56 protein-coding genes, 1 tRNA gene, 1 rRNA gene, 1 pseudogene and 1 riboswitch (2 of these 60 running past the window's edge) are annotated in these 56823 nt (G+C 46.6%); of the genes and pseudogenes, 24 read left to right on the forward strand and 35 right to left on the reverse strand.

The annotated features are described in order from the left end of the window. Positions 1-1231, reverse strand: a 16S ribosomal RNA gene (locus L3V45_RS14545) (it extends 319 nt beyond the left edge of the window). A 443-nt stretch (positions 1232-1674) separates the two neighbouring features. Further along, a riboswitch (TPP riboswitch) is annotated at positions 1675-1775 on the forward strand. A gap of 100 nt (positions 1776-1875) precedes the next feature. Between L3V45_RS14545 and thiT the strand changes: the two genes are divergently transcribed. Beyond that, entirely contained in the window at positions 1876-2457 is a 582-nt protein-coding gene (gene thiT / locus L3V45_RS14550) for an energy-coupled thiamine transporter ThiT (protein WP_015387815.1), read from the forward strand. A 30-nt stretch (positions 2458-2487) separates the two neighbouring features. On the opposite strand, the gene L3V45_RS14555 is transcribed toward thiT, so the two are convergent. Together L3V45_RS14555 and L3V45_RS14560 are read right to left on the reverse strand one after the other, a co-directional pair. Further along, complete coding sequence (locus tag L3V45_RS14555) at positions 2488-4017, reverse strand: flotillin lipid rafts scaffold protein FloT (protein ID WP_014305640.1); 1530 nt, start codon at positions 4015-4017, stop codon at positions 2488-2490. Between the two features lie 19 nt (positions 4018-4036). After that, positions 4037-4567: an NfeD family membrane protein gene (locus tag L3V45_RS14560; RefSeq protein ID WP_003152186.1), complete on the reverse strand. Its 531-nt coding sequence runs from the start codon at positions 4565-4567 to the stop codon at positions 4037-4039. Between the two features lie 146 nt (positions 4568-4713). On the opposite strand from L3V45_RS14560, the gene L3V45_RS14565 reads away from it, so the two are divergent. Then, positions 4714-5202, forward strand: coding sequence for a DinB family protein (locus L3V45_RS14565; protein ID WP_003152184.1), 489 nt, complete (start codon positions 4714-4716; stop codon positions 5200-5202). A gap of 1 nt (position 5203) precedes the next feature. Here the strand turns inward: L3V45_RS14565 and L3V45_RS14570 are convergent, their stop codons facing one another. The 3 genes from L3V45_RS14570 to betB all read right to left on the reverse strand — a co-directional run bounded on the left by L3V45_RS14570 (position 5204) and on the right by betB (position 8555). After that, a complete protein-coding gene (locus L3V45_RS14570; RefSeq protein ID WP_015387814.1) occupies positions 5204-5785 on the reverse strand; it encodes an MOSC domain-containing protein in 582 nt (193 codons plus the stop codon). A gap of 71 nt (positions 5786-5856) precedes the next feature. After that, positions 5857-7065, reverse strand: a complete 1209-nt coding sequence (gene gbsB / locus L3V45_RS14575; protein ID WP_003152181.1) for a choline dehydrogenase — start codon at positions 7063-7065, stop codon at positions 5857-5859. Between the two features lie 17 nt (positions 7066-7082). Then, the gene (betB, locus tag L3V45_RS14580; protein ID WP_014305644.1) at positions 7083-8555 is read right to left on the reverse strand and encodes a betaine-aldehyde dehydrogenase; all 1473 of its coding nucleotides are present in this window, start codon (positions 8553-8555) and stop codon (positions 7083-7085) included. Between the two features lie 200 nt (positions 8556-8755). Here betB and cudC point away from each other — a divergent pair, with 200 nt between their 5' ends. From cudC to L3V45_RS14595, 3 genes are all read left to right on the forward strand, one after another. Then, positions 8756-9310 carry a transcriptional regulator GbsR gene (cudC, locus tag L3V45_RS14585; RefSeq protein WP_014305645.1) on the forward strand — a complete coding sequence of 185 codons (555 nt, stop codon included), beginning with the start codon at positions 8756-8758 and terminating at the stop codon, positions 9308-9310. Positions 9311-9469: 159 nt separating this feature from the next. Continuing rightward, the gene (bslA, locus tag L3V45_RS14590; RefSeq protein WP_003152178.1) at positions 9470-10009 is read left to right on the forward strand and encodes a biofilm surface layer hydrophobin BslA; all 540 of its coding nucleotides are present in this window, start codon (positions 9470-9472) and stop codon (positions 10007-10009) included. A gap of 163 nt (positions 10010-10172) precedes the next feature. Further along, positions 10173-10841 (forward strand): potassium uptake protein KtrA, encoded by a 669-nt coding sequence (locus tag L3V45_RS14595; RefSeq protein WP_014305646.1) that lies wholly within the window; start codon positions 10173-10175, stop codon positions 10839-10841. A gap of 34 nt (positions 10842-10875) precedes the next feature. On the opposite strand, the gene L3V45_RS14600 is transcribed toward L3V45_RS14595, so the two are convergent. Beyond that, complete coding sequence (locus tag L3V45_RS14600; protein WP_024085723.1) at positions 10876-11721, reverse strand: glucosaminidase domain-containing protein; 846 nt, start codon at positions 11719-11721, stop codon at positions 10876-10878. 142 nt (positions 11722-11863) lie between these two features. Then, a complete protein-coding gene (gene hmpA, locus L3V45_RS14605) occupies positions 11864-13039 on the reverse strand; it encodes an NO-inducible flavohemoprotein (protein ID WP_041481971.1) in 1176 nt (391 codons plus the stop codon). 217 nt (positions 13040-13256) lie between these two features. On the opposite strand from hmpA, the gene L3V45_RS14610 reads away from it, so the two are divergent. Further along, complete coding sequence (locus L3V45_RS14610; RefSeq protein ID WP_003152172.1) at positions 13257-13898, forward strand: cupin domain-containing protein; 642 nt, start codon at positions 13257-13259, stop codon at positions 13896-13898. Positions 13899-13950: 52 nt separating this feature from the next. On the opposite strand, the gene L3V45_RS14615 is transcribed toward L3V45_RS14610, so the two are convergent. The 4 genes from L3V45_RS14615 to L3V45_RS14630 form a co-directional block, all read right to left on the reverse strand. Next, a complete protein-coding gene (locus L3V45_RS14615; RefSeq protein ID WP_003152171.1) occupies positions 13951-14271 on the reverse strand; it encodes a hypothetical protein in 321 nt (106 codons plus the stop codon). 112 nt (positions 14272-14383) lie between these two features. Beyond that, positions 14384-14456 (reverse strand) — tRNA-Ala (locus L3V45_RS14620). A gap of 128 nt (positions 14457-14584) precedes the next feature. Continuing rightward, the gene (locus tag L3V45_RS14625; RefSeq protein ID WP_007613337.1) at positions 14585-15415 is read right to left on the reverse strand and encodes an undecaprenyl-diphosphate phosphatase; all 831 of its coding nucleotides are present in this window, start codon (positions 15413-15415) and stop codon (positions 14585-14587) included. Positions 15416-15506: 91 nt separating this feature from the next. After that, entirely contained in the window at positions 15507-16667 is a 1161-nt protein-coding gene (locus tag L3V45_RS14630; protein ID WP_003152148.1) for an AI-2E family transporter, read from the reverse strand. A gap of 179 nt (positions 16668-16846) precedes the next feature. Here L3V45_RS14630 and L3V45_RS14635 point away from each other — a divergent pair, with 179 nt between their 5' ends. Further along, positions 16847-17833 (forward strand): Gfo/Idh/MocA family protein, encoded by a 987-nt coding sequence (locus L3V45_RS14635; protein ID WP_003152146.1) that lies wholly within the window; start codon positions 16847-16849, stop codon positions 17831-17833. Positions 17834-17864: 31 nt separating this feature from the next. Here the strand turns inward: L3V45_RS14635 and L3V45_RS14640 are convergent, their stop codons facing one another. The 5 genes from L3V45_RS14640 to tlpB (L3V45_RS14660) form a co-directional block, all read right to left on the reverse strand. Beyond that, on the reverse strand, positions 17865-18389 hold the full coding sequence (locus tag L3V45_RS14640) for a type 1 glutamine amidotransferase domain-containing protein (protein WP_003152143.1): 525 nt from the start codon (positions 18387-18389) through the stop codon (positions 17865-17867). Positions 18390-18454: 65 nt separating this feature from the next. Then, positions 18455-20557, reverse strand: a complete 2103-nt coding sequence (gene tlpB / locus L3V45_RS14645) for a methyl-accepting chemotaxis protein (RefSeq protein WP_437220054.1) — start codon at positions 20555-20557, stop codon at positions 18455-18457. Between the two features lie 19 nt (positions 20558-20576). Then, positions 20577-22562: a methyl-accepting chemotaxis protein gene (gene tlpB, locus L3V45_RS14650; RefSeq protein WP_003152139.1), complete on the reverse strand. Its 1986-nt coding sequence runs from the start codon at positions 22560-22562 to the stop codon at positions 20577-20579. Positions 22563-22689: 127 nt separating this feature from the next. Next, positions 22690-24678 carry a methyl-accepting chemotaxis protein gene (tlpB, locus tag L3V45_RS14655; RefSeq protein WP_024085727.1) on the reverse strand — a complete coding sequence of 663 codons (1989 nt, stop codon included), beginning with the start codon at positions 24676-24678 and terminating at the stop codon, positions 22690-22692. Between the two features lie 184 nt (positions 24679-24862). Next, positions 24863-26848, reverse strand: a complete 1986-nt coding sequence (tlpB, locus tag L3V45_RS14660; RefSeq protein WP_003152135.1) for a methyl-accepting chemotaxis protein — start codon at positions 26846-26848, stop codon at positions 24863-24865. A 141-nt stretch (positions 26849-26989) separates the two neighbouring features. Between tlpB (L3V45_RS14660) and L3V45_RS14665 the strand changes: the two genes are divergently transcribed. Then, a complete protein-coding gene (locus tag L3V45_RS14665; RefSeq protein ID WP_043867366.1) occupies positions 26990-27727 on the forward strand; it encodes a protein-glutamine gamma-glutamyltransferase in 738 nt (245 codons plus the stop codon). Between the two features lie 17 nt (positions 27728-27744). On the opposite strand, the gene L3V45_RS14670 is transcribed toward L3V45_RS14665, so the two are convergent. The 7 genes from L3V45_RS14670 to L3V45_RS14700 form a co-directional block, all read right to left on the reverse strand. Next, complete coding sequence (locus L3V45_RS14670; RefSeq protein WP_014305693.1) at positions 27745-27996, reverse strand: hypothetical protein; 252 nt, start codon at positions 27994-27996, stop codon at positions 27745-27747. A gap of 25 nt (positions 27997-28021) precedes the next feature. Continuing rightward, positions 28022-29053 carry an NAD(P)H-dependent flavin oxidoreductase gene (locus L3V45_RS14675; protein WP_043867367.1) on the reverse strand — a complete coding sequence of 344 codons (1032 nt, stop codon included), beginning with the start codon at positions 29051-29053 and terminating at the stop codon, positions 28022-28024. Then, a complete protein-coding gene (locus L3V45_RS14680; RefSeq protein WP_236837049.1) occupies positions 29050-29466 on the reverse strand; it encodes a secondary thiamine-phosphate synthase enzyme YjbQ in 417 nt (138 codons plus the stop codon). Before L3V45_RS14680 ends, L3V45_RS14675 begins: the two co-directional genes overlap by 4 nt. A gap of 121 nt (positions 29467-29587) precedes the next feature. Next, positions 29588-31246, reverse strand: a complete 1659-nt coding sequence (locus L3V45_RS14685) for a glycoside hydrolase family 13 protein (RefSeq protein WP_094760621.1) — start codon at positions 31244-31246, stop codon at positions 29588-29590. 90 nt (positions 31247-31336) lie between these two features. Then, the gene (locus tag L3V45_RS14690) at positions 31337-32626 is read right to left on the reverse strand and encodes a hemolysin family protein (RefSeq protein ID WP_025853929.1); all 1290 of its coding nucleotides are present in this window, start codon (positions 32624-32626) and stop codon (positions 31337-31339) included. A gap of 42 nt (positions 32627-32668) precedes the next feature. Then, entirely contained in the window at positions 32669-33346 is a 678-nt protein-coding gene (locus L3V45_RS14695; RefSeq protein ID WP_003152125.1) for a zinc metallopeptidase, read from the reverse strand. A gap of 46 nt (positions 33347-33392) precedes the next feature. Further along, positions 33393-33656 (reverse strand): YuzI family membrane protein, encoded by a 264-nt coding sequence (locus L3V45_RS14700; RefSeq protein WP_014305698.1) that lies wholly within the window; start codon positions 33654-33656, stop codon positions 33393-33395. 132 nt (positions 33657-33788) lie between these two features. On the opposite strand from L3V45_RS14700, the gene L3V45_RS14705 reads away from it, so the two are divergent. Next, complete coding sequence (locus tag L3V45_RS14705; protein WP_003152123.1) at positions 33789-34043, forward strand: protein mistic; 255 nt, start codon at positions 33789-33791, stop codon at positions 34041-34043. Then, positions 34040-35026 (forward strand): potassium channel family protein, encoded by a 987-nt coding sequence (locus L3V45_RS14710; protein WP_024085731.1) that lies wholly within the window; start codon positions 34040-34042, stop codon positions 35024-35026. Before L3V45_RS14705 ends, L3V45_RS14710 begins: the two co-directional genes overlap by 4 nt. On the opposite strand, the gene L3V45_RS14715 is transcribed toward L3V45_RS14710, so the two are convergent. The 3 genes from L3V45_RS14715 to L3V45_RS14725 are packed head-to-tail and all read right to left on the reverse strand — an operon-like array spanning position 35023 to position 37222. Continuing rightward, positions 35023-35427 carry a YugN-like family protein gene (locus L3V45_RS14715; RefSeq protein ID WP_003152121.1) on the reverse strand — a complete coding sequence of 135 codons (405 nt, stop codon included), beginning with the start codon at positions 35425-35427 and terminating at the stop codon, positions 35023-35025. The genes L3V45_RS14710 and L3V45_RS14715 overlap by 4 nt on opposite strands. A 22-nt stretch (positions 35428-35449) precedes the next feature. Next, positions 35450-35848 (reverse strand): hypothetical protein, encoded by a 399-nt coding sequence (locus tag L3V45_RS14720; RefSeq protein ID WP_057080177.1) that lies wholly within the window; start codon positions 35846-35848, stop codon positions 35450-35452. 21 nt (positions 35849-35869) lie between these two features. Next, positions 35870-37222 (reverse strand): glucose-6-phosphate isomerase, encoded by a 1353-nt coding sequence (locus L3V45_RS14725; RefSeq protein WP_024085732.1) that lies wholly within the window; start codon positions 37220-37222, stop codon positions 35870-35872. Between the two features lie 209 nt (positions 37223-37431). Between L3V45_RS14725 and L3V45_RS14730 the strand changes: the two are divergent. From L3V45_RS14730 to ycaC, 3 genes and pseudogenes are all read left to right on the forward strand, one after another. After that, positions 37432-37524 (forward strand): annotated as a pseudogene (locus L3V45_RS14730) (VOC family protein); the annotation flags it as partial. A gap of 172 nt (positions 37525-37696) precedes the next feature. Beyond that, positions 37697-38263, forward strand: coding sequence for an NADPH-dependent FMN reductase (locus L3V45_RS14735; protein WP_014305701.1), 567 nt, complete (start codon positions 37697-37699; stop codon positions 38261-38263). 124 nt (positions 38264-38387) lie between these two features. Continuing rightward, positions 38388-39032, forward strand: coding sequence for an isochorismate family cysteine hydrolase YcaC (gene ycaC / locus L3V45_RS14740; RefSeq protein ID WP_014305702.1), 645 nt, complete (start codon positions 38388-38390; stop codon positions 39030-39032). A gap of 253 nt (positions 39033-39285) precedes the next feature. Here the strand turns inward: ycaC and L3V45_RS14745 are convergent, their stop codons facing one another. Both L3V45_RS14745 and L3V45_RS14750 read right to left on the reverse strand, forming a co-directional pair. Next, positions 39286-40458: an iron-containing alcohol dehydrogenase gene (locus L3V45_RS14745; RefSeq protein WP_024085734.1), complete on the reverse strand. Its 1173-nt coding sequence runs from the start codon at positions 40456-40458 to the stop codon at positions 39286-39288. Between the two features lie 87 nt (positions 40459-40545). Then, positions 40546-41709: an iron-containing alcohol dehydrogenase gene (locus L3V45_RS14750; RefSeq protein ID WP_014305704.1), complete on the reverse strand. Its 1164-nt coding sequence runs from the start codon at positions 41707-41709 to the stop codon at positions 40546-40548. A gap of 230 nt (positions 41710-41939) precedes the next feature. Between L3V45_RS14750 and L3V45_RS14755 the strand changes: the two genes are divergently transcribed. Next, positions 41940-42176, forward strand: coding sequence for a DUF378 domain-containing protein (locus tag L3V45_RS14755; protein WP_003152104.1), 237 nt, complete (start codon positions 41940-41942; stop codon positions 42174-42176). Positions 42177-42223: 47 nt separating this feature from the next. Here the strand turns inward: L3V45_RS14755 and yugI are convergent, their stop codons facing one another. From yugI to L3V45_RS14770, 3 genes are all read right to left on the reverse strand, one after another. Further along, a complete protein-coding gene (gene yugI / locus L3V45_RS14760) occupies positions 42224-42616 on the reverse strand; it encodes a S1 domain-containing post-transcriptional regulator GSP13 (protein ID WP_003152102.1) in 393 nt (130 codons plus the stop codon). A 195-nt stretch (positions 42617-42811) separates the two neighbouring features. Further along, a complete protein-coding gene (locus L3V45_RS14765) occupies positions 42812-43981 on the reverse strand; it encodes an aminotransferase (protein WP_014305705.1) in 1170 nt (389 codons plus the stop codon). Continuing rightward, positions 43982-44482 carry an Lrp/AsnC family transcriptional regulator gene (locus L3V45_RS14770; protein ID WP_003152098.1) on the reverse strand — a complete coding sequence of 167 codons (501 nt, stop codon included), beginning with the start codon at positions 44480-44482 and terminating at the stop codon, positions 43982-43984. A 152-nt stretch (positions 44483-44634) separates the two neighbouring features. On the opposite strand from L3V45_RS14770, the gene L3V45_RS14775 reads away from it, so the two are divergent. Then, complete coding sequence (locus tag L3V45_RS14775) at positions 44635-45456, forward strand: alpha/beta fold hydrolase (protein WP_003152096.1); 822 nt, start codon at positions 44635-44637, stop codon at positions 45454-45456. Between the two features lie 25 nt (positions 45457-45481). Here L3V45_RS14775 and L3V45_RS14780 read toward each other — a convergent pair whose 3' ends face one another. Then, positions 45482-45742, reverse strand: a complete 261-nt coding sequence (locus L3V45_RS14780; RefSeq protein ID WP_003152094.1) for a DUF1871 family protein — start codon at positions 45740-45742, stop codon at positions 45482-45484. Positions 45743-45828: 86 nt separating this feature from the next. Here L3V45_RS14780 and L3V45_RS14785 point away from each other — a divergent pair, with 86 nt between their 5' ends. The 3 genes from L3V45_RS14785 to L3V45_RS14795 all read left to right on the forward strand — a co-directional run bounded on the left by L3V45_RS14785 (position 45829) and on the right by L3V45_RS14795 (position 48832). Further along, positions 45829-46992 carry a MalY/PatB family protein gene (locus tag L3V45_RS14785; RefSeq protein WP_015387793.1) on the forward strand — a complete coding sequence of 388 codons (1164 nt, stop codon included), beginning with the start codon at positions 45829-45831 and terminating at the stop codon, positions 46990-46992. A 122-nt stretch (positions 46993-47114) separates the two neighbouring features. After that, complete coding sequence (locus tag L3V45_RS14790) at positions 47115-48398, forward strand: sensor histidine kinase (RefSeq protein WP_003152088.1); 1284 nt, start codon at positions 47115-47117, stop codon at positions 48396-48398. A 47-nt stretch (positions 48399-48445) separates the two neighbouring features. Next, the gene (locus L3V45_RS14795) at positions 48446-48832 is read left to right on the forward strand and encodes a kinase-associated lipoprotein KapB (protein WP_003152087.1); all 387 of its coding nucleotides are present in this window, start codon (positions 48446-48448) and stop codon (positions 48830-48832) included. Between the two features lie 24 nt (positions 48833-48856). Here the strand turns inward: L3V45_RS14795 and kapD are convergent, their stop codons facing one another. Next, positions 48857-49474, reverse strand: a complete 618-nt coding sequence (gene kapD / locus L3V45_RS14800; protein WP_003152084.1) for a 3'-5' exonuclease KapD — start codon at positions 49472-49474, stop codon at positions 48857-48859. A 150-nt stretch (positions 49475-49624) separates the two neighbouring features. Here kapD and L3V45_RS14805 point away from each other — a divergent pair, with 150 nt between their 5' ends. The 3 genes from L3V45_RS14805 (at position 49625) to L3V45_RS14815 (ending at position 53268) form a co-directional block, all read left to right on the forward strand. Next, complete coding sequence (locus tag L3V45_RS14805; protein ID WP_236837051.1) at positions 49625-50869, forward strand: multidrug efflux MFS transporter; 1245 nt, start codon at positions 49625-49627, stop codon at positions 50867-50869. 89 nt (positions 50870-50958) lie between these two features. Further along, complete coding sequence (locus L3V45_RS14810; protein WP_236837053.1) at positions 50959-52833, forward strand: transglycosylase domain-containing protein; 1875 nt, start codon at positions 50959-50961, stop codon at positions 52831-52833. Positions 52834-52854: 21 nt separating this feature from the next. Continuing rightward, complete coding sequence (locus L3V45_RS14815; RefSeq protein WP_014305710.1) at positions 52855-53268, forward strand: thiol-disulfide oxidoreductase DCC family protein; 414 nt, start codon at positions 52855-52857, stop codon at positions 53266-53268. Between the two features lie 14 nt (positions 53269-53282). On the opposite strand, the gene L3V45_RS14820 is transcribed toward L3V45_RS14815, so the two are convergent. Then, positions 53283-53840: a YufK family protein gene (locus L3V45_RS14820; RefSeq protein WP_014305711.1), complete on the reverse strand. Its 558-nt coding sequence runs from the start codon at positions 53838-53840 to the stop codon at positions 53283-53285. A 174-nt stretch (positions 53841-54014) separates the two neighbouring features. On the opposite strand from L3V45_RS14820, the gene malK reads away from it, so the two are divergent. The 3 genes from malK to L3V45_RS14835 all read left to right on the forward strand — a co-directional run. Beyond that, positions 54015-55616 (forward strand): malate sensor histidine kinase MalK, encoded by a 1602-nt coding sequence (gene malK / locus L3V45_RS14825; protein WP_015387789.1) that lies wholly within the window; start codon positions 54015-54017, stop codon positions 55614-55616. After that, complete coding sequence (locus L3V45_RS14830) at positions 55609-56316, forward strand: response regulator (RefSeq protein ID WP_003152077.1); 708 nt, start codon at positions 55609-55611, stop codon at positions 56314-56316. The genes malK and L3V45_RS14830 overlap by 8 nt, the downstream gene beginning before the upstream one ends. A 401-nt stretch (positions 56317-56717) precedes the next feature. After that, positions 56718-56823, forward strand: partial view of a BMP family lipoprotein gene (locus L3V45_RS14835; protein WP_069473557.1) — the 5' portion only. It continues 968 nt past the right edge of the window; only the first 106 of its 1074 coding nucleotides appear in the window; its start codon is at positions 56718-56720; its stop codon lies beyond the right edge, outside the window.

Below are 56823 nucleotides of genomic sequence, written 5' to 3' on the forward strand. Positions count from 1 at the left end.
AGCCCAGGTCATAAGGGGCATGATGATTTGACGTCATCCCCACCTTCCTCCGGTTTGTCACCGGCAGTCACCTTAGAGTGCCCAACTGAATGCTGGCAACTAAGATCAAGGGTTGCGCTCGTTGCGGGACTTAACCCAACATCTCACGACACGAGCTGACGACAACCATGCACCACCTGTCACTCTGCCCCCGAAGGGGACGTCCTATCTCTAGGATTGTCAGAGGATGTCAAGACCTGGTAAGGTTCTTCGCGTTGCTTCGAATTAAACCACATGCTCCACCGCTTGTGCGGGCCCCCGTCAATTCCTTTGAGTTTCAGTCTTGCGACCGTACTCCCCAGGCGGAGTGCTTAATGCGTTAGCTGCAGCACTAAGGGGCGGAAACCCCCTAACACTTAGCACTCATCGTTTACGGCGTGGACTACCAGGGTATCTAATCCTGTTCGCTCCCCACGCTTTCGCTCCTCAGCGTCAGTTACAGACCAGAGAGTCGCCTTCGCCACTGGTGTTCCTCCACATCTCTACGCATTTCACCGCTACACGTGGAATTCCACTCTCCTCTTCTGCACTCAAGTTCCCCAGTTTCCAATGACCCTCCCCGGTTGAGCCGGGGGCTTTCACATCAGACTTAAGAAACCGCCTGCGAGCCCTTTACGCCCAATAATTCCGGACAACGCTTGCCACCTACGTATTACCGCGGCTGCTGGCACGTAGTTAGCCGTGGCTTTCTGGTTAGGTACCGTCAAGGTGCCGCCCTATTTGAACGGCACTTGTTCTTCCCTAACAACAGAGCTTTACGATCCGAAAACCTTCATCACTCACGCGGCGTTGCTCCGTCAGACTTTCGTCCATTGCGGAAGATTCCCTACTGCTGCCTCCCGTAGGAGTCTGGGCCGTGTCTCAGTCCCAGTGTGGCCGATCACCCTCTCAGGTCGGCTACGCATCGTCGCCTTGGTGAGCCGTTACCTCACCAACTAGCTAATGCGCCGCGGGTCCATCTGTAAGTGGTAGCCGAAGCCACCTTTTATGTCTGAACCATGCGGTTCAAACAACCATCCGGTATTAGCCCCGGTTTCCCGGAGTTATCCCAGTCTTACAGGCAGGTTACCCACGTGTTACTCACCCGTCCGCCGCTAACATCAGGGAGCAAGCTCCCATCTGTCCGCTCGACTTGCATGTATTAGGCACGCCGCCAGCGTTCGTCCTGAGCCAGGATCAAACTCTCCGATAAATGGATCACATAAATGGATCACAGACTAAGTTCACTGCATCCTGCAGTAACGTCTGTGTGATCTGCATCGTGCAGACCTTAGTTTGACTGACTACGCACATCGCTGTGCGATTTATTTAAAACTTTGAATTAACAGGTACGTTTTGTCTTGTTTAGTTTTCAAAGATCATGACCGCTTGTTGAAGCAGCTTTATTATCTTACCACTCAGCTTCTTTTATGTCAACAACTTTTTTCAAGTTGTTTCCGAAGCTTTTCGTTGTTGTCTGCTGTTCATCAGCGACGTTTAATAATATAACACCCTTTTGAAAATATGACAATAGTTTTTTTTAAAAAATCATTAGTTATTTTCTTTCATACTTATTTCAGTTTCTCTTCTATAGAAAGATAAGCTGTCTTGTGGTTTGGCCTATTTTCTTGTATAGTAAGATTGAACTAAATACTTGATGACCACAAGGGGAGCATTAAAGCTGAGAGTGAACGTTTTGTTCTGACCCTTTGAACCTGTTAGTTAACGCTGGCGTAGGGATGTGGCAAAGCCAAATGATTTGCAGTTTATGTAAGCAGCGCGCGGACCTTTTCCCATCCTTCCCCGCGCTGCTTTTTTGTTTATCCTTGATACGGTTGTCTGACCAGGGGGAAAACTATGAATCATTCAACACAGCTTGTGCGCTTAATTGAAATAGCGATTATGACCGGGGCGGCTGTCATTCTGGACATTGTCTCAGGCATGTTTCTCCGGATGCCCCAAGGCGGTTCGGTCTCTATTATGATGATTCCGATTTTTTTGATTTCATTCCGCTGGGGAGTGAAGGCCGGGCTTACGACAGGCTTTTTAACAGGGATTGTCCAGATCGCCATCGGCAATTTGTTTTTGCAGCACCCGGTGCAGCTATTTCTTGATTACATCGCGGCATTTGCAGTTCTCGGTTTCAGCGGCTTGTTCGCTTCCGGTGTACGAGAATCGGCATTGAATAAAAAAAGAGGCGCTTTAACGATGTATGTTATAGGCGGTGTTTTCACCGGCAGTGTGCTGCGGTATGCGGCGCATGTGGTCTCCGGAGCGGTCTTTTTCGGAAGCTATGCTCCGAAGGGTACGCCGGTCTGGATTTATTCATCCGTCTATAACGCGACTTACATGATTCCTTCTTTTATCCTTTCGGCCATTGTCCTTACCTTATTATTCATGACTGCGCCGCGGCTTCTTGAAGCTAAGCGGACGAACTGAAACAGCAGGCGGTTTACGCCTGCTGTTTTTTTATTCCCGGCTGTGCCGTTCGTTAGAATCACTCAGTTCTTTTGTAAGTTCATTTATGCTTTGTTTTATGTTTCCTTTGCCTGAAAAATTCTCAATCAGCTCTTTTACATTGATTCCGGAAGATGCTTTTAAGCTTTCCTGAAGACCGGCCATTAAATTGGTTGCATAGCCTGTGACTTTATTGGCCCCGCCGTTTTCACCGCTTCCTCCCGTATCCACGACGGTAATTTTATCAATGTTTGAAAGAGGCGCTGAGACTTGTTTTGCGTATTCAGGCAGCATTTTCACAATCATATCAAGGATTGCAGCCTGCCCGTATTTTTCGAATGCGTCGGCGATTTTTTCTTTAGCTTCCGCTTCTGCGAGACCTTTCAGGCGGATGACTTCCGCTTCGGTTTCTCCTCTCGCCTTTTCAGCCTCCGCTTTAGCAAGACCGTCAATTCTCACGCGTTCCGCTTCCGCCTTGGCCATTGCTTCGATGCTGTACTGCTCGGCATCGGCTTCGGCGAGCTGCTTCGCTTTTGCGGCCGCGGCCGCTTGTTCCACCGAGTAACGGTCAGCATCGGCTTTTTTCTTCACTTCAGAGTCATATTGGCGCTCACGGCGCAGAATTTCTTTTTCCTCCAATTCAATCTGCTTTTGCCGCTCAATAATTTTAATTTGCATTTCCTGCTCTGTCACCTGCTGGCGCGCTTTTGCGGTTTCAAGATCATATGCCTGGTCGGCATTGGCTTTTGCTGTATCCTGCTCTCTTCTGTATTCCGCCATTTTCAGCTGATTGATTTTTTCCGCTTCAGCTATTTCCGTCGCCCGCTCCAGCTCTGATTTTTTTGCGTCTTTATCAGCGGCCGCGCGTTTAATCCTCGTCTCTTTATCCGCTTCTGCCGTGGCAATGTCCGCATCCCGCTTGACTTGGGCGATTCTCGGCTTGCCTAATGATTCAAGATAGCCGTTTTTATCCCGGACGTCTTTAATCGTAAAAGAAACGATCATCAGCCCCATTTTAGCAAGATCCTGAGACGCGACCCGCTGGACTTCCTGAGAAAACTTTTCCCTGTTTTTATAAATCTCTTCAACGGTCATGGAGCCGAGGATGGAGCGCAGATGGCCTTCCAGCACTTCCCGCGCCTCCTGCTCACGGTCGTCCTTGGATTTCCCCAAAAATTGTTCAGCTGCTGTGGCGATTTCACCGATGGAGCCTCCGATTTTAATAATGGCGGTTCCGTCGGCCATTACCGGCACCCCTTGCTCTGTATAGACTTCAGGTGTAGAGACATCAAGTTTGCTTGACAGTAAACTGAGAGGTTCTGCCTGCTGGAATACCGGGAGCACGAACGTTCCCCCGCCCCGGACGATTTTCAGACGATTTCCGCCTTCATCAATGTGGACGTTCTTATTTCCCAAATAACTTCCGGTCACGATAAGGGCTTCGTCCGGCCCCGCTGTCCGGTACTTCGTAATAAATACAGCAATAAGTGCGATGAGTAAAAAGAATACGATTCCGATAACAATGATAATCGGCATAGTCATAACAGTTCCCCCTTAGATATCAGATTGGTTCATGCGGCGTCACAAAAAGCACTCCGTCTTTCACGTCAATCACTAATACGGCCGTTCCGTACCTGATCTGTTCTTGATCAAAGCTGACGGCTGATTTAGAAATGGCGCCCCCTATTCCCTCTATGATCACTTCCCCATAGCCGTCTTTCGGGACGGAAGTAATGACCCTGCCGACCCTGCCCTTTAAATCCGTCTCCCGATATGCGAGCGATTCTTCCGCTGATGAAAGCGGGACAAGGACGAAGAAGTGAAGCAGGCTGACCAAAAGAACCGAAAGAACAAATGAAAGCAACGCAATGACAGGACTTGATAGCGGAGCGGCGATTTCGCCGATATAACCTGAGGCTGAAAAGATTGTTAAAAAAGACAGAATCAATGCAGGGTTTAAAAATGAAACAGGAATGGCTTCCGAGAGGCCGTGAAACACATCTTGAAAAAACAGAATCAAAAGCGTGAGACTTCCCGAAATAATCAATGTGTAAAGATAGACCGTTTCAAGCGGCAGATGAAATATGTCCACATTCTATCCTCCTTTCGGCTGAGGTGTCGGGGTGTTACTTTATATACGGATGTAAAGGTAAATGGTTTCAATTTTCTGATAAGGAAGGCTGATTACATGATTATCCAATCCGGATATGATATGTTTACTCTAAAGGAGGAGATAGGATGAGCATTTTTAATGAAGCCAGACAGCAGACCTGGGAAGAACTGAAAGGACTCTCTGATGAGGAATTCAACCGAAAGCCCGCGGCTGATGAATGGAGCGTGCGGGAAGTCCTTGACCATTTAAAGAAAATTGACGAAACAGCGCAGACCCTTTTATCAAAGCAGGCAAAAGACGCACCGTTTAAAAAAATCGAAGACAAACCGATGGAGTTTATAGAGGACAGATCAAATAAACGGCCGGCGCCGTCACACCTCGAACCTGAGCAAAACCGAATATCAGTCATTGAGGCAAAACAAGAATTAGATACGGCAAGACAGCAGCTGACCGCAGTTATTTCATCATTAAACGAGGAAGACTTTGAACGTGTGCTTCCGCATCCCGTTTTTCAAGAACTGACGATCCGCCAGTGGATTGACTTTATCGGCCATCATGAAAAGCGTCACATCGATCAAATAGAAGAAATCAAACAAAAAATCGAGAAGGTCTGAGTCAGACCTTCTCGATTTTTTTCTTGGCGCGTTTCGGTTCATAGGAATGGATGGTGGCCGCATCGCCCGTGCATATATCACCCGGGCGTTCAACAATACAGACAATTCCTCTTCTGCCCATCGCGTGCCTCACAAACGCCGCGGCGAGTTTTGGCTGATCCGGATAAAAGGATTGAATGACTTCTCCCGGCTGAATGCACGGATCATTTTCTCCCTCGCACAACAGAGACGCACCGCTTGGAAAAATCATTCTGCTTCCTTCTTTAAGCGGCGTCAGCGCAGAAAAACCGCTGATTGCGATGTTAGCGCCGAGCCATTCGGGAAAGATATGAGAAATCCCCATCTTCTCCGCAATGTCATCACATTCCTCCATGGACACGATTGAAATTTGTCTCCGGTTAAAAATTTCTGTTCCTCTTTCATACATCGGCTCACGCGCGCCGGCCTTTTTTGTCAGTCCGAAATGCAGGTCACCGGGAAACCCGCCGTATTCCGCGCGAAGCTTGTCCATCTTTTTGGTAACAAATTGTTCGGTATCCGCTATATATACGCCTTCCGTCTTTGCTGTTATGCGTTTCCACATCAGCCACCACCGCCTTTTTCTTGACATTATCCTTAAAAAACCCCGCTCTGTAAAGGAGCGGGGTTCATTTATTATACCGTTTTCGGCGTTAAGTCAAAGCAGCGTTTGTAAATCCAGTTGTATGCTTTCTCATTCAAATCTCTTGGATTTCCGAAAGTCTGCGGATCTTTCATGGCTTCTTTTGATAAACGTTCAATCATGTCCGGAGACACACCTTGTTCTTCTAAACTCGGCACTTCTAAATCTTTTACAAGATCATACATCCAGTTGACGGACGCTTTGGCCGCTTCTTCGGTTGTCATGTTGCTTGTATCGATTCCGAATGCTTTGGCGATGCGGGCGAATTTTTCCGGATAGCCTTTCCAGTTGTATTCCATTACCGGTCCCATCATAGCTGCGACGCATTGTCCGTGAGCGACAGGGATGATGCCGCCGAGCGTCTGGCTCATCGCATGCGCCGCGCCTGCTGATTCACTGCCGTATGAAAGGCCGGCAAGCATCGCCGCCTGCGCCATGCCGTATCTTGCTTCCAAATCCTCTCCGTCCGCAAACGCGCGCTTAATATAATGCGCCGCATATTCAATGGCCATTAAAGCGACGGCATCAGTGATCGGCTGCGCGAATTTCATCGTATAGCACTCGATGGCGTGCGCAAGTGCGTCAATACCTGTCATGGCCGTCACATGCGGAGGCATGGACGTGTGCAGCTCAGGGTCAATGACCGTTAAATGTGCGGCGATTAGCGGTCCGCCCGTATTGAATTTAAATTCTCTTTCCTCATCTGTAATGACCGCCCATTGTGTGACCTCTGAACCTGTTCCCGCAGTCGTCGGGATCGTTGTCAGCGGAGGAATGCGGTTTTCCAGCGGCTTTTTGCCTTCCGCGGCTTCATAATCAAGCACGCTTCCTTCGTGTGTCGCTTCTACCCCGATCGCTTTCGCCGTATCCATGGAGCTTCCGCCGCCGACAGCCACTAGACCGTTGCAGTTTTCTTTTTTATACAGTTCTGATCCTTCGTTTACAAGACGTACAGGCGGGTTCGGCTCCACTTTGTTAAACAGGACGACTTCGATGCCCGCTTCCTGCAAAGATTCAATGACCGGGTTTGCCACTCCCGCGTTATAAATTCCCGGGTCTGTTACGAGCAGCGCTTTTGTGACGCCAAGCGCTCTGACTTCACTTCCCGCGTGCTGAATCGCGCCGATTCCGTGTTTAATGACTGTCGGGATTTCGAATGTATGGAATTTATGCATGCTTTCTACTTTCATATTTAATGTCATATTGTATCTCCTCCTAATTATGCTTGAAACCAGTTCACAGCCGCAGGTTTCGTATTGCGGTAAATATGTTTGATTTCCGTGTATTCTTCCAGGCCGATTTTGCCGAGTTCGCGGCCGAAGCCCGATTGTTTGTACCCGCCCCATGGCGCTTGCGCGAAATACGGGTGGAAATCATTGATCCATACCGTTCCCATCCGCAGTTTGGCGGCTACGCGTTCGCATTTTTCAATATCCTTTGACCATACCGCTCCGGCCAGCCCGTAAATGGTATCGTTGGCAAGTCTGATCACTTCTTCTTCTGAAGAGAATGACTCGACTGTTAAAACGGGGCCGAAGATTTCCTCTTGGACTATTCGCATATCAGACTTGCAGTTTGAGAAAATAGTAGGTTCATAGAAGAAACCGTTTTGAAGGGCGGGATCATCAGGACGTTTGCCGCCTGTTTCCAGTTTTGCCCCTTCTTCGATACCGATTTCTACGTATTTTTCGACTTTGGCCCGATGCTCGGCGGAAATCAGCGGACCGCTTTCCGTATCTTCATGAAAACCGTTTCCTAATTTGATGCGTTTCGTGCGCTTGATCAGCTCGGCTAAAAATTCATCATGAATGGCTTCGTCCACCAAAAGACGTGACCCGGCCGAACAAACTTGACCGGCATGGAAAAACACGGCGTTCAGCGCTTGATCTGCAGCTGTTTCGAGATCTGCATCTTGAAATACGATATTCGGATTTTTGCCGCCAAGCTCCAGGGCAATCTTTTTCACGTTGCCGCTTGCCGCCTGCATGATTTTTTTGCCTGTTTCAATTCCGCCCGTAAAAGAGACCAAATCGACGTCGAGGTTTCTCGCCAGCTCATCGCCGACAGAGGCGCCCGGCCCCAGCACGAGATTGGCGGCCCCTTTCGGAATACCGGCTTCTTCTATTAATTGAAAGACTTTAATGGTTGTAAGCGGAGTAATCTCGCTCGGCTTTAAAACGATCGTGTTTCCGGCCGCAAGAGCGGGAGCGATTTTCCAGCTCGCCTGAAGGAGCGGATAGTTCCACGGCGTAATTTGTCCGCATACGCCAATTGGCTCTCTGACGATTTTACTTACGGAATCGGGAATCGGAGATGAAATGACTTCGCCTCCGTCTTTATCCGCCAAACCGGCATAATATTGAAATACATTTGCGATATCATCCATATCGGCTTTACTTTCTTCAATCGTTTTTCCTGTATCAAGCGATTCCAGCTCAGCTAATTCGTTCAGATCGCGTCTGATTAATTCCGCAATTTTCAGAACAAATTGTCCGCGCTCGAGCCCGGAAAGCACCGGCCATTCCCCTTCATCAAATGCTTTTCTGGCTGCGGCGATGGCTTTCACCGCATCATTCCGGTCTCCTTCGCATACCGTTGCAATTTCTTCTTGATTAAATGGATTAATGATACGGCGGGTCTGTTTTTTTTCTGCACTGATCCATTCGCCGCCGATATAAAGCGTTTTGCTCATAAGAGTCCTCCTTACCGAGAAGTAAGTTTGTTAAATAAAAATTTAATGTTTTTAACAATGTTAATTTAACACATGTTTTTTTGCCTGTCAAAACCCGGACAGTCCGTTTAGATTTTGACATTTTGTCATGATTCGTTAAGATTAAGAACATAAAGAAATGACTTAACAAATTTAAACTTCAAGAGGAAAAGAGGGACAGTATGGATGAGAATCCAGAATTCGCAGCTATAGAACAAGCCAGGGATCTTGTCATTGATTCCATTGCAGAGACGATGGATCTTTACGGAATCACCCGGAGTGTCGGGATTTTATACGGAACAATGTATATGAGGGATGAAATGACGCTTGACGAAATGCGTGAGGAACTGCAGATGAGCAAACCGAGTATGAGCACGGGCGTTAAAAAGCTGCAGGATTTAAATGTGGTCAAAAAAACCTTTCACCGCGGCACACGGAAGCATACATTTGTAGCGGAAAAGGATTTCTTTACGTTTTTCACGAATTTCTTTCCGCCGAAATGGGACCGTGAAGTTCAGGTGAATTTGTCCGCCATCGTACAGGCTCAGGCGGATTTGCAGTCCGTTTTGCTGGCCGAGGAAGGCAGCGCGGAATTACAGGAAGAAGCGCGGCAGTTATATGATCAGCTTGAAAGCTCGAAAGCTTATTATCATTGGCTGAAGCGGCTCGCCAACTCGGTTCAGAGCGGGGAGATTTTTAAATTTATTCCGATAGAAACGGACGAAAAAAACGCCTGATTTTGATTCAGGCGTTTTTTGTCGTGATTTGATTATTTTTGAGAAAATATAGGAACATAACCCCATTTACTTCCATTAAAATTGATGGTAAATTTTTATAGGTATGGTCGTTCTTTTTTAAGAACAATCAGCAAATTTTTTTTAGGGGGATTTATAAAAATGAAACACAAGTTTTTCTCAACTGTCATGGCAAGTTTATTCGGCCTGGTTTTGCTTCTTTCTCTGCCGACAGCGTCATTCGCCGCTGAGTCAGGCTCAACCGTTCACGAGCCGGAAATGTCCACGAAAGCGACTGCTACCTTATTTGCAAAATATACAGGTGCCAGCCAGCAGGAATGGTCATTTTCTGATATCGAATTGACGTACCGTCCGAACACGATCCTGAGCTTAGGCGTTATGGAATTTACCCTTCCTAGCGGATTTGCGGCTACAACAAAAGATACAGTCAACGGACACGCTTTGCGCGAAAGACAGATTCTGAATAACGGCAAAACAGTCAGACTTCCGTTAAACATTGATTTGCTCGGCGCAGCGGAATTTAAGCTTTCTCTTAATAATAAAACATTGCCTGCTGCAGGTACATATAAGTTCCGTGCAGAAAATAAATCATTAAGCATCGGCTCTAAATTCTATGCTGAGGACACAATTGTTGTTCAAAAACGCAGCACACCGCCGACACAGCCATGCAACTGCAAATAATTGCGAAAAACGGACCGGCACAAGCTCATCGCTTGTCAGCCGGTCTTTTTTTGTGCTGTTTTCTTTCTTCCGGCCCTCGCATTGACAAACCCCTAAAACAGGAGTACATTCTTGTTTGTTGTATTTGGAGTGACGAAAACAGTTTCTTAAGGAGTTATGAGGATTGGGAAAAATCAAAAATAAACAATTTGCCGTCATCGGACTCGGCCGTTTCGGCGGAAGCATCTGTAAAGAGCTTTTTAAAATGGGGCATGAGGTGCTTGCGATCGATATCAGCGAAGAGCGGGTCAACGCATACTCCTCTTATGCCACGCATGCCGTGCGGGCAAATTCAACGGAAGAAAGCGAGCTTCAGTCGCTCGGCATCAGAAATTTTGAATATGTCATCGTAGCAATCGGAGCCAATATACAGGCAAGCACGCTGACGACGCTGTTATTGAAGGAGCTGAACATCCCTAATATTTGGGTGAAAGCGCAAAACTATTATCATCACAAAGTGCTTGAAAAGATCGGTGCTGATCGTATTATCCATCCTGAAAAGGATATGGGCGTGCGGATTGCGCAAAGCCTTTCAGATGAAAACGTCTTAAATTACATCGATTTGTCAGATGAATACAGCATTGTGGAGCTTTCAGCCACTAAAAAGCTGCATTTAAAATCCATTCTTGATCTCGGCGCCCGCGCCAGATTCGGCTGCACCATTCTCGCCGTGAAACATAATGGAGACATTCAGCTGTCCCCTTCTCCGGAGACTGTCATTCATGAATGTGACTGCCTTGTGCTGATGGGGCATAAACGTGATATTAAAAGGTTTGAAACTGAAGGAATGTAAAAAAAGCCGGCAAGCTGCCGGCTTTTTTTGATGCTTATGTTTCTTCACTTAACTGGACGGCGGTTTGGTCAACCCAGCCGATCAGCTTATCTTTCACTTGAATTTGGTACCAGACGGATTCTCCGTTTTGTTTTTCAGATACGACTTTAATATGCTGGCCGGTAAACTTTTGCGCCGATGCCAATTTAATAGAATGCCGCTCTTTCGACGGCTTGGACCACACGTCTTCAATGGCGTGGTCTTTGATTGCGCCTTTCTTATCAACTGCTTTAAGAGAGGCATTGATTTTGTCATATTCATTCAGGTTATAGGTTTCTATGACATCTTTAATTTTTTCAGCATAGCCGGGGTCTGTGGCGTAGCCGGATTTTTGAAGGGCAGCCGCCGCTGTTTTATAATTGTCCGCTTCAATGACGGGCTTGTACTTCTTTTTATTCCAAGACGTTCCGTTGACAAATAATTTGGCATGGTCATCCATTGATTCAAAAAACGTGCTGTATTTACGGAATTTTGCCCGAATCGTTTTTCGTTTTCCTTTTTCAAATTCATCCGTTTTCATCGTGACGTGTTTTCCTTTATAATCACCTTTTACACCGAACAGGTTGCGCGCTTTCCCCGCAAGCTCACTGTTCCCCCAGTCCGATTCGAGAATGGCCTGTGCGAGGGTGATGCTCGGAAGGACATGATATTTCTCATATAAAATTTGAGCATGCCCGGAAAGGCTGTCAATAAAGACCTGCTGCTCGTCCACCTCTTCAGGCGGTTTTTCTTCCGTCACTATGAATTTCGAAAATACCATTGATACCAGAAATAATCCGAATATAAGAGATACAGCAAAAAGGCACCCAAGCACCCTTTTGGTCTTTGCTTTCTTTTTCATATCAACCTTCCTTTAATTCCGGAATCACTAGATTTATAATTTTACTGGTCATTGATGAAAATTTCAATAAAATAGGGAAAAAGACGGAGAAAGAACACATCGTGCAAATAAAAAAGACTCCTCTTTGAGGAGTCTTTTTTTGTTATGCCATGCTCAGCTGAGGGCCGAACAATTCATATTGAACAGAATCAGAGTCAAACCCGAGTGCAAGAATCATATCTTTCATTTGCGTCATAAACTGCGCTGATCCGCACAAGTAACATTCAGCATCTTGATTCAGATGAAGCTGCTCCAAGAAGGTTTGATCAATCCGGCCGCTGTAAAAAGGCTTGTCTCCTGAGCGGTCTTGTTCTGCCGGTTCACTGTATACATAAATGACGTTAATATTCGGATGATTCTCCGCAGCTTGTTCAGCCTCTTTGCGGAACGCGGCGTACTCTCCGTTTTTCGCGGCATGAATAAAAGTAACGGAACGCTCCGGCTGTTTTTCGGCGGCTGTTTTCAGCATGCTCATCATCGGCGTGATTCCGGAACCGGCACTGATAAGAACAACCGGTTTTTCGGAAGAAGACAGCTTGAAATCCCCGGCGGGTGCACTGACTTCAAGTTTATCTCCCTCTTGAACTTCATTGTGGAGATGAGAAGAAACCGCTCCGTCCTTTTTCACAGATATCCGATATGCGCCTTTTCGAGAAGCATCAGACAGGCTGTACTGGCGAATGTGCGTATAAGGAGAATCCGCAATCCTCACTTTAATGCTGATATATTGTCCCGCTTCAAATCCAGGAAGCGAAGAGCCGTCACTCGGTTTGATATAAAATGATGTGATATCTTTGCTTTCTTTTGTTTTCTGTATAACCGTAAATTCTTTATACCCCTGCCATCCGGCTTCATTGTACATGTCTTTTTCAATGCCGATAAAAGCCTCCGCAATAACACCGTAAGCTTTTTCCCATGCCTGCATAATTTCAGGAGTTGCGGCATCCTGCAGCACATCCTTAATCGCCAGAAGCAGATACTTTCCGACAATCGGATAATGTTCCGGTTTTACACCGATGCTTGTGTGTTTATGGCCGATCTGTCTGACCGCCGGAATGATTTGTTCTAATTGATCAATATTCGCCGCAGCCGCAATGACTGCATTTGCCAATGCTGCGCGCTGAGTCTGTTTCTTTTGGTTCGTTTGGTTAAACATATTTAACAGTTCGGGATGATCTTGAAACATCAGGTTATAAAAGCGTCCGGTGATGTTTTCTCCATGTGTTTTTAATACGGGTACTGTGCTTTTGATGATGTCTACTGTTCTCTCATCCAGCATGTTCATCCTCAACCCTTCTAAAGATGTATTTTTAATATATCTTTATAGTAAGAGATATTTCGAATAAAAGATATATATAAAATGAATCTTTAAAAAAGTCGTCACAATATTGTGTTGGATTTGGAATTTATGGATTTCACCTCCTTTTTTATCACCCGGTGAAACAGGGACACATATATTTGGGAATATACGTTTAAAGATGAAAGCGGGGGATTGCATGGTTTCCGATATCGATTACACGTCTCCGAATACACAGTTCACTTATGATGTAAATGAGAGCCGTTTTTTTACGAAAGATGCTCGGAACTTTATCAATGTATTGGGGATTAAACAGTTAAACACGCTTGAAAATATTTCATTATTAGATATCTTTCTGAGTAAAACAAATGTGATTGAACCGCATACCCATCAAAACGCCGCTGAATTGGTGTACTGTATTTCGGGTTCCGCGGTGGTGTCGATGCTGAATCCGTTCACCCAGAAAATACGGAATTATCCGATCTCTCCAGGACAAGTGGCGAATGTTCCGCAGGGGTGGTGGCATTATGAAGTCGCCACTTCAGACAAAACCCACCTTTTGGCCATATTTGACGCCCCTTCGCCTGAAGTGATATACGGCTCGGATATTCTCCGTCTGACGCCGCCGGAGATCATGGCGCATACGTACTGTCTGAATGAGCACGAGTGGGAAAAAGCCGTTTCACCGATCCGGCAATCAACTGTGATAGGTCCCGATAAATACTGCGGACAGTCTGAAAACACGGGTATTCATGATATGAATAAGCCTTATCAGCCAAATACGCATTATCCGAATGATCCGTATCGGCATTATGTTCAGCCGTTCTATAGGGGGTATTAAGCGGATCCGCATCGACAGAAAGAGCCCCTCATTGCAGAGGGGCTCTTGATCATTACGGTCCGGTCCCGCAGCTTACTTTGTACTCGCCTTCGGACGATTTTTTTGAATAACATACGTGCGGCGTCTGTCCGGTTTCATCTTTCCAATTGAACCAATTTACATAATAAAGGTTCCCGTCCTCTCCGCCTCCTTCTTCTTTTTGAAGAATCGCAAAGTAGCTTTGATACGGATATCCTTTTTTATAAATGTCATGCCTGATGGCTCCTTTTTCTGAAGCAGACGTGAAGATGACAGGAGAAAGAACCGGGAGCGCTGTTAAAAGAAGTGCCAGTGCAGCTGACAGAGATAATATAAGATAGATTTTCTTTTTCATTTTCTCTCTTTCCTTTATTTTGAGTTGTTAGAAATGAAGCGGAACACAGAGGCTGCTGCAGAAGATGAAAAAACAAAAAAACCCTTATTTATAGAATAAGGGTTTAAAGGTATGGAGCCAAGGGGGCTCGAACCCCTGACCTCTACGCTGCCAGCGTAGCGCTCTCCCAGCTGAGCTATGGCCCCGTGCTGTAACGTCATGTTTTATTATAGACGACTCTTCTATGAATTTCAAGCAGAAAATTCAGTTTGCTCATATTTTCCTGAGACGTTTTTCGAACATAAAAAGAAGACCCTCCGGGGGGCCTCTTCGTTTATCGCACGAGCATGATTAAAATGATGCCGAGGATGACACGGTAAATGGCGAACGGGACAAGCTTAATCCGGTTAATGAGCCGAAGAAAAAACTTGACGACTAAGAGGGCGACGACAAAGGCGCAGATAAAGCCGACAAGAAAAAACGGAATCATGTCATAAGAAAGACTGCTCCAGTATTTCACGAGCTTCAGAAGGCTTGCGCCCGCCATAATCGGAATCGCCATAATAAATGTGAAGTCTGCGGCTGCCCGGTGATTCAAGCCCACAATAACACCTCCGGCAATCGTTGAGCCTGATCGGGAAAATCCGGGCCATAAGGCGAGACACTGGAATAATCCGACACAGAAAGCCTGTTTGTAGGTGATTCTGTCCACCGTATCGATCGTTTCTTTCCTTTTATTGATCCAGTCCGCTATAAGCATAAGCACGGCTCCGGCAATTAATCCGTAAGCGACCGTTCTGACGGAGAATAAATAGCGGTCAATGAAATCCTCAAATAAAAAGCCGAGCACCGCTGCCGGGACAAGACCGACGGCGATTTGCGCGATGGTCAGCCTGTATCCCTTCTGCTGATCGCGCGTGACGTTTTTTTTGAGGCCGAGTAAATGTAATATCCGATCCTTAAACACAATGGCCACCGCCAGAATCGAACCGAGCTGAATCACCACTTTGAAGGAATTGGCGGCTTCCGGATTCATCAGGCTTCCGGATTTCAGCCAGATGTCATCCGCTATGATCATATGTCCCGTGGAAGAAACCGGCGCGTACTCCGTCAGCCCTTCCACGATTCCCAAAACGGCTGCTGTGAACATCTCCCATAGTGTCATCCCATTCTTCCCTTCATTCATCATTTACAAAAGAGAAGCTCTCCTTTGAAGGAAAGCCTGTCTTATAATAAATATCATGTCCGTTCCGATTTTATGACTTCGATACAGCATCATTTTTTTCTTCTTCATATAAATGCGAGCGCATTTTGAACCAATCAAACAGATGGGTCGTGACCACTTTGATGACCGCATACCCCGGGATGGCTAAAATAATGCCGACAACCCCGAACAGCTTTCCGGCGGTTAAAAGAACAAAGATGATGGTAATCGGGTGAATGTGAAGATTTTTCCCCATGATCTGCGGCGAAATTAATTTCCCTTCCACGAGCTGGACAACGGTCCAGACAATCGCAAGCTTCAGCAGCATAAAGGGCGAAGTGACCAACGCGATAATAATCGCCGGCGTGATGGCAATGGTCGGCCCTAAATACGGAACAACGCTCGTACAAGCGGCAATGACCGCAAGCAGTGACGCATAATCAAGTCCGATAATCAGATAGCCGATAAATAATAAAAACCCGATGCAGAAGCTGACGATGACCTGTCCTCTGATATAGGAGCTTAATCTGTGGTTCATTTCACTCAGCATCGTATACGTTTGTTCTTTCAGACGGGTGGGCACAAACTTTAAGATATAGATCGGCAGTTTTTTGCCGTCTTTCAGCAAATAGAACAGAATAAACGGCACGGTCACTATTGAAATAATCACTTCAGTCAGCGCGCCGATAAAATTCCCGACCCCGGTAAATGTGCTGTTTGCAATTGTCGCCGCCTGCGCCGATACTTTATTAGCAAGATCGGAAATGTTGATATTCATCGTCTTTTGCGCCTGATTTACAAAATCGCTTCCGATCAGGCTTTTCGTCTGATCTTCAACGATGTCCACATATTTCGGCAGGTTGTCGATCAGGCTCATGATCTGTTCCTTTAAAAACGGAATAATTGAAACGACCGTAATCGAAATCAGCCCTATAATAATGAGGTAAAGGAGCAGGATGGAATAGACTCTTTTCACTCTTATTTTTTCCAATATATCTACGATCGGATTAAGCAGATAATAAACAATTCCTGTCAAAATGACGGGGAGCGCAATCGTTTTGAGCAGGACGATAATGGGTGTGAAAATAAATGATGTCTTCATAAAGACAAGGATATTGAGACCGATGAGCAGCAATACAAGCAAAAACAAGACAAATTTATTGTCTAAGAAAAACTGTTTAAATCTGCCGCCCCATGTTTGCAATGTTTCCACTATTGTTCCTCCATCATATGTATTTTACTTAAATTGTACACTATCGTTCCTGTAATGAAAAATAATAACCGGTCTCTATGGGAATTTTTCCTATCCGTTTAGCTGGCAGCCTTTTTTCCATTTATGTTTCTTTGAAAAAAAGCTATAATGTAAGCCAATACATAGAAGGAGCGATAGCAATGATTCGATTTGCAACAGTCGGAACGAATTGGATTACAGAACGATTTCTGGAGGCGGCTTCTGCTATTGATGATTTTCAATTAACGGCGGTTTATTCCAGAACTGAGGAACGTGCGGCGGAATTCGCCGGCAAACACGGCGCTGCTCATTATTTCACCAGCCTGAAAGAAATGGCGGAAAGCAAAGCCTATGACGCGGTGTATCTCGCCAGCCCGAATGCATTTCACAAAGAGCAGGCGGTCCTTTTTATGGAACACGGCAAGCATGTACTATGCGAAAAACCGTTTGCGTCTAACGCAAGGGAAACGGATGAAATGATTCACGCAGCCAAAACGAACGGCGTTCTCTTGATGGAAGCCATGAAAACGACGTTCCTGCCGAACTTCAGCATGCTTCAAAACCACTTACATAAAATCGGACCCGTCAGGAGATTCACGGCAAGCTACTGCCAATATTCATCACGATATGATGCATATAAAAACGGTACGGTGCTTAACGCGTTTAAGCCTGAATTATCGAACGGTTCGTTAATGGACATCGGCGTGTACTGCATTTATCCGGCCGTCGTCCTGTTCGGCAAACCGAAAAACGTCATTGCGACCGGTCATAAACTAGCATCCGGCGTTGACGGCGAAGGCACGGTCATTCTGTCATACGACGGATTTGAAGCGGTGCTGATGCATTCGAAAATCTCAAATTCGTTTGCCCCGGCGGAAATTCAGGGGGAAGACGGCACGATCGTTCTGGACAGCATTCACGGACCGGAACGGGCGGAAATCCGCTATCGTGACGGCCGGACGGAAGACATTTCAGTCCCTGATCTGAAACCTTCGATGTACTACGAAACGGCTGAATTCATCAATCTTCTTCGAAACGGACAGCGGGAGTCTTCCGAAAATACATTTGAACGTTCTTTCATTACGGCAAACATTATGGAAGAAGCGAGAAAACAAATCGGAATCGTCTTTCCCGCCGATCAAAACTAAAAACATCCGCCCGGATTCGGGCGGATGTTTTTTATTTGGACGCTAACAGGTCAGCAAACGCTTTTGCATACTGCGGAAGGTCGGGCGGGCGGCGGCTTGATACAATGTGGCCGTCAGTTACGACTGCTTCATCCAGCCACTGTGCCCCTGCATTTGTCATGTCGTCTTTGATGCCGGGCGTGCTCGTTACTTTTTTTCCTGCGAGAATTCCGGCAGATATAAGCACCCAGCCCGCATGGCAGATCTGGCCGATCGGCTTTTTCTGCTCGTTCATCGTACGGATGATGTCCAAAACTTCGGGATATCTTCGCAGTTTGTCAGGAGCCCAGCCGCCAGGCACGAGCACGGCATCATACTCCTGAATAATCAGGCTCTTAAAATCGTAATCCGCCGTCGCGGGCACGCCGTATTTTCCTTTGTATGAACGGCCCGCTTCTTCTCCTATTAAATGAACGATCGCGCCTTCCTCTCTCAGCCGATAGACGGGATACCAAAGCTCTAAGTCTTCAAAATCGTCACTGACAAGCGCTATAACTTTTTTGCCTTCTAATCTCATCACTGCCACTCCCTTCTTTTATATTAGTGTATCGCTTTTTTCATATGAGGAAAAGAAACAGCTCGTTACAGCTGTTCTTCGTCTTCAGACTGAATCGTAAATTTCCGTGTGACCTGTTGCAGTTCTTCAGCCATATGCGCAAGCGTTTCGGCGGATGAACTGATTTCTTCCATGGAGGCCAGCTGCTCTTCAGCTGAGGCGGCGATGTCTTGAATGCCGGCGGACCCTTCTTTGGCGACTGAGGTAATGTCCTCCACCGCGTTTGTCACATTTTGCGACCCGGCTGCAAGCTGCTCAAGCGTTCCGTTCATATGCTGCAAGGCGCCTGAAATCTGAGTCGTCATTTCTGAGATTTTTTTGAAGCTTTCGGCCGTTTGATCCGTAATATCGAGGCCTTCCTTCACATCTTGATTCACCGCTTGGAATACGGAAAGCGATGTGGCGATTTCTTTGACGATTTCCTGAATCAGCGTTTCGATTTCCTTTGCGGAGCCGGCTGATTGTACGGCAAGCTTCCTCACTTCTTCCGCAACGACGGAGAAGCCCCGCCCGTATTCGCCTGCTCTTGCCGCTTCAATGGCCGCGTTTAAGGCAAGCAGATTTGTTTGATCGGCAATGCCGTTAATAACGTTCAGAATGCTCTTAATGTCGTGCGACTTCGTTTCCAGCCCTTTTACGACGGCTTCCGCCTGCTGTACGGAACGATCAATTGTTTTCATCTGGCCGACCGTTTTCGCCACTAATTCTTCTCCGCTTCCGGCCGTTTCAGAGGTTTGGATGGCGGATTCAGTGATTTCCGCCGATACATTCGCCGTCTCGGCAATGCCGGCATTCATTTGGGAAAGGTGATCGGCACTTTCTTCCAATTTCTCGCTTTGTGATTCGTTTCCGTTTGAGAATTGTTCAATCGCCAGAGTAATATGCTCTGTCGCCTTGCTTGTCTGTCCGGCGGATGCCGTCAGCTCTTCGGATGAAGAAGCGACATGTTCGACGGATGATTGGATGACGCCGATGACAGACCGGAGTGATGCCGACATCTCATTGAAGCTTTGGCTGAGCTGCCCGAATTCATTTTTTGACTTGATGTCAATGACTTCCGTTAAATCGCCGTCACTGATTTTAGCTGATGTCGAGACAAGTTTTTTGAGCGGTTTTGCAATCGAGCGAATGATAAAGAAGATTAAAATACCGCCGACGATAAGAGAAACCGCCAGGATGATCAGCGCCATTTTCATGACAGGCGAGGCTGCGTCATGGATCTCACTGACAAAAAATGTGCCGGCGATTTTCCAGCCCGTCAGTTTGTTTGTCGTGAAGGCCATTTTCTTCTGCTGTCCTTCAAACATGTATTCAAACGATCCGCTTGATTTGGAAAATACTTCTTTCGTCCACTCTCCGGAGCCTTCCGTTCCCGCTTTTATAGTCGGATGGGCGATGTATTTTTTATCCCCCGTTGTAATGAAGGCAAATCCTTTATGACCGATCTGGACGCGTTCGGAAGCGTTCAGCAGGTCGCCCAGATTAATATCAAGCGCCACAACGCCTGATCCGTCTTTTGTCTGCTGGGCAATCGTAACGACCGTCTGTCCGGTTGCAGCGTCTTTATAAGGCTCGGTAAACACCGGCTGTCCGCTTTTTTCAACCGCCTTTGTATACCACTCGCGCGTGAGCGGATTATAATCGGACGGCATGTCAGCGGACGGATATTTCACGAACGCTTTGTCGCGAGACGCGGCGTAAATTGACGCGACATCGCCATTTACGGTGACATACTGCTTCATATTGTCGAGCAGTACCGATTTATTTTTCGTGTTCAGTTTTTCCTTTGTGATTGATTCGCTGTAGTAGTCAATCGCTTTCAGCTTACCCTCAAGCATGTTTTCCAGCACGCTGTTCAGTTCACTGACATTTCCCTGGGCGCTGTGGGTCAGTTCGCTTTCTAATGTACTCCCCGCCGTTTGGTAGCTGAAGTAGGCGAGTATGCCGACCGGAAGCACCAATACGGCTAAAAATGCCGCGATCAGCGGCTTGCTGATGGATGGCTGTTTGATCCAATGTATCAGTTGTTTCATTTTTTCAGTCTCCTTCTTTGAAAAGCTAAATCTAATATCGTCAGATAGGACAAAAGATTTATTAAAAAAACTAAAAAAAACACCCAAACAGCACATTTGGGTGTTCTATGATCTATTAATCTATTTTAAATCGTTTCGTCATATCACGTAATTCTTCCGCCATTTGGGATAACGTTTCCGAAGACGAACTGATTTCTTCCATTGAAGCCAGCTGTTCTTCGGCAGAGGCCGCGATATCCTGAATGCTGGCGGAGCTTTCTTTTGCGATGGACGCGATTTGCTCAGAAGCTCCTGAAATCTGCTGTGATCCTGCTGTCAGCTGTTCTACCGTCGCATTCATATTTTGAATTTCTCCGGCGATCTGGTTCGTCATTTCAGAAATCCGTTTGAAGCTCGTTTCGGTCTGATTCGTAATATCCAGTCCGCTCTCCACCTCTTTGTTGACGGATTGGAACATGCCGAGAGATGTATTGATTTCGTTGACGATTTCTATAATTAAGCTTTCGATTTCTTTCGCTGAATCGGCAGACTGGACCGCAAGTTTTCTGACCTCTTCGGCGACGACTGAGAAGCCCCGGCCGTATTCACCCGCACGCGCGGCTTCAATTGCCGCGTTCAGCGCAAGAAGGTTTGTCTGATCAGCGATTCCGTTAATGACACCGAGAATGTTTGTAATGTCTTTTGATTTTGTTTCAAGTCCGCGCACCACTTGTTCAGCTTCTTTCACTGACCGGTCAATGACGTTCATTTGGCCGACCGTCTGGTGGACGAGCTTTCCGCCTGAATTGGCGACTTCCGCTGATGTGGCGGAGGATTCGGTAATGACGGCAGATGCTTTCGCCATATCTTTAAGCCCGCTGTTCATTTGATAAATATGTTCCGCCGCGCTTTCGATATTTTCACTTTGGCTTTCATTTCCGTTAGAAAATTGTTCGATCGCCAGTGTGATATGTTCCGTTGCCTTGCTTGTCTGCTCCGCTGAAGCCGTCAGCTCTTCTGAGGAAGATGCGACGTTATTCACGGAATCCTGAATGGCATGGATGAGAGACCTGAGTGAAGCGGCCATATTGTTAAAGCTTTTGCCCAGCTCGCCTAATTCATCTTTTGACTGAATTTCGATCGTTTCTGTTAAGTCGCCTTCACTGATCTGTTTCGATGATGTCACAAGCTGCTTGAGCGGTTTTGTGATTGAACGGATAATCAGCACCATGACGATGGTTCCGATGACAATCGCTAATACGAGAACGAGCAGGGACAGATGAAGGATCGGCAGGGCCGCTTCATGAATTTCGTCCAGATACATCGTTCCGGTAATCTTCCAGCCTGTCAGCCCGTTCGTATCATAAGCCATTTTCTTTTCCTGGCCGTCGTATTTGTATTGAAAATCACCTTTTTTGCTGGTGAACAACTGTTCAGCCCACTCCCCGTTTAATACTGTGCCTGACGCACGGTTCGGGTGGGCGACCACTTTTTTGTCTTTCGTCAGGATAAAAGCGTAGCCTGATTTTCCGATGTTCACTTTCTTTGTCGTTTTCAGAAGCTCATCGATTTTCATATTGATGGCGACGACCCCTGAGCCGTCTTTCGTCTGCTGAACGACCGTCACGACCATCGTATTGGTGGAAGCCGTGCGGTAAGGATCTGTTACAACAACTTTCCCCTTATTTTCCACGGCCTTTTTATACCAGTCTCTTTCAAGCGGATTATATCCTTTAGGCATCTGCAGATCCGGATACCGTGTGAAATGTCCTTCCGTGTCACTCGTATAGATGGATTCCACGTCTTTATTAATCTTCATGTACTCTGTGAATTTATCGGTAATTTGCGATTGGTTTTTCGGCTTGTACCGATCCTTTGTGAGCCAGTCGCTGAAATATGCCGTTCCGTCTTCCTTTTGGCTGATGCTTGTGTTGATCATATCGTTAATCTGCTGCACATTATCTAATGCGCTTCCCATCATCTGCCTGTCAAGCGTACTTACCGCCGATTGATAGGCGATAAAAGCCAGCGTTGAAATAGGAAGAATGAGAATGGCCAAAAAAGAAATGAGCAGTTTTCTTGTAAGCGATCTCTGCTTGATGATTTGCACAATTTTTTTCATCTGCTATATCTCCTCTTGCGTGTTTACCCTTCATATCGGCAATTATGGGTAAATATACACATCCAAAAAGAAGAAATATAACGAAACATACTTTTTACCTACTATAAAATTAGTCTTTTAGGCTTAATTAAGAGTTTATCTTAAAACGCCTTGTCAGTTCGCGTAATTCTTCCGCCATTTTTTCCAGCGTGACGGCTGAGGAACTGATCTCCTCCATGGACGCAAGCTGCTCTTCAGCTGAAGCCGCGATGTCCTGAATGCCGGCCGCGCTTTGTCTGGAGACTGCCGCGATATCCTCTGAAGCGTTTGATACTTCCTGAGATCCGGCAGAAAGCTGTTCCACGGTTGCATTCATATTTTGCAGTTCACCGGCAATCTGATTTGTTTTGGCGGAAATGTCCCGGAAGCTTTTTTCCGTTTCGTCCGTTAACTGAAGTCCGCTTTTCACCTCGTGATTGACGGATTCCAGCATTCCGAGCGAAGTATGAATTTCTTTGACGATTTCATGAATTAAGGATTCGATTTCTTTCGCTGAATCGGCGGATTGGACGGCAAGCTTTCTCACTTCTTCGGCAACAACTGAAAAACCGCGTCCGTATTCTCCCGCTCTTGCCGCTTCAATGGCTGCATTTAAAGCAAGGAGATTCGTTTGATCGGCAATGCCGTTAATGACGCGCAAAATGCTGGTGATGTCCTGCGATTTGAGTTCAAGCCCTTGTACGACTTGCTCCGCTTTACTTACGGATTGGTCAATGGCGCCCATCTGGCCGGCTGTTTTCTTGACAAGCCGCTCACCGGCGCCGGATATCTCCGCCGATTCAATTGAAGTTTCCGTCACAACGGCTGCCGCTTCCGCCAGATCGCTGAGCCCGTCTTTCATCTCATTCACTTGTGCTGTCGCTTTATCAATACTCTCACTTTGGTCTTCCGTTCCATTAGAAAACTGTTCAATCGCAAGGGTGATATGTTCCGTTGCTTTGCTCGTCTGCTCAGCCGAAGCCGTCAGCTCCTCTGAGGAAGAAGCGACATGTTCAACAGAGTCCTGAATTCCCTGAATAAGCGAACGGAGTGAATCTGTCATATGATTAAAACTTTTACCGAGCACGCCGAGCTCATCTTGAGAGCTGACATCAATGGTTTCAGTCAGATCTCCGCTGCTGATTTTTTCCGCTGAAGCTACGAGACGTTTTAACGGTTTGGTAATTGAGCGGATGACAAAATAAATGAAAATCATCCCTGCGGCAACGGCTATCGCCAATATGATAACGGCCAGAGTCAGAACCGGTCTTGCCGCATCCTTGATTTCATCCACGGACATGGTTCCGCTGATCTTCCAGCCCGTCGCTTCATTGGTCACGTACGCCATTTTTTTCGCTTTCCCGTTCAGCGTATATTCATAGTCGCCTTTTTGCCCGCTGTATAATGTATCAACCCATTTTCCCGATACCGCCGCGCCGGCTTTTTCATCACTGTAGGCAACGGCTTTTTTATTTTTGCTGAGGATAAAGGCGTATCCTTCTTTTCCGATGTTCACTTCTTTTGTCATCGTGATGAGATCGTCGATTTTTATATCAATGGCGACGACGCCTGATCCGTCTTGCGCCGCGCGGGCCATGGTGACGACCATCTTTTTGTTTGAGATGGACTCATAAGGGTCCGTGATGATGGTTTGGCCTTTATTCTCCATGGCTTCCTGATACCAGCTTCTTTCAAGCGGATTGAAATCGGCCGGCATATCGGCATGCGGATAACGGGTAAACGTTCCTTCCTTGCTGCTTGAAAATATGGCGGACGCTTTATCATTGCTTTCAATAAACTGTTTGAACCTTTCTTGCATTTCCGTTTGGTTTTTTTCTTTAAATTTAGCGCTTGTCGCCCATTCGCTGAAATATGCAGAGCTTTTTGTAAACATTCCGATCCGGTCATCAATCATATTGTTTAAGATTTGCACATTTCCTTCGGCGCTTTCCATCATTTGCTTTTCAACGGATGAAGCCGCCGAACGGTAGGCGCCGGCGGCCAATACTGCTACCGGAATAATTAAGATCAGTAAAAATGAAATGATAAGTTTTTTGGCTATTGATTTTCTGGCGATTTTTTTTGCTGTTTTTTTCAATTTTGTAAACCTCTTTCAATCATTTACTGTTTATATCGGCCGACTCCCTTTTTATTACATTGAAAATTAAGTCATAAATGAAAAATAGTTCTATGTACTCCCTTTGTATGCAAGACTTTTTATTTAATTATCCGGCTGTCACTATAAAAAAGGACGCCTTCCACCTGGAAAGCGTCCTTTTTTACTAGTTGATTTTAAATTGTTTCGTTAATTCCCGCAGTTCTTCGGCCATTTGCGCCAAAGTATCGGCGGATGTGCTGATTTCTTCCATTGATGCAAGCTGTTCTTCTGCGGATGCGGCAATATCCTGAATGCTTGCTGCGCTTTCCCGTGATACGTCCGCAATATCGGTCACTGCGGCTGAAACGTGCTGAGAGCTGTCTGACAGCTGTTCAACCGTGCCGTTCATTGATTGCAGTTTTTCGGCGATGTCGTTCGTCATGCCGAAGATATTCTGGAAGCTTTCTTTCGTGCGATCCGTTACGGCAAGTCCTGATTGCACTTCTTCATTAACGGATGTAAACATGTGAAGCGAAGTATTAATTTCAGCCGTGATTTCCTGAATGAGTTTTTCAATCTCTTTGGCAGAACCGGCGGATTGGACGGCAAGCTTTCTCACTTCTTCGGCTACTACTGAGAAGCCCCGCCCGTATTCACCGGCTCTTGCCGCTTCAATGGCTGCATTTAATGCAAGCAGGTTTGTCTGATCGGCAATACCGTTGATGACTCTTAAAATATGAGTAATGTCTTTTGATTTGGCCTCAAGGCCTTTTACAACCGCTTCCGCCTGCTGGACCGATTGATTGATGAGATTCATCTGCCCGACGGTTTGCTGCACATATTCTTCCCCGGTGCCGGCAGCTTCCTTCGATTGTTTAGATGCCTCCGTAATGGATGATGATGTGCGGGAAACGGCGGCGAGTCCGTCATTTATATGATTCAGCTTGGCTGAGCTTGAATCGACTTTTTCGCTTTGCTCTTCGTTCCCGTTTGAAAACTGCTCAATCGCCATTGTAATATGTTCCGTCGCTTTGCTTGTCTGAGAAGCTGAAGCGGTCAGCTCTTCCGATGACGCGGCCACGTTATCGACAGAGTTTTGGATCGCGCTGATCAGTCCGCGCAAAGATTCTCCCATTTCATTAAAGCTCGCGCCGAGTTCGCCCAATTCATCTTTCGAGCGGATGTCAATGGTTTCAGTCAAGTCTCCGCCGCTGATTTGTTTAGAAGAGCGGACAAGCCGTTTCAGCGGTGACGTAATGGATCTGACAATCAACAGAATTAAAATTCCCCCGATGATAATAGATGCTGCAAGGACAATCATCCCCATCGTCAGCACCGGTTGTGAGGCATCTTTAATTTCGTTGAGCTCCATGCTCCCCTCTATTTTCCACCCGGTCAGTTTATTTGTCGTAAACGCCATTTTTTTATTTTGATCATCGAGCTTGTATGAAATAATGCCGCTGTCTTTGCTGTATACCTCATTCAGCCACGGGGTTGAAACTTTATCGCCCGGTTTGTGGTCTTTATGCGCGACATAGGTTTTATTTTTGGACGTGATAAACACGAATCCTTTTTGCCCGATTTTGATTCCCTGCATCTGCTTCAGCAGCTGGTCAATCGTAATATCCATGGCCACTACGCCTGTTCCGTCCTGCATCTGCTTTGCCACGGTAATGACCATGCTGCCGTCGCTTGCCGCGGTGTAAGGATCGGTGACAACGAGCGTGCCGCCGGCCTTCACAGCGTCTTTATACCAAGTGCGTGTTCTCGGATCGTAATCGGCCGGAGTATTTTCCTTCGGCGCCTGTGCGTAGCTGCCGTCTTCCGTACCTCCGTAAATGCGGGCTACGTCCTTATGAATAGACGTGTATTGCCCGAACTTTTCTTCAAGAGCAGACATGTTTTTCTTTGAGAAGGATGATCCTTTTAACGTTTCACTGAAAAATTCAATCGCCTTTGCTTTTGCGCCGATATCATTTGTAATCGTTGTGTTAAAAGATTCGATGTTATTTTTCGCGTTGCCTGAAATCTGATCATCCAGCGAATTGCTCGCCGTATGGTATGAACTGAATTCTAACACGAGAATCGGTATGATTAAGATCACGATAAATGAAATGATTAATTTCCGTGAAATCGATGCCTTTGTGCACCAATTAATGAATTTTTTCATATTAAGCTGCTCCCTCAAGTGTGATACCTTATATATCGGCTCAGTCTTCACATTTTGTTAACATTTCCTCCTTTTTTATCACTTGATTTTCATTGCCCAAGCTTCCCGCATATCTTATAAAAAAAGATAGGGGGCGCGCAGATGATTATCATATCCGGCCAAGTGCTTCGGCCTCAGGACATCGCGAACTGGCAGACGGAAGAAAGCCTTGTTCCGTATATAAATGACCTGCTCAATTCTCCCGTACAATTCGATTACGGGTCGATTGCTGAACTGATGTTCGAGGTGCGGCTGCGCCGCCATATTGTGGAAGCCGCAAGAGAACTGCACGGATCAGGTGTGAAATTTGCAACTTTCGCCAAAACATACGGAAATACGGCTTATTGGAGACTGACGCCGGAAGGAGCCCTGGAGCTGAAGTACAGGATTCCCGCTTCAAAAGCGATTCGGGATATTATTGAAAACGGGGCGTTTTACGCATTTGAATGCGCTACCGCCATTGTTGTGATTTATTATCTGGCCGTCTTAAAGACAATCGGTGAAGAACGGTTTAACCGGCGTTTCCGGGATATCACTTTGTATGACTGGCACTATGAGCATCTGCCGATCTACACGGAAACCGGCAGCCACTTTTTACGGGGAGACTGTTTATATTTTAAAAATCCTGATTTTAACCCTGCAAAGGCTCAGTGGCGGGGAGAAAATGTCATTGTGATGGGGAATGATCAATATTTCGCCCACGGTCTCGGGATTCTGACCGCTGAACAAATCATCCAGAGATTGAATTCTTTAAGAAAAAAAAATGCCGTGCAGCCGGCTTATCTGCTTAACCAGGCAACAAGGCTTGATGCACCCGCGCTTTATCAGATCATGCATTAAAACAATCCCATCGTCTGTCATTGTGACGATGGGATGTGAAATGCTTTTCTTTTCCGGTAAAAAGCCGTCGTGCCGAGCGCTTGGTTTGCAGCCCATTCAAACTTCTCTAAATCATGGCGGGTGACGGCTCTGTCCCGTCTGCTCCATTTAATGGCGCGGACAAAGTAATATCCTTTAATCGGCGCCATGGTGACTTTGGAATGCGGAAAATCTTCAAAGACAAACTCAATAGTCCCTCTTTTTTTATAGGACATTTGAAGAATCTTCATCATCCATCACCTCACGATTTCTGGATTATGATTCGCACAATCTGTCCAAAACGGTTTTCACGTCTGTCGGCCCCTCAAGTTTCGCGGCGGACTGGCCGGCCCATAAAGACATATACTCCGCGTCTCCTGATTGAGCCGCGTGCCCGCGCATCGGCTTTGTCAGCGTATTATGCAGCGGATAAGGCAGCGTTTTTCCCTCGTCAGCTTCATATGTTTTCATGAACTGATTCACGATTCCCCGCGCCTGTTTTCCTGAAAACAGGGTGGTCAGCCGCGTATCGGCACCTTTTGATTCGGCAATGGCTTTTTGATATGCCGGTGAGGCGCTGCTTTCTTCACAAAGGAGAAACGGTGTTCCTACTTGAACGCCGTCCGCACCCAAACATCGGGCCGCCTGCACCCCGCGGCGGTCAAAAATGCCGCCTGCCGCAATCACCGGGATATTCAGCGTGTCTTTAGCCTGCGGAATCAGCGCCATAAGGCCGAGAGCCGGTTCTCCTTTAACCGGCAGAAACGACCCGCGATGCCCGCCGGCTTCTATTCCCTGAAGGATAACGGCGTCCATTCCCCGTTCTTCAAAAGCCTTCGCTTCCTCCGGCGTTGTCGCCGTGCCGAAAAGGAAACAACCGCTTTTCTTCAGCTTTTCCGCCGTTTTTTCCGGCGGCAGGCCGAAGGTGAATGAACATGCTTTGACTCCGTAACGGATCAGAAGCTCCGCTTTTTCCTCGAAATCATTCCATTCTTCTTTCAGATCAGAGAACGGCTTGGCGTCTTTTGCCCTCGGAATGCGGGCTTTCCATTTTTCAACAAGTTCCGCCTCAGGCATCTGTCTTTCTTCCGGGACGAAAAGATTTACTTGAAAGGAGCGGTCCGTCAGCTCTTTCATCTCGATAAGCTGTTTTTCAAGCGCTTGCGGGCTGACGTATCCTGAAGCGAGGCTTCCGAGCGCCCCTTCATTTGATACCGCCGAAGCCAGACGCGGCGTGACCAGCCCGCCGGCCATCGGGGCCTGAATGACGGGCTTTGTTAATGATAACGGACTCATCCACTCACTCATTTGTTTTCCTCCGTTTCAGCCAGTATTTTGATATAACATGTTCTGTTTCGCGGACCGTCAAATTCGCAAAAATAAACGCCCTGCCATGTTCCGAGTATCAGGCGCCCGTCTTCTATGATGACATGCTGAGAGGCGCCGGTTGTACTCGCTTTCATATGTGCCGCCGTATTTCCCTCCATATGTCGGTCCAGTTCGTTCTCCCACGGATACATTTCATCAAACCTTCTGAGCATATCCCTCTTCACATCCGGGTCAGCATTTTCATTGATGGTAATGCCAGCGGTGGTATGGGGACAGTATATGAGCGCCAAACCGTTTTTTACGCCTGTTTCGCGGAGAAACGATTCGGCTTCATGTGTGATGTCAATCATTTCATCCCTTTTTTTTGTTTGAATCTGCAATTTTTTCAGCATATGAATGCCTCCTTTCTTTTTCTCTTCCTTTCCCATATTCGTTTCTGTATTTGTCTTTTCCTGTCGGATCGCGATGATAAACGCAGATCATAAAAAACTTCAGCCTCGGGACTGAAGTTTTTCACCATATATACACGCGGGCCTCGTAAGGCTTTAAGAGAAAGGATGTCACATGGCGGTGCGCTTCTGTTTCCGCGTTTGCAAGCACGAGAGAATCGGAGTCAAGCGGATAACCGGGATGCCTGTATAAAGCGGGGGTTCGGGACAGATTGGTGATGATCAGGGCGGTTTTTGTTCCGTTTTTTCTTAGATAGGCATAAATCTGCCGGTCATTCGGAAGCAGCAATTCATATGTGCCGCTGATCAATACGCCGTGCTCTTTTCTGAGGGCGAGCAGCCGTTTGTAGAAATGGTATACGGATGTTTCATCCTGCAATTGTGATGCAGCGTTCAGCCATGTGTGATTCGGATTCACTCCGAGCCACGGAGAAGCATCAGAAAACCCGCCGTTCGCCTCACCGCTCCATTGCATCGGTGTCCGTGAATTATCCCGGCCCTTCTTCCAGATGATCTTCATCACTTGTTCATGCGGAACGCCGCGGGACGTCTCTTTTTCATACAGATATTTAATTGCGGCGTCATCATAATCTTCAATGGATGGGAACGAAACATTGGTCATGCCGAGCTCCTGTCCCTGGTAAATAAACGGCGTGCCTTTCATCAGCATATACATCACGGCGAGTGCCTTGGCGCTTTCTGTCAAAAACCGTTCGTCACCCCATACCGAAACGGATCGGGGCTGGTCGTGATTTTCCATAAATAACGCATTCCAGCCTTTTCCTTCAAGGCTGTACTGCCAGCCGGACAAGACGCGCTTAAGCGCCGGAATGGAGAGGCTTTGATCATCTTCCGTATCCCAGAGGCCGAGATGTTCAAATTGAAAAATCATTTGAAAGACGCCGTTTTCTTCACCGGCCCAATCAGCCGCCTCCCAAGCCGCCACTCCGTTCGCCTCGCCGACCGTCATGATCGGATAGCGCGAAAATGTTTCCCGCTTCAGCTCTTTTAAGAGATCCATTATGCCTTCCCCATTCATATGATACGGGAAAGACGGGACGTACGGGAGACCGTCCGGGTTCGGCATGTCAGGGAGCCCTTCTTTTTTCTTAATGTGAGAAATGGCATCCACCCGGAAGCCGTCTATGCCTTTATCAAGCCACCAGCGAACCATCTCATAAACGGACTGCCTCATCGCTTCGTTTTCCCAATTTAAATCAGGCTGTTTTTTGTCAAACAGGTGCAGGTAATACTGGCCGGTCTCTTGATCATATTCCCACGCCGATCCGCCGAAAATGCTTTCCCAATTATTCGGCTCTTTGCCGTTTTTTCCGTCTCTCCAGATGTACCAGTCCCGTTTTTCGGAATCTTTCGCTGAGCGTGATTCGATAAACCAAGGGTGCTCATCGCTTGTATGGTTAATGACGAGGTCTATAATCAGCTTCATGCCGAGCGCATGGACATCCGCAAGGAGCCGGTCAAAATCCTTCATCGTCCCGAATTCGCCGGCAATTTGTTTATAATTCCGAATATCGTAGCCGTTGTCCGCGCCCGGCGAGTCAAAAACGGGACAAAGCCAGATCACATCCGCCCCCAACTCTTTTATGTAATGAAGCTTTGCTCTGATGCCGTTAATATCGCCGATTCCGTCCCCGTTCGAATCCATAAAGCTTCGGGGATAAATTTGATAGACGGCCGCCGTTTTCCACCAATCCGTTTTCATACCGTCCACTCCTTTCTCTACAGCATATGAAGGAGCGGGACGAAGAAGCATTTTTTCCATAAAAAAAGCCTCATTGCAAAAGCAGGAGGCTCAGAAATCTGTTTTTTTAATCTCAACGAAGCGGATATGATGGTCTTCCGCTTCCAGCACCTTAAATTCACACCCTTCGGCATGAAACACATCACCATTTTTCAGCTCCATTTTTTGTGTTAAGAGCCAGCCGGCAATCGTGTCAATGTCTTCATTTTCGATGGCGATATCAAGGAGATCATTCACCTCTTCTATGAGCGCCTTGCCGTCCATCACATAATGGTGTTCGCCTTTTTTGACGATGTGGGGCATTTCATCCTGGTCATATTCATCACGGATTTCCCCGACGATTTCCTCCAATATGTCTTCGACGGTCACAAGTCCCGCCGTGCCGCCGTATTCGTCAACGAGAATCGCCATATGAATCCGCTCCTTCTGCATGCGGATCAAAAGCTCCTGAACGGGGATGCTTTCAATGACTCTGATGACCGGGCGCATCATTTCTTTTAATTCAATGGAGCGGCCGAGAAAATACGCTTTAAATAAATCCTTATTGTTAATAATGCCGAGAATGTGATCTTTGTCTTCCTTAATAACCGGATATCGCGTATACCGTTCGTTGATGATCAAATGTATGGCTTCATCAACTGACTGTTCAAGCGAGATGGCGGCGATTTCGGTGCGCGGCACCATGATTTCTCTGGCGACCCGGTTATCGAATTCAAATATTTTATTGACGTAACGGAATTCAGATTGATTGATTTGACCTTTTTTATAGCTTTCGGACAAAATCAGCCGCAATTCTTCTTCACTGACCACGACCTCATGTTCTTTCACCGAATGAAAACCGAACAGCTTGACCAAAAATCCGGCTGAGCCGTTTAACAGCTTAATAAACGGATACATCACTTTATAAAACAGAATGAGCGGTTTCGCCGTCCACAGACTGACGGCTTCGGCTTTTTGAATGGATATCGTTTTCGGCGCAAGCTCTCCGATGACGACGTGCAGATACGTGACGGCGATAAACGCCGCAATAAACGTGACGACGTGCGTAATAGATGACGGCATTCCGATCAGGCTGAAAACAGGATGAAGAAGCCGCTGAATCGTCGGTTCACCGAGCCAGCCGAGTCCGAGCGCCGTAATCGTAATGCCGAGCTGGCACGCTGATAAATATTCATCGAGATTTGAAATCACCCTGTGCGCCGCGAGCGCCCGGCTGTCTCCGGTTTCAACCAGCTCCGCGATTTTTGAACCGCGGATTTTGACAATCGCAAATTCCGCAGCGACAAAGATGGCCGTTAATCCGATTAACAGCATAATGAGAATCAGTTTTAATATAAGCAAAAAAACCCCTACCGCAAACGGTAAGGGGCCACCTCCTTCGTGTTAATTCTCATCACGACCATTTAAGAAAATCATCACAAAACGAAGCAGCTCGAATAATGAAACGAGCGCCGCAGCCACATACGTCAGCGCGGCGGCGTTCAGCACTTTATTCACGCCGTGTTCTTCACTGTTGCGAATGAATCCTTCCGACACGATAATCCGCTTCGCCCTCGCGCTGGCATTAAACTCGACAGGCAGTGTGACAAGCTGGAAAAAAACAGCGGCCGAAAACAAAATAATGCCGAGTCCGATTAAGTTCAAGCTGCCCAGGAGCATCCCGCCCAAGAAAAGCAGAGGGGCGACCCCGGAGGCAAAATTGACGACCGGAAAAATTTTGTGCCTCAGCACAAGCGCGCCGTATGATTCCTGATGCTGCAAAGCATGTCCGACTTCATGGGAAGCGACGGAAATGGCGGAAATGGAGCGGCCGTAATATACCGGCTCAGATAAACGCACCACCCGCTCCGTCGGGTCGTAATGGTCTGTTAAAGTGCCTCTTACCGGTTCTACCGGCACATCATATAAACCGTTAATATCAAGAATCCGTCTTGCCGTTTCCGCCCCCGTCCGCTGACTGGAGGCTTCCACGTCTGAGTATTTCTGAAAATTGCTTTTCACTTTAAATTGTGCCCAAAACGACAAACCCAATGCAGCAATTGTTAAAAAGATAAACAGCATATTATCCTCTTCCTTTTTCTCTTATATCGTACGATCTGCTTATATATTATTTTAATGATTGCCCGCTTTCCTGTACAGAAATCCGCTTCTTTTTTCTGACAGGAATCAATCCCCCGAGCATGATGAGGATACACCCGGCCATTCCGATGTAAAACGGAAACGTGCCTGCGGTCTCTTTTGCAAAAACAAGCCATGAAAATCCGCCAGACATGTGATTGTATCCATTCAAATCGAAAATAAGCAATACGGCCGCCGAAGCAAGCAGCTGCGCTCCGGCCAGCGCCGCCAACAGTTTTTGAATGACCGTCATTTGACTCACCCTTTTTCGGTCCGCTTTCTTTATCATATGAAAAAATAAGGGTGAATATGTTTTCGGCGATTTTTGAAAGACATCAAACGAACTGGGACATACTGTATAAAAAAAGATACAGGTGTGATCGACATGAAAGTGACAAATGGCGAGAAAGAACAGCTGAGCAATGCGATAGACAGAATGAACGAAGGGCTTGACGCCTTCATCCAGCTCTATAATGAATCAGAAAACGACGAACCTCTCATTCAGTTTGAAGATGAGACGGCCGATTTAATCAGACATGCGCGTGACTCATACGGCCAGGAACAGCTGGACGAAAAACTAAACACCATTATTAAGCAGATTTTATCCATCTCTCTGTCGAAAGAAGAGCCGGACGAATGAAATCAAACCGTATTTTTATTTCCTGGCTGAGATGGCCGTTATATGTTCGGATCGGGCTGATCATTATCGCCTTGATTTTATTGTTCGGCCAACTCATTTACATGCTCGAACCGAAGCAATTCACGTCTGTGTTTGAAGGGGTTTGGTGGGCGGTCATTACGGTGGCCACAGTCGGCTACGGCGATTACGTTCCGCAGACGCCGCTCGGGCAGATTGCCGGCATGGTGCTTGTATTAAGCGGAGCGAGTTTTGTGACCGCCTATTTCGCCACGCTTTCTTCAGCCGTGTTCAGCAAACAGCACCGCTATGTCGAAGGGAAGGTCGCCTTTAAAGGCAAGGGGCACGTCATTCTTATCGGATGGAACGAAAAATCGCATATGCTGCTGAAAGAGCTGCAGCACATCGCACCGTCAAAAACTGTCGTCCTGATTGATGATTCATTAAGGGAAGGTCCGCTTATTGAAAACGTCCATTTCATCCGCGGACATGCCGCTGATGACAGCACGCTCAATAAGGCGAATATTACGGAAGCTGATACCGTCATTCTGACAGCGGACCAGCAGAAAAATGAATCCGAAGCTGATATGCTGTCGGTATTAACGCTTCTCGCCATCAAAGGGCTGCATCCGTCCGTTTATTGTATCGTAGAAATTTTAACGGAACGGTATGTCAAAAACGCCGAGCGCGCAGGAGCCAATAAGATTCTGTGCACATCACGCCTGTCGAGCCGGGTGATGTTTGAGCATTACCGGGTCAAGCTGCAGCTTGCCAAACCGCAAACGCTGTCAGATCTGACGCTGGAGAAAAAGGTTCGCATCATTCCCGTCCCCGAGGAACTAAAGGGCTCATCTTATCATGACTGCGCGCTCTATTATCTCAGACGGAATACCACGATCATCGGCATACAAAAAGAAGAGGGGCCGATGCTGACCCCTCCCCTGTCATACCAGGTGCTCGATACTGATCTGTTTTTGGCTCTTTAATGCAGCAGGACGTCTTCCAGCTCTTTCACAAGCGAGATGCCGATATCTGTATATGAGCGGTCAATTGCCGCATCCCGCCGTTTCGGCTCGGAGAATTGGTTGAATAATGACTCAAAAACACCGCCGCCTGCTGCATCATCCGTTTCCTGCTGATAAACGTGCCTCAGCAAAAAGGGTGTGCCGATTGTAACGGCGGCCCCCCGTTCATCCAGGTGTCCCTTATTTGCTTCAACAGGGATACGGAGAAATAAATAGCCGTCCTGATCGGAAATTTTGTAATCAAAGAACCCGCGGTCATACTCCCATCCGCCTCCGATGGTATAACCGATCGGTTTCATCACCTGTTCCAGTTCGCGGAGTAAAAACGATTGCCCTTCAAGTGAAGATGGTATGCTGATCATGTGCATATGCTCCTTTTTGTCTTTAGCGTCCCCGCTCTGCGGTATCTTCATACGGCGTCCGGGAAGAATCGGGAGCGGCAGACAGACGCTGAAAAGAGGTGACGGCGCATTCAATCAGAACATACGTCACAATTGCGGAGAGAACGGCTTCCGTTGAAATATAGAAAACGTCGGCATAGAGACAGCACTTCGTGATCAGCGTATGCATCCGGCCAATCTTCAGTTTCAGCCGGACCATGTCCGTAAACAAGCCGAGAGGGAAAGCGAAAAACAGGATGGTTTGCAAGAGGGATTCGGGAGACAGTTTTAGTGCCGAATAGACGATAGCGGCGGAACAGACGGAAATGAAGACATGCTTACATAAAAGCCGCATCAATTCATCATCACACCTTTCACGGTTTAAAAAAGGCTGACCCGTCATGCTGAGGGCCAGCCCTTCTTTTTATTTTTCAAGGCGTTTTTCAAGCTCTGCTTTTTTCTCTTCAAAGCCCGGTTTGCCGAGAAGCGCGAACATATTCACCTTATAGGCTTCAACACCCGGCTGATCAAACGGGTTGACTCCGAGCAGATAACCGCTCATCGCCACCGCTTTTTCAAAGAAATAAACGAGATATCCAAATGTATATGCGTTAAGCTCCGGAACATTGACAATTAAGTTAGGCACTTTTCCGTCTGTATGGGCAAGCATCGTGCCTTCGAACGCTTTTTTGTTGACGAAATCGACCGTTTTGCCGGCTAAGTAATTTAAGCCGTCGAGATCATTTTCCGCTTCTTCAATTGTCAGCTCATGCTTCGGTTTTTCAACGTTTAATACGGTTTCAAACAGATCGCGTCTGCCTTCCTGCACGTATTGACCGAGAGAGTGAAGGTCTGTTGAGAAGTTAGCGGAAGAAGGATAGATGCCTTTTTCATCTTTTCCTTCACTTTCGCCGAAGAGCTGCTTCCACCATTCAGCAAAGTATTGCAGCGCAGGCTCATAGTTGATGAGCATTTCAATGGTTCTGCCTTTATTATACAGAACGTTGCGGACGACGGCGTATTGGTAAGCCGCGTTCTCTTCTAATTCCGAGCTGGAAAAGTCTTTGCTTGCATCAAGAGCGCCTTTCATCATTTCATCGATATCAGCCCCGCTTACCGCAATCGGCAGAAGGCCTACCGCAGTCAGAACGGAGAAACGTCCGCCGACATCATCAGGAATAACGAATGATTCGAAGCCTTCTTCATTAGAAAGCGTTTTTAAAGCGCCGCGTTCTTTATCTGTTGTCGCGTAAATCCGCGCTTTCGCTTCTTCTTTTCCGTATTTTTCTTCAAGAAGTTTGCGGAAAATCCGGAAAGCGATTGCAGGTTCCGTCGTCGTGCCTGACTTAGAAATGACATTGATAGAGAAATCAGCGTCTTCCAAAAGATCCATAACATCTTTCATATAAGTTGAGCTGATATTATTGCCGATAAAGATAACTTGAGGGTTTTTGCGCTTATCTTTCGGCAGAACATTATAGAAAGAATGATTGAGCGCTTCAATCGCCGCGCGGGCGCCTAAGTATGAACCGCCGATACCCACGACGAGAAGCACGTCAGAATCTGATTTGATTTTTTCAGCGCTTTTTTTAATGCGCGCGAATTCTTCTTTATCATAGTTTTCAGGGAGGTCCACCCAGCCTAAAAAGTCGCTTCCGGCGCCTGTTTTTTCATGGATATTATGGTGTGCCGTTTTTACGAAATCACGTGCGTATGTAAGTTCATGTTCATTGAAAAAAGGTAACGCTCTTGAGTAATCAAAGCGTACATGCGTCATTTGCTTGTCCCTCCATCACGGTGAATTGTTTTCTCTTTCACTTTATATGAACTCACCCGCTAAATCAAGTCATGAAGAAGGCATGATGAATACGGGATTTGCGCTAAATATGCGTTCATTTTTTATACAATATTCGAGATGGTTATATTTGTATTAACGGTGAGAGGGATAACGAATCGAATGACTTGCAATTGCAGACATCCAAGAACATGTCCGATTTCTATGCGGGTGTGTTAAGGTTCCGTTTGGTCAAACAGACCGTGAATGTTGGTGATCCAGGAACGTATCACTTTTACTTTGGAGCAGGATGACATCCATCGCCAATACCGATGGGACGGTTCTTTTTATATAGTACTCCTCTTGAGAGGCTGCTAAGAAGGAATATTAAGGTATAAATGTCCATTTTTAAAAATAGTGTCTATATTTGGGTTATCATGTTAAGATGAAAATAATTTTAAACCGGGAGGTGATTCTTTGACTAAAACCATTGGTCTTATTTGTGGAAGTTTACGAAAAAACTCGTATAATCGAGTGATTGCTCAATCATTGATTGACTTCGATAATGCGGCGCAATTTCGCTGGGTTGAAATAGACAGTCTTCCTTTTTTTAACGAAGATTTAGAAATGGCCGGAGCACCAGACTCCGTAACATCCTTTAGAGCTGATATACGAGACGTTGACGGCGTCATCATTGTAAGTCCAGAGTACAATTCCGGAATCCCGGGGGTATTAAAAAATGCATTGGACTGGGCATCGAGACCGCGGACCTCTTCCGTTTTAAACAGAAAACCGGTTGGCTTAATCGGCGCAACCCCCGGAGGGTTCGGCACCTCTTTTGGTCAAATGCAAATGAGAGAAGTACTCGAAGCTATGCAAGTCAATGTTCTGCCCTTTCAAAAAATGCTGATTTCGCAAGTCCATGAGAAAATTGATTCCGCTCAACACATACTTACGGATGAACAAACAAAACGTTATCTTCAACGCTATTTACAACAGTTCATCCATTGGATTGATCATGCTCCGGTTCCCGTTCCGGATTAATTGAAAGATCATCACCCTCACGAAAAGTCACCTCAGAAATAACTTTCTATCTATACAGCATATGAATAGATTTACCGTTTTCAATTGACAAACTGACTTGCCTTTATTCAAGGAGGATGATAAAATGTCTGATCTTTATTCCCGTCTTTCAAAAGATGATGCTGCCGTGCTTTTAGTTGACCATCAAACCGGCCTTATTTCCGGTCTCGTGCGTGACTATGGCGTTGATGAATTTAAAAACAATGTATTGGCTCTCGGTGATACGGCTAAATTCTTTGATTTACCGGTTATTTTAACAACCAGCTTTGAAAATGGACCCAACGGACCGCTCATGCAAGAACTCGTTGATCTCTTTCCTGATGCGCCAAAAATAGCCCGTCCGGGACAAATTAATGCATGGGACAATGAAGACTTTGTTAAAGCCATTGAAGCGACCGGCAAAAAACAGCTGATTATCGCGGGGGTGGTAACAGACGTCTGCGTTGCTTTTCCTGCGCTTTCTGCCATTAAAGCAGGCTACGAAGTGTTTGTTGTGACAGATGCTTCGGGAACGTTTAATAAGCAAGTAGCAGATGCATCATTAACCCGTATGGCTCATGGCGGCGCGCAGCTTATGAACTGGTTCAGCACAGCATGCGAGCTTCAGCGTGATTGGCGCAACGATGTTGAAGGTTTTGGTGCATTAATCTCCAGTCATCTTCCCGGTTATCAAAACTTAATGGGAAGCTATATGGGGGCGCAGCGGGACCTTAGTACACAAAATGCATAAAAGGAGCGCTGATTGAATCAGCGCCCCTTTTTTAAATTCGCGGCTCTTCATCTTCGTGATTTAGATTTCGTGTAAATAGATGACAGGCAATCGCAAAGTTAATTGGTCCTTTACGGATGAAACGATTTCCATAGTTGTCTCATGGCAAAGGGTGTTTCACTTGCTCCTAATGAACTAATAGAGAATCCGGAAAGAGGGATTCCCAAAACGGTTACATCTGCAGCTTGAAAATCACTCCGGCCGGGAATGTATCTTACAGTGACGCCTTTAAGATGGCAAGTACGTCATCTTTGTTCAGTTTTTGGAAATTGCCGAATCCGCCGTATTCCATTTCTTTTGCGGCGATGTCTGCGATCAGCTCAAGCTTGTCTTCGCCGATGTCATAATCCGCAAGGCGGGACGGTGCGCCGAGGCTTGTCCAGAACGCGGACAATTTATCGATCCCTTCAAGCGCAATTTCTTTATCCGTTTTGCCTTCAGTATCAATGTCAAACATATTAAGCATGAGGTTTTTAAAACGGTCTACATTTGTATCAAGCGTGTATCTCATCCAGTTCGGGAACAGAATCGCAAGTCCTCCTGCGTGAGGAATGTCATAAACCGCTGATACGGCGTGCTCCATCGTATGGGAAGCCCAATCGCCGAAATAGCCCATTTGCAGCGTGCCGTTTAATGCGATCGTACCCGCGTATAAAATCGTTTCGCGGTGCTTATAGTTCTCAAGGTCTTCCAAAAGTTTCGGCGCTGTTTCAATTACCGTCTGAAGGACCGCAAAACACATTCTGTCCTGAAGCGGCGTGTTTTCAACATTGTGGAAGTATTGTTCAAATACGTGGCTCATCATATCCACCATGCCGTATACGGTTTGGTTTTCCGGAACGCTGAAAGTATTCTCAGGATCTAAAATGGAGAAACGCGGATGAGTGACATTGCTGCCCCATACGAATTTTTCGTTTGTTTCCCAATTTGTGATAACGGAATCAGGGTTCATTTCAGAGCCTGTTGCCGCAAGCGTCAGCACCGTGCCGAACGGGAGCGCGTCCTGCGCCGTTACTTTTTTGCTGTAAATGTCCCATGCGTCGCCATCATATTTCGCACCGGCCGCAATCGCTTTTGTACAGTCGATGACACTTCCGCCGCCGACTGCGAGAAGGAAATCAATCTCATGCTGTCTGCACAGCTCAATTCCTTTATTTACCGTTTCCAGACGCGGGTTCGGTTCAACGCCCGCAAGTTCATGAACGGATGCGCCTTCTTCTTTTAAAATGCCTGTTACTTGGTCATACAGGCCGTTTCGCTTAATGCTGCCGCCTCCGTAAACAAGCAGCACGTTTTTCCCGTATTGCTTCAGCTCTTTTTTCAATTGGTCGATTTGACCTTTTCCGAAAATCAGTTTCGTCGGATTGCAGTACGTAAAGTTCTCCATTTATCATGACCTCCAAAAAAATCGTAAGGGAATTACTATAACACAGAAAAAAAGGAGCTGCCAATCCGGCCGCCCCCCTTTATGTTATTACAATGATGCTTTCAGTATCGCAAGCACATCTTCTTTCTGCAGTGACTTGAACTGTCCGAATGCTCCGTTTGCCATCGCTTTATCTGCAATCGTATCCAGCTTCTCATCAGAAATATCGTAATCAGCGAGTCTGTTCGGAGCGCCGAGGCTCGTCCAGAATTCAGACAGCCTGCTGATTCCTTCAAGTGCGATCTCTTCATCTGATTTGCCTGTCTCGTCAATATCGAAAACACGGACGGCAAGCTGTTTAAAGCGGGCCGGATTTTCTTTGAGCACATGTCTCATCCAGTTCGGGAACAGAATCGCTAAACCTCCGGCGTGCGGTATATCGTATACCGCTGATACCGCATGCTCGATGTTGTGTGTGGCCCAATCCCCTCTTGCGCCCATTGACAGCATTCCGTTTAATGCGATCGTGCCTGTATATAAAATCGTCTCACGAAGCTCGTAGTTCTCCAGATCGTTGATCAGCTTCGGCGCTGTTTCAATCACCGTGCGCAGAAGCGATTCACACATCCGGTCCTGATACGGCGTGTTTGACGTGTGGTGGAAATATTGTTCAAACACATGGCTCATCATATCGACCATGCCGTAAATGGTGTGGTCTTTCGGAACGGTAAATGTGTTTACCGGATCGAGAATAGAGAATTTAGGGTAAACGAGCGGGCTCCCCCATCCGTATTTCTCTTGTGTCTCCCAGTTTGTGATGACTGATCCGGAGTTCATCTCTGAACCGGTCGCCGCAAGTGTCAGCACTGTTCCGAACGGCAGCGCTTCTTTCGGCTGGTGTTTTTTCGTGACGATATCCCACGCGTCGCCGTCATATTTAGCGCCCGCCGCGATGGCTTTCGTGCAGTCAATGACACTTCCGCCGCCGACGGCCAATAAGAAATCGATGCTGTTTTCTTTACAGATCGCAACACCTTTGTTCACCGTTGAGACACGCGGATTCGGCTCTACGCCTGCCAATTCATGTACGGTAACTCCTGCTTTTTTCAGCAGGTCGGTTACTTGATCATAAAGACCGCTGCGCTTAATGCTGCCGCCTCCGTATACGAGCAGTACGTTCTTTCCGTACGGCTTGATTTCTTCAGGAAGTTTTTCGACCTCTCCCTTTCCGAAAATCAATTTGGTCGGATTCCAATATGTAAAGTTTTGCATGACATCTCCTCCTTTGGATTTATATTATGCAGAAAGTTGACGTTCAATGTAAAGCAATCCGCTTTTTTGACGGCACATCACACGGTTTACAGACAGCGGTTTCCCGGGAAAGGCACTTGTACAGCTTGAGACAGTGTGTGATTTACACGGCGGAGAATGTAGTATGCATAGATTCTTTGCTTTGTCACAATCTATAACTGTTTCACGAATTTATAGAGGAGGTTGTTTACATGAGTGTTATTCAGCGTATCTGTCTCGTATTAACGATTATCGGCGCTATTAACTGGGGACTGATCGGATTTTTCCAATTTGATTTAGTAGCAGCCATCTTCGGCGGCCAAGGATCAGCTCTGTCGCGGATTATTTACGGTCTTGTCGGCATCGCCGGTCTGATCAATCTCGGCCTGCTGTTTAAGCCGAACGAAGAAACATCCCGCGAGGAAGCGGCAAATCCGGAAGTCAGATAAACATAAAAAAAGCACCGAACATACATATCCGGTGCTTTTTTTGATGGTTATTTTTTGATAAGGTCTTTGCGGTTGGACTGTTCGATCCACTCTTCAAGCTTATCTTTCAATGTGTTGAAACCTTGCGGAGCAGATGTTTCTTCAGAAACTTGTGCCGCTTTCGGTTTTCTTGGTTTGCTTTCTTTTCTTTCAGGCGCCGCTTGAGTCGCACGGATAGAAAGGCTGATTTTGCCTTTTTCTTCGTCAACCGCAAGTACTTTTACTTGTACTTCGTCACCGATAGAAAGGTGTTCATTAATGTCTTTTACGAAACCGTGAGTGACTTCAGAAATGTGAACAAGTCCTTGAGTTTCTTCATCTAATGCAACAAACGCACCATACGCTTGTAATCCTGTTACTTTACCAGTGTAAACACTGCCCACTTCAAATTTTGCTGCCATTCATAACAACTCCTAAGTTAAATTAAATACAGATTATACGCAATTTAAAATTATATCATACAAGTTTGTTTTTCGCAAAGAGAACTTTTTTACATCATCATGTTTAAGCGCAGATAAAGGGGGTATACTATGATTACGAAGGCTTTCTAGTATTCCCCCCTTTTATTTGGATGCGAACCGGGTTCGTATCTTTTTTTATGCCCTTTTTTCAACAAACCGTTTGATTCTGACGAGCGCTTCCTGAATCTGCTCAATGGATGTCGCATAGGAACATCTGATGTAGCCTTCGCCGCTCGGGCCGAATACATTCCCCGGAACGACGGCTACTTTTTCTTCAATGAGCAGCTGTTCCGCGAATTCTTCTGAACTCATGCCGGTCGACTGAATGGAAGGAAAGGCGTAAAACGCTCCGCCGGGGTGGTGGCAGCCGAGTCCGATTTCGTTCAATGTTTCCACAATCAGGTTTCGGCGTCTCCGGTAGCTTTTTTTCATTCTTTCGACGTCTTCCTGACCGTTTTTCAGCCCTTCAAGCGCCGCGTACTGAGCCATGGAAGGCGCGCACATCATCGCGTGCTGATGAATTTTGAGCATGGCATCCCTGATCACGGGAGGCGCCGCCGTAAACCCGAGTCTCCACCCCGTCATGGCAAACGCTTTGGAGAAACCCGAAATCAAAATCGTGCGTTCCTTCATGCCGCGGATGGCTCCCATGCTCGTGAATGGCTCATCATACGTCAGCTCGGCATAAATTTCATCGGCAAGCACGATCAAGTCATGTTTTTCAGCGAAGGAAGCGATGGATTCAAGCTCTTCTTTCGAATAGACGGAACCAGTCGGATTTGACGGCGAGCATAGAAGCAGCGCTTTTGTTTTGTCCGTCAGGGCCGCTTCAAAATCGGCTGCTGATGCTTTGAAACCTTTTGCAGCTACAGTCTGAATCGGCACCGGCTTCGCCCCCGTCAGGGTCACGAGTGATTCATATGCAACAAAACACGGTTCGGGAATTAACATTTCCTCTCCGGGATTCATAATGGCGCGGACAGCGAGATCAAGCGCCTGGCTTGCCCCTACCGTAACGATCAGTTCACTGTCAGGCGAATAACTCAGGCCGAACCGCTGATCTAAATAGCGGCTAATTTCTTCTCTCAGTTCATAAAGACCCGCATTTGCCGTATAAGCCGTATAACCCTGTTCTAAAGAAAGAATACTCGCTTCCCTCACGTTCCAGGCCGTCACAAAGTCAGGCTCTCCCACTCCCAGTGAAATGACGCCTTCCATCGTAGCAGCCAGATCAAAGAATTTGCGGATGCCTGACGGTTTAATCTGCTGCACGTAGTCAGATAAATAAGAAGTCTTCGTTTCCATTTACGGAGACACCACGATTCTTTTGTCATCGTCTCCGCTTTCAAAGACTTTGCCGTCATGCTTATATTTTTTCAGGATAAAGTGCGTCGTCGTGGAAACGACGGACTCAAGGGTGGACAATTTTTCAGACACGAAGCTTGCCACGTCTGACATCGTGTTGCCGCGAATAACGACAGATAAGTCATACACCCCTGACATCAGGTACACTGATTCAACTTCCTGGAATCTGTATATCCGTTCAGCGACTTCATCAAAGCCGACATTTCGTTTCGGAGTGACTTTTACGTCAATCATCGCCGTGACGCCTTCCAAACCGTCGACTTTGCGCCAGTCGATCATCGCCGCATAATCAATGATGACTTTTTCCTTTTCAAGCTTTTCAATGATGCTTTTGACTTCTTCGGCGGGAATGTTCGCCATTTTCGCGATCGTTTCCGCATCAACGCGGCTGTTTTCGTCTAAAATTTCTAATATTTCTGTTTCTTTTTCCGTCAGCTTCATACGTTTCACACCTTTGCATTATCAAAAATCTTCATGACATTATATCACGATTTTCGACAAATGCTAAGAAAAACCCGAAAGAAACCAGAACTAAAATCTGACAATCAAAAAAGCCTTTACATTACAACAAAGAAAGGACGGCGAAGGCTCTCATGGAAGCTGTTTCACCGATTAAACGGGCCGCGATAGACGGAGTTGAACTGTATTACGAGCATTATGAAAATCCCGGCAGACAGACACTCGTCTGCGTACACGGTTTTTTATCTTCGGCATTCAGCTTCAGAAAACTGATCCCGCTGCTCAGAAACCATTATGATATTATCGCCGTTGACCTGCCTCCTTTCGGGCAATCGGAAAAGTCACGGACTTTCGTATATACTTACGCAAACCTCGCCAAGCTTCTGATCGGACTTCTGGAAAAGCTCGGTATCAGCCGGGCCGCACTCATCGGCCATTCGATGGGCGGCCAGATTTCCTTATCCGCGTCTCTTCTCAGACCCGAGCTTTTTTCTAAAATCGTCCTGCTGTGCAGCTCGGGGTATTTAAAGCGCTCGCACCCGTCGATTATATTCGGGACGCACCTCCCTTGTTTTGACCTGTATCTTAAGTATTGGCTTTCAAAAGACGGTGTGCTGAAAAACCTGTTAAATGTCGTTCACGACCGGACGCTTATCGATCAGGAAATGATTGACGGTTACGAAAAACCATTTACAGACCGCCAGATTTTCAAAGCGATGACAAGGTTCATCAGACACAGGGAGGGCGATTTAGAGCCCGAGGATTTGAAGAAAGTGCAAAACCCCGCTCTTTTAATATGGGGAGAAGAAGACCGGGTCGTTCCGGTTTCAGTCGGAAAACGGCTTCATGACGACCTGCCGGATTCCATTCTGTATTCACTCAAGGATACGGGACACCTCGTACCCGAAGAGCGCCCGGAGTTTGTTTCGGAGCGGATTTTTGAATTTATTCAATAAAAAAAACCGGCGGAACCGCCGGTTTTTAAGGGGTGCAGGAGCTGCTTTCTTTTATGAACAGAAGCTGCTCGGCGGCCTTTTGGCAGCCTTCGATCGGTAGCTTTTGCTCAAATGAAGCTTCAAAGATATCCTGAATGGCTGCTGCCAGCTTGTCGGCACGGTCTTCACTGTAGACGGCCTGAACGATGTCGACGGCTTCTGTCTCATAAAAATCTTCTCCATATTTAAATGGGTCCCACTTGGCAATGATTTTCATCATTTCCATGACCGCTTGGCTTTCTTCCATTTTCATCACCGCTTATAATAAAGTTTGCAAATCTATTTTATCATAGATACGCTGTGCAAAATAATGATACTACAGGAGTGACATACATGAACTTTGATCTTCGAGAAAACCGTCTTGGCACACAATCGGTGAAATGGGACAAGGCGGAAGCGTTATTCGGCGTATCGGATGCACTTCCGATGTGGGTTGCCGATATGGATTTCCGCGCTCCCGAAGCGGTCACTGACGCCTTAAAAGCCCGCCTTGACCACGGCATATTCGGTTATACGTCTCCTGACGAAAACACAAGAGAAGCCGTCGCTTCATGGCTTGAGACACGGCACGGCTACCGGCCCGATCCCGCAAGCATCACGTTCAGTCCCGGGGTTGTCACGGCAATCAGCATGGCAGTACAAGCCTTTACCGAACCGGGCGATCCGGTGTTGATTCAATCACCGGTGTATACGCCTTTTTATCAGATGATCAAGGAAAACAAACGGCAGGTTTTACATAACCCATTACGGGAAGAGAACGGCGTCTACTGCATGGATTTTGAGGATCTTGAGAAAAAGCTGAGCGATTCTGAGGTCAAGCTGATGATTCTTTGTAATCCCCACAATCCGTCCGGCAGAGCGTGGAGCCGGGATGAGCTTATGCAGCTCGGATCGCTGTGCGCCGCTCATAACGTCACCGTCGTTTCTGACGAGATACATTCCGACTTGATGCTGTACGGAAAGCCGCATACGCCTTTTGCTTCTCTGTCTGAGGAGTTTGCGCGGATTTCCATTACTTGTGTCGCGCCGAGCAAGACGTTTAATATTGCCGGCATTCAGGCATCCGCCATTATCATTCCCGACCGTTATAAGCGGGCGAAATTCTCCGCCGCATTGCATCAGAACGGGATTTCCAGCCTCAACACATTTGCGGTTGCAGCAATCGAAGCGGCTTATACAAAGGGAGGCCCTTGGCTTGACGCACTGATTCCTTACATTGAAAGGAATATGAAATTGGCTGAGGACTTTTTAAGAAAAGAATTGCCGAAAGTCCGCATGATGAAACCTGACGCTTCCTATTTGATCTGGATGGATTTCAGCGGATACGGATTTTCGGATGCCGAGCTCAAAGAAAGAATGCTCAAAAAAGGGAAAATCATATTAGAGCCGGGAACGAAATACGGACCGGGCGGCGAAGGATTTATGAGACTTAATGTCGGCTGTTCAGCCGCCGCCGTAAAAGAAGGGCTTAAGAGAATGAAAGCAGCGCTCTCTTAGCAGCGGAAAGAACGCCTTTATCAGATGAGATAAGGGCGTTCGCTTTAGAGAAATAAATACTTTTTTTGCCGGTAAAGATGTTATAATAGATTCATATTTACATAGGAAAGGATTTCGCATAAATGGAGATTGTAAAGGATTACCTGCTTCACTTCTCTTTTATTTTATTCCCTATTTTTCTCTATCAAGTCTTCTGGCTCAGCAAGCCCGATTTGCTTGTGCCGAGAGCGAACCGCCTGCTGGTCGCCGTATTTGCAGCGTCATCTTCCTTATTATGTACGGCTTTTCCCATCCAGGAGCTTCATTCCGTCCGTTACGGTTTGCAGCTGATTCCCATTATCGTCTGCCTGCTTTATTCCGGTACCGCAGCAGGACTTGCCGCAGGGGCGGCATCCGTTTTTTTTCAGCTCATATGGTTTGAACCTTCCGCTCTTTTTTTCTTATCCTTAATTCCTTTTTTAATCATCATCCCTATCCAGCTCCAAACGAAATGGCCTTTTTTCTCAAAGCGGAAGAAACTGCTTTTCGCTCTTCTCATCGGCTGCACTGAAACCGCCTTATTAACCGCATCTGTCTTCATCTATTCCGCGACCAATATTTTCAATTTTCAAAATCTATCTTCCGTTTATTATGAGGCGGCAGTATCCGTTTTTTTTCAAGTCAGCGCCCTTTTGCTGTGCATTTATTTGATTGAGATCATTGATGAGAATGCGTCCATGCGGGCAAGACTGATTCACTCAGAAAAAATGGCCGTCGTCAGCGAGCTTGCGGCAAGCGTCGCCCATGAAGTCCGCAATCCGCTTACGGTCGTCAGAGGTTTTGTGCAGCTGCTGTTCAGCGGCGAGCAGCTTCAGGACAAATCCCACTCCGGATATCAGAAACTTGTGCTGTCCGAACTCGACCGGGCTCAGACGATCATTACGAATTATCTCGATATGGCGAAGCAGGATGACTATGAAAAAGAAAAGTTTGATATTTCACTGCTCGTAAAGGAAACAGGTTCCTTAATGGAGTCTTATGCCAATTTTAAATCGGTGACCGTGACTGTTCAAAGCGAGCCTGATTTATATGTGTTCGGCGATGTAAAAAAACTGAAACAGGCCTTCATTAATCTGATTAAAAACAGTATTGAAGCCGTGCCCTCTGAAAACGGCCGAATCGAGGTCTCCGTCCAAAAACAGGAAGAGATGATTCTCATTCAGATTACGGATAACGGAATCGGCATGTCCGATGAAGAACTGCAGAAACTCGGCAAACCGTATTATACGCTGAAAACGAATGGCACCGGGCTCGGGCTTACCGTGACATTCTCGATTATTCAGCATCATGAAGGCTCCGTCTATTTCACCAGCGGCGAGCACTCGGGCACAACGGCTTCAGTCAGGCTTCCGGCAGCTGTTCACTAGCCAATCGCGTTGATCTTTTATAGAATAACTAGAGAGAGGTGAACGCTATGAATTCGTTTGAAATCGGCACAATCGTAAAAGGGTTTTATAAAACAGGAGCATACATAGGGGAAGTGACAGACGTCAGGCCCAATCACTATTTAGTGAAAATTAAAGCCGTTCTGACGCATCCCGCTCAAGGAGATCTTCATCATCCGAAGCAGGCGGATGTTCCGTTCTTTCATGAAAGAAGAGCGCTTGCATTCGGGGAACAGACAAACATACCGCATCAGATGGTCAAACCGTTTGATGGCGAAGTTCCTGATTATACGGCTTCCTTACAAGCGGCGTCTGCCCGGCTGAAAGATCAGCTTACAGCGGACGGCTCAGAATGGGCGGAACGTTCGCTCGCCAACTTGGCCGCGTTAGAGCGTGACTATTTTAAAAGAACTTGACCCAGTCGGCATGATTGGGTTTTTTTATGTGGCCCGGCGAAACAGTTCTGTCAGATCGACGCGATCACCGATCGTCGGAGGTTTCGGTTTTTCAAGATATTGTTTATCCCGCTCGACAAGCTTGAATAATTTGTATGTCGTCCGCGCATCATCCAGCGCTTTATGATGCGTGCCCGTCCCTTTATCGCCATACTCTTCCGCCGCTTTCCAAAGGCCGGTCAATGTTCTGTCGCCAAAGAAGTTTTTATATTCTAGGGACAGATCCCGAAGTTCTCCTTTGAACGGAAAAGGGATGTGGTTAAACATGCAATTTTGCTTTAACACTTTCATATCCATATTGCCCCAGGTGACGATCGTGCAGTTTTTATCAGGATCAAGCTCATTTAATTTGCGGATGAATTCATTAAACGTGATTCCGCCGTCCACGTCTTTTTGGGTGATGTTCAGAAAGGTTTTGCATCGTTTCGTCAGCTTTGGAAATTTTTTCGGTTTGATATAACTCGAAAACGTTTCAGTCACTTCATCATTCACCGTCTTGACAATCCCCGCTTCAATAATCTCGGGAAAGAAATTTTGCGGGCTGTATTTTCCGTCAGGCATCGTAAATTCAAAATCAATAATGAGCAGACTGCGCTGATCCACTTTTTTACACCTGCCTTTCCTCCGATCAAAAATGATATTTTATGATAGTATATCAGTTTCCCCTCTGAAACTTTCTTCATTTTCTAAAAATAATGAATTTTCCTATATCCGCATCGAAAATACAAATACCGGATTCATTCCTATATACTAATGATTAGACACACGAAAATTAAAGAAGGTGATGTTATTTCTGTCCGTAAGAAGAACTTCGTCGTCATTTGGATTACAAATTTCTTTATTTCCGCCAGCATGACCATGATTGTTCCGTTTCTTTCGTTATATATCGAAACGATCAGCCCCCATTCGGGCGGGTATGTGCAGAGATGGAGCGGGTATGTGTTCGGCGTCACGTTTTTAATGGCGTTTGTGATTTCCCCGTTTTGGGGCAGATTCGGCGATAAGCGCGGCTACAAAAAAATTCTCTTGATCACAGGCACCGGCATTGCCGTCAGCATTTTATTGATGGGGTTTGTGACATCCGTTTATCAGCTGTTTGTCCTCCGGCTGCTTATGGGTCTTGTAACAGGCTTTGTTCCGACTTCGCTTGCCATGATTTCGGCGCAGACGCCGAAAGAGACTGCCGGGAAAACGCTCGGCACGCTGCAGATGGGTCAGGTGTCAGGCACTTTATTCGGACCGATGCTGGGCGGGCTGCTCGCTGACAGCTTCGGGTTTACGTACACATTTTTTATTACGTCTTTTGTTATTTTTGTATCCGTGCTTCTCGTTTTATTTCAGGTGAATGAGCAGCCGCTCGGCGAGAAACAAAACAAGCGGAAAACCTATTCCAGAAAACAGGTGCTCTCTTATATTTTTCACCAGCCCGCGCTTTGGGCGATGATGGTGCTTACCATGATCGTGCAGACCGGCAATTTCAGCATCCAGCCGCTGCTCGCTTTATATGTCAATGAGCTGCACGGACCTGTTAATTTAGCCTTTTTCTCCGGAATGGCGTTTTCAGCGACCGGACTCGGAAGCTTATTGCTTGCCCGGAAGTGGGGGGACTTCGGCGACCGCTTCGGCCACAGCCGGATCTTAATCGTGCTTTTGATTGCATCAGCGGTGTTTTTTATTCCGCAGGCGCTCGCCTCCTCTCTGTCCATTCTGTTAGTCTTCAGATTTCTGTTCGGCATGGTCATGGGCGGCACGCTCCCCTGCATTACGGCCGCGATCCGCGTCAAGGCTCCGGGCAGCATCCAGGGAGAGGTGCTCGGCTATAACGTCAGCTTTCGTTTTCTCGGAAACGTGCTCGGCCCTCTGCTCGGAGGTGCGGTCTCAAGCGGTTTTTCTATTTCGGCTGCTTTCTACGTCACCGCCTTTCTCTTTTTAATAGGCGCGGGGCTTTTATGGATGGCGGGACATCTGCAAAAGGATACAGCGTCAAATGCGGGCTGACCGGCAGCGATCACGATTTCTTCTAAATTTAACCTTCTCGTATTCTTAAAAGAATGATACGATATGGCTAGAAATCAGGAGAAAAGAGAGTGACCATGGTACGTAAAATAATCGGATGGATTTTGCTGCTCGGCATTATCCCGTTGTGTGCATTTACAGTTATTGCTTCCGGCAAAGAGGTAAAACAAATCAAGCCTTTTGATCAGGTGCTCGATAAACATATTGATTTAAAAGCGATCAACCTGGTTCAAAACAGTTACATGTATGACAGGGACGGAAGCCTTGTTTCTGAGATTGTCAGCGATCATGAGAACCGCGTGATCGTGCCCTTTAATAAAATACCGAATGAGGTAAAACAGCTGTTTTTAACCTCTGAAGACCGCCATTTTTATGAGCATAAAGGGTTTGACTTTATGGGGATGGTCAGGGCGGCCGCCTCCAATTTCAAAGATCATAAAATTGACCAGGGCGCCAGCACCATCACCCAGCAGCTGGCAAGGAATGTGTATTTAAGCCATGAACGCACCTTCAGCCGAAAACTGACGGAGCTGGCCTATTCCTATCAGCTTGAGAAAAAATACAGCAAAGATGAGATTTTAGAAGGCTACTTAAATACGATTTATTTTAATAACGGTGTATACGGTGTCGGTTCGGCGGCACAATTTTATTTCAGCAAGCCGCTGAAATCTCTCACTTTGGGAGAGATGGCCTTTATCTGCGCCATCCCTAATAACCCTACATTATATGATCCTCTCAAGCATTTTGATTATACGAAAAAACGACAAGTCAGATTGCTTAACGGATTGAAAAAAGCAGGCGTTATATCCGGGAAACAGCTGAAAAAAGCCGAAAAGGAAAAGATCAAGCTTGATATAAACGAAAAAACAAATAAATATCCTGACTATGTTTCCTATGTAAATGATGAATTCACACAGCTTGTTTCCTCATCCGAAGGCTATGACAAACGTCTTGAAAAAGCTTCCGGAAAGGCGAAACAAAAAATACAGAGTGAGCTTTCCGACAGAGTCAGCACATTGTTAAAAGACGGCGTGAAGATTTATACGGCGCTGAATCCGTATATGCAAAACCAGGTCGTCACCCAAGTGAATCAAAATCTGCCGTATGCAGGCGTCCAGGGCGGAGCGGCCGTGATTAATCATCAGACACATCAGATTATCGCGCTTTCAGGCGGGAAAGATTATCATAAATATGATTTCAACCGCGCCTATCAAGCATACAGACAGCCCGGTTCATCCATTAAGCCGCTGCTTGATTACGGACCTTACATTGAAAAGACCGGCGCAACGCCACACAGCAAAATTGACGCAAGCAAATTCTGCAGTGCGGATTACTGCCCGCAGAACTATAATAACCGCACATACGGCACGGTTACGCTGGAAACGGCGTTTAAATACTCGTACAACACACCGGCCATCAGAATCATGGACCGCGTCGGCGTCAATAAGGCGTTCAGCTACCTTGAACCGTTTCATTTCGCGAAGCTGGTCAGCGCGGATTACCGCCTGCCTGCGGCGCTGGGCGGTTTTACAAACGGCATGACGCCGCTTGAAATGACCAATGCGTACACCACGTTCGGCAACAACGGCGTTTATACGCCGAGTCACGCGATTACAAAAGTGACTGATTTAAAAGGAAAAACGATATTAAAATGGAAAGATGAGCCGGCGCAGGTATTCAGCGTGCGGACCAACATGCAGATCAAAGAAATGATGAAAGCCGTCGTCAAAAGCGGAACAGGAAAAAAAGCGAACTTTAAAGCTCCGTACGTCGGCGGAAAATCAGGAACGTCAAATGACTATCACGATATGTGGTTTGTCGGCCTGACGGACGCTTATACGATGGGGGTATGGGTCGGCAAGGATACACCGTCAAGCGTCGAATACCTTCATGAAGCAAGCCCTCAGCTTTCGATCTGGAAAAACACGCTGCAGGCAGCTTATTAAAGATAACGGAGGGGATCCGCTTTGAAACCAGCTCAGCTTCCGGACCGCGTGCTTTTGTTTGACGGCGTCTGCAACTTATGCAGCGGCGCCGTTCAATTCATCATTAAACGCGATCCGGCCGGCAAAATCTCATTTGCTTCATTGCAATCAGATACCGCCCGGGAGCTTTTGGCATCAGAAGGACTTCCGACAGAACAATTTGACAGCATGATTTTTATCGAAAACGGGCGGATATACAAAAAATCCGCAGCCGTGTTAAAGGTTTCCCGTCATCTCCGCGGAGCCTGGCGGCTGTCAGCGGTTTTTTTCGCAGTGCCCCGCCCCCTCAGGGACAGAGCCTATTCTTTCATCGCCCGGCGCCGTTACAAATGGTTCGGAAAAAGGGAAGCATGCATGCTCCCCTCCCCTGAGATCAAAAACAGATTTCTGTCTTAACAAAAATGGCTAGCTTACACAGGTAAGCTAGCCATTATGCTATTATAAAGCTTGATAAAGATGTACAAAATACCGATAACAAAAGTAAACCAAAACAGAATCTCAAGCAATATAAAACCGATCAGCGAAACGATCGAGAGTGTCGAATAGATTCTGTACACCATGAAAATCAAATAAATGAGCGTAACAACGGCAAATAACGCCGCAATCCAAAAACCATTCTGCACGAGCGCAAAGGAAAGAATTCCTCCGCCTACATAAATTAAAGAGCCTAATCTGATTTTTTTCAGATTGTCCCCCTCAGGGTCATTTGTGAAAAACAAAAGAGACAGCTCTGTCACTGTGTTTGCAATCAGCTTCAAAGCCGAAAAAAGCATAAAATACACAAGGGCGAACGCTGCAAAAAGCGCCAGTCTGATCCCTTTCTCAGAGAAATAATCCAGCATCCCCTGATACATGCCGAGCGTCTGAAGTATCTTCATGACATAAAGCGAGGTAGAAATGGATAATGACGAACTAAAAAGCAGAATCGCAACGAGCGGAAAATAACCCGTCCAATAAGTATTTTTCATATAAAAAGTCCCTTTCTGTAATCTACCTCACTTATTATGGAGGACTTAAAACACATTGACAAGATAAAAAATTCCATTTTTCCTCACTTTTACGAAATAAGGGCCTGATCTTCACAAACCGGCTTTTTCGGAGTAAAGTAGAACGCGGGAATGATAAACGTAAGGAAGGCTGTTATGAAAAAAACATTAAAATTGCAAACCCGGTTAACGATATTCGTCTGTATTGTCGTCCTTATCGCACTTTGTATCACCTTTTTCACGATCAGCGTCCAGACCGCGGACCGCGTGAAAGAAGAAGAACGGACAACCGCGCTGCGCACCGCAAAGCTGGTCGCGGAAACACCGAGTGTCGCGCAGGCATTGCAAACAAGAAAAGGGCTGAAAGAGCTCCGGAATTATACACTGGATGTCCAGCATACGACAGGAACCGAATTTGTCGTGGTGATGGATATGAACAGCATCCGCCTCACCCACCCCGACGCAAATAAAATCGGGAAGAAATTCACCGGCGGAGACGAACAGCCGGCGTTGCACGGCCATATCAAAACGAGCACATCAGCGGGAACTCTCGGAAAATCCATGAGAGCCTTCGTACCGATCTATGGAAAAGATAAAAAACAAGTGGGCGTCGTTTCGGTCGGAATTTCGCTTAACAAAATACAGGATGTCGTCAGCCACAGTTTGAGACCGCTTTATTTCATCATCTGCGTAAGTATTTTTGTCGGCGTCATCGGAGCCGTCATTGTCGCCCGCACCGTCAAAAACATTATGTACGGTCTTGAGCCTTATGAAATCGCCACCCTCCTGGAAGAGCGGAGCGCCATGCTCGAATCAACGAAGGAAGGCATCCTTGCGGTTGACGCGCGGGGAAAAATAAAGCTTGCCAATGCGGAAGCGAAACGGCTTTTTATTAAAATGGGTATTCCGACTAATCCGGTCGATCAAGATGTGAACGATATTCTCCCGAAAAGCCGGCTGAAACAGGTGATTGAAACGAAAAAACCGCTTCAGGACAGGGATATCCGCATTAATGGACTTGAGCTGGTCTTTAATGAAGTTCCGATTCATCTGAAAGGACAAACCGTCGGAGCGATCGCCACGTTCAGAGACAAAACGGAGGTCAAACATTTAGCAGAACAGCTGTCCGGTGTTAAAATGTATGCAAACGCATTAAGAGCCCAGTCTCACGAATTCATGAATAAGCTTCATGTCATTTTAGGGCTTGTCCAGTTAAAAGAATACGATGATCTCGGCACTTACATTAAAGACATTGCCATTCAGCAGAAGACGGAAACAAGCGAGATTATAAGTGATGTCAAAAGTCCGGTTCTCGCAGGGTTTCTTCTGGGAAAACAAAGCTACATACGCGAGCAGGGCGCTGATCTGGACATTCAGCTCGGCAGCCTGATTCCGAATGCGGCGGATCCGGCCGTCATCCATGAGCTCATTACGATTATCGGAAACCTGTTAAACAACGCGCTCGACGCGGTGGCGCAGATGCCGAAAAAAAACATTACGTGCTCGATGCGGTTTCAGGATCGCCAGCTTGACATAGAGATTACGGACACGGGAGCCGGAATGTCTGCGGCAGACCAAGCCCGTATTTTTGAACAAGGTTATTCCACGAAAGGGACAAACCGGGGGTTCGGCCTCTATTTCACCCAGCAGGCAACAGAAAATTTAAAAGGCCATATGATTGTGACAAGTGAAAAGAATGAAGGAACGACTTTCAGTCTTCGCATTCCGTATGAACCGAAGGAGGAAAATGATGATTAATGTACTCATAGTTGAAGACGACCCCATGGTGGGTGAATTAAATAAGCGCTACCTCAGCCAGATTGAAGGATTTCAGCTGAAAGGGATCGCATCATCCTTTCAAAGCGCGCTGCACGTGCTGAGCGAGCATCATATCGATCTCATCCTTCTTGACATTTACATGCCGGGAAAAAACGGGCTTGAGCTTTTAACGGAAATCCGCAAGCAGAATGAATCGGTTGATGTCATCGTCATTTCGGCCGCAAGCGAGCTGGACGTCATTAAAAAAACGCTTCGGTACGGCGCCGTCGATTATTTAATCAAACCATTTGAATTTGACCGCTTTCAAACCGCTCTTTCCGACTACAGACGCAAGCAGAAAGTTTATCAATCACACAGAAGCATGACACAGAAAGAATTGGATGCCGAGCTTTTTCAAAAGAAAGAAGCAGCGGAAAAGGTTCACCTTCCGAAGGGATTGACAAAGAGCACGCTTAAACTCATCTGGGCGAGCATTGAGTCTTTCGGCGACGGCTCTTTTACCACGGAAGATCTCGCCAAGCATACTGAAATCTCGCAAGTCTCCATCCGGAAATACCTTAAATTTCTGGAAGACATACAAGTGCTGAATGTAGAGATGGCGTACGGCACGATCGGCAGACCCGTCTTTCAATATCATATCAACACCGGCAATGTCAGCAGCATCAAACAATATTTATAATGTCAAAAAGCGCCGTTTCGCTGTGAACGGTGCTTTTTTACTGTCATATCCCGTGACAAAAGGCTTGAGATTCCTTTTTGATATGCTATATAAGGATAATGACCCGGCTGATCCTCCTCTGTTTTAACCAGATGAGGAAGCCGATTCATAAAATTGATATTTTTTAAAAAATAAGCAAATTTCTATTTATTTATGGCGGGTAAAATGATAAATTATGATTGGTTAGCAGATCTTTTCAGATAAGTCATAAGTCCCGAACCCGGAAGAGACAGCCGCTCAAGGCGGGAAAAAGAGAGACGTCTCATCATTATTATCAGAAAGTTTTTTCGATTCTGCATCCGGCACGGGGACTCAAGTCTGAATTGAACGGCACAGCCATATTTTACAGGGGGGTTATATCTTTGAAAAAACGCAAAATCGGAATGGCGATGGCGCTCATCGCAGCGGCCGGAACCATATTAAGCGCATGCGGTTCAAGTGACAAAGCAAACGGCTCCGGCAGCAAAA

Origin of the sequence: Bacillus sp. R45, assembly GCF_021729365.1 — a bacterium.
Lineage (GTDB): Bacteria > Bacillota > Bacilli > Bacillales > Bacillaceae > Bacillus > Bacillus velezensis.

What these genes read in the sequence shown, in the direction of transcription:
- L3V45_RS14805 (WP_236837051.1), top strand. Translation starts at nt 49,625, where the DNA reads ATGATTAGACACACGAAAATTAAAGAAGGTGATGTTATTTCTGTCCGT.
- L3V45_RS14790 (WP_003152088.1), top strand. Translation starts at nt 47,115, where the DNA reads ATGGAGATTGTAAAGGATTACCTGCTTCACTTCTCTTTTATTTTATTC.
- tlpB (WP_003152135.1), bottom strand. Translation starts at nt 26,848, where the DNA reads ATGAAAAAATTCATTAATTGGTGCACAAAGGCATCGATTTCACGGAAA.
- cudC (WP_014305645.1), top strand. Translation starts at nt 8,756, where the DNA reads ATGGATGAGAATCCAGAATTCGCAGCTATAGAACAAGCCAGGGATCTT.
- L3V45_RS14785 (WP_015387793.1), top strand. Translation starts at nt 45,829, where the DNA reads ATGAACTTTGATCTTCGAGAAAACCGTCTTGGCACACAATCGGTGAAA.
- yugI (WP_003152102.1), bottom strand. Translation starts at nt 42,616, where the DNA reads ATGGCAGCAAAATTTGAAGTGGGCAGTGTTTACACTGGTAAAGTAACA.
- L3V45_RS14770 (WP_003152098.1), bottom strand. Translation starts at nt 44,482, where the DNA reads ATGAAGCTGACGGAAAAAGAAACAGAAATATTAGAAATTTTAGACGAA.
- L3V45_RS14775 (WP_003152096.1), top strand. Translation starts at nt 44,635, where the DNA reads ATGGAAGCTGTTTCACCGATTAAACGGGCCGCGATAGACGGAGTTGAA.
- L3V45_RS14795 (WP_003152087.1), top strand. Translation starts at nt 48,446, where the DNA reads ATGAATTCGTTTGAAATCGGCACAATCGTAAAAGGGTTTTATAAAACA.
- L3V45_RS14820 (WP_014305711.1), bottom strand. Translation starts at nt 53,840, where the DNA reads ATGAAAAATACTTATTGGACGGGTTATTTTCCGCTCGTTGCGATTCTG.
- betB (WP_014305644.1), bottom strand. Translation starts at nt 8,555, where the DNA reads ATGAGCAAAACGCTTTATATCGGCGGCGAATGGATCAGTGCAGAAAAA.
- L3V45_RS14670 (WP_014305693.1), bottom strand. Translation starts at nt 27,996, where the DNA reads ATGAAGATTCTTCAAATGTCCTATAAAAAAAGAGGGACTATTGAGTTT.
- L3V45_RS14720 (WP_057080177.1), bottom strand. Translation starts at nt 35,848, where the DNA reads ATGACGGGTCAGCCTTTTTTAAACCGTGAAAGGTGTGATGATGAATTG.
- L3V45_RS14600 (WP_024085723.1), bottom strand. Translation starts at nt 11,721, where the DNA reads ATGAAAAAGAAAGCAAAGACCAAAAGGGTGCTTGGGTGCCTTTTTGCT.
- L3V45_RS14765 (WP_014305705.1), bottom strand. Translation starts at nt 43,981, where the DNA reads ATGGAAACGAAGACTTCTTATTTATCTGACTACGTGCAGCAGATTAAA.
- L3V45_RS14635 (WP_003152146.1), top strand. Translation starts at nt 16,847, where the DNA reads ATGATTCGATTTGCAACAGTCGGAACGAATTGGATTACAGAACGATTT.
- L3V45_RS14725 (WP_024085732.1), bottom strand. Translation starts at nt 37,222, where the DNA reads ATGACGCATGTACGCTTTGATTACTCAAGAGCGTTACCTTTTTTCAAT.
- L3V45_RS14680 (WP_236837049.1), bottom strand. Translation starts at nt 29,466, where the DNA reads ATGCTGAAAAAATTGCAGATTCAAACAAAAAAAAGGGATGAAATGATT.
- malK (WP_015387789.1), top strand. Translation starts at nt 54,015, where the DNA reads ATGAAAAAAACATTAAAATTGCAAACCCGGTTAACGATATTCGTCTGT.
- L3V45_RS14780 (WP_003152094.1), bottom strand. Translation starts at nt 45,742, where the DNA reads ATGGAAGAAAGCCAAGCGGTCATGGAAATGATGAAAATCATTGCCAAG.
- L3V45_RS14640 (WP_003152143.1), bottom strand. Translation starts at nt 18,389, where the DNA reads ATGAGATTAGAAGGCAAAAAAGTTATAGCGCTTGTCAGTGACGATTTT.
- L3V45_RS14705 (WP_003152123.1), top strand. Translation starts at nt 33,789, where the DNA reads ATGAAAGTGACAAATGGCGAGAAAGAACAGCTGAGCAATGCGATAGAC.
- ycaC (WP_014305702.1), top strand. Translation starts at nt 38,388, where the DNA reads ATGTCTGATCTTTATTCCCGTCTTTCAAAAGATGATGCTGCCGTGCTT.
- L3V45_RS14715 (WP_003152121.1), bottom strand. Translation starts at nt 35,427, where the DNA reads ATGATCAGCATACCATCTTCACTTGAAGGGCAATCGTTTTTACTCCGC.
- tlpB (WP_437220054.1), bottom strand. Translation starts at nt 20,557, where the DNA reads ATGTGCTGTTTGGGTGTTTTTTTTAGTTTTTTTAATAAATCTTTTGTC.
- bslA (WP_003152178.1), top strand. Translation starts at nt 9,470, where the DNA reads ATGAAACACAAGTTTTTCTCAACTGTCATGGCAAGTTTATTCGGCCTG.
- L3V45_RS14615 (WP_003152171.1), bottom strand. Translation starts at nt 14,271, where the DNA reads ATGAAAAAGAAAATCTATCTTATATTATCTCTGTCAGCTGCACTGGCA.
- L3V45_RS14745 (WP_024085734.1), bottom strand. Translation starts at nt 40,458, where the DNA reads ATGGAGAACTTTACGTACTGCAATCCGACGAAACTGATTTTCGGAAAA.
- L3V45_RS14665 (WP_043867366.1), top strand. Translation starts at nt 26,990, where the DNA reads ATGATTATCATATCCGGCCAAGTGCTTCGGCCTCAGGACATCGCGAAC.
- tlpB (WP_003152139.1), bottom strand. Translation starts at nt 22,562, where the DNA reads ATGAAAAAAATTGTGCAAATCATCAAGCAGAGATCGCTTACAAGAAAA.
- L3V45_RS14695 (WP_003152125.1), bottom strand. Translation starts at nt 33,346, where the DNA reads ATGCTGTTTATCTTTTTAACAATTGCTGCATTGGGTTTGTCGTTTTGG.
- L3V45_RS14625 (WP_007613337.1), bottom strand. Translation starts at nt 15,415, where the DNA reads ATGACACTATGGGAGATGTTCACAGCAGCCGTTTTGGGAATCGTGGAA.
- L3V45_RS14750 (WP_014305704.1), bottom strand. Translation starts at nt 41,709, where the DNA reads ATGCAAAACTTTACATATTGGAATCCGACCAAATTGATTTTCGGAAAG.
- L3V45_RS14555 (WP_014305640.1), bottom strand. Translation starts at nt 4,017, where the DNA reads ATGACTATGCCGATTATCATTGTTATCGGAATCGTATTCTTTTTACTC.
- thiT (WP_015387815.1), top strand. Translation starts at nt 1,876, where the DNA reads ATGAATCATTCAACACAGCTTGTGCGCTTAATTGAAATAGCGATTATG.
- L3V45_RS14570 (WP_015387814.1), bottom strand. Translation starts at nt 5,785, where the DNA reads ATGTGGAAACGCATAACAGCAAAGACGGAAGGCGTATATATAGCGGAT.
- gbsB (WP_003152181.1), bottom strand. Translation starts at nt 7,065, where the DNA reads ATGACATTAAATATGAAAGTAGAAAGCATGCATAAATTCCATACATTC.
- hmpA (WP_041481971.1), bottom strand. Translation starts at nt 13,039, where the DNA reads ATGCTGGATGAGAGAACAGTAGACATCATCAAAAGCACAGTACCCGTA.
- L3V45_RS14710 (WP_024085731.1), top strand. Translation starts at nt 34,040, where the DNA reads ATGAAATCAAACCGTATTTTTATTTCCTGGCTGAGATGGCCGTTATAT.
- L3V45_RS14675 (WP_043867367.1), bottom strand. Translation starts at nt 29,053, where the DNA reads ATGAGTGAGTGGATGAGTCCGTTATCATTAACAAAGCCCGTCATTCAG.
- L3V45_RS14610 (WP_003152172.1), top strand. Translation starts at nt 13,257, where the DNA reads ATGGTTTCCGATATCGATTACACGTCTCCGAATACACAGTTCACTTAT.
- L3V45_RS14565 (WP_003152184.1), top strand. Translation starts at nt 4,714, where the DNA reads ATGAGCATTTTTAATGAAGCCAGACAGCAGACCTGGGAAGAACTGAAA.
- L3V45_RS14830 (WP_003152077.1), top strand. Translation starts at nt 55,609, where the DNA reads ATGATTAATGTACTCATAGTTGAAGACGACCCCATGGTGGGTGAATTA.
- L3V45_RS14685 (WP_094760621.1), bottom strand. Translation starts at nt 31,246, where the DNA reads ATGAAAACGGATTGGTGGAAAACGGCGGCCGTCTATCAAATTTATCCC.
- L3V45_RS14700 (WP_014305698.1), bottom strand. Translation starts at nt 33,656, where the DNA reads ATGACGGTCATTCAAAAACTGTTGGCGGCGCTGGCCGGAGCGCAGCTG.
- L3V45_RS14755 (WP_003152104.1), top strand. Translation starts at nt 41,940, where the DNA reads ATGAGTGTTATTCAGCGTATCTGTCTCGTATTAACGATTATCGGCGCT.